This window comes from Pseudescherichia sp., from assembly GCF_031998825.1.
Classification (GTDB): domain Bacteria; phylum Pseudomonadota; class Gammaproteobacteria; order Enterobacterales; family Enterobacteriaceae; genus Pseudescherichia.
Map to the genome: position 1 here is coordinate 1 of NZ_DAMACX010000015.1, position 56,335 is coordinate 56,335.

Consider the following 56,335-nt stretch of genomic DNA (forward strand, 5'->3'; position numbering starts at 1 on the left):
GGCGGCCGAGGATGGTGATTTGCGGCGTGCCAGCCCGTTGTGGCTGCTGGAAGACGAATGTGAAATGATTGGGAGTTAACAAGCGTAACTCCCTGGGAAATGCGAGCTTAACCACTCAGGGTTAGCTTTATTACTTGGAAACGGTCAGACGAGCGCGGCCTTTAGCACGACGACGTGCCAGAACCTGACGACCATTTTTAGTAGCCATACGAGCACGGAAGCCGTGAGAACGGTTGCGCTTCAGTACAGACGGTTGAAAAGTGCGTTTCATGGCGATTTCTACCTAAACTTGAATGAATTCACTGAATTTCGCGTCGGTCCGCTGGGCAGTGCCAACGTCTTACGCCTCAGTGTTGATGATTAAAGAGGCCGGATTGTAATAATTGTACACTCCGGAGTCAATTCTCTTTCCTTATATACCGCCTAAATTCCACCGTTTTCGCATGAAAAGTAGACGATAGTCGACGCAAGAAATCGAGCAGCGCGCGCCGGGTGGAGGATTATACGGGCTGAGGGCCAAAGCGCAAGGATCCTCCAGGATCTACATCAGATCCTTTACGTAAATTTTTATCGATCCTCATTAATTTTTCCAATATGCGGCCTAAATCGTGCCGCACCGGCGCCAGGATCGTTTACACTTAGCCGATTCGGATCGTCCTGTGGATAAATCGTGAAGAATCTGTGAGAAACAGAAGATCTCTTCGGCGGTTTACGTTATGATCCGCGGTCCCGATCCTTTGTACCTGGATCCGGATCGGGGCAAAAAACCGCAAATAGCGGTTCGCACGTCACCCTTCAGGGGTCTTTTCGACGTGTGTCTACAATCATTAATTTCAGCTTTCGTCTTTTATTATCGACTTTTGTTCGAGTGGAGTCCGCCGTGTCACTTTCGCTTTGGCAGCAGTGTCTTGCCCGACTGCAGGATGAGTTACCAGCCACAGAATTCAGTATGTGGATCCGCCCGTTGCAGGCGGAACTGAGTGACAACACGCTGGCTTTGTATGCGCCAAACCGTTTTGTACTCGATTGGGTCAGGGACAAGTACCTCAATAATATCAACGGACTGCTGAATGAGTTCTGTGGCTCGGATACGCCACAGCTGCGCTTTGAAGTGGGTACCCGGCCGGTCGCCCATACCCTAAAGGAGCCGGCAAGCGTTGCTGCGCCTGCCCAGGTGGCGGCGGTGCAGATGCCTCGCGTCGCCCCTGCGTCGCGCTCAAGCTGGGACAACGTTCCCGCCCCGGCTGAGCCTACCTACCGCTCTAACGTTAACGTTAAACACACGTTTGATAACTTCGTCGAAGGTAAATCGAACCAGCTGGCCCGCGCGGCGGCTCGCCAGGTGGCCGATAACCCAGGCGGAGCGTATAACCCGCTGTTTCTCTACGGTGGCACGGGCCTCGGTAAGACGCACCTGCTGCACGCGGTAGGTAACGGCATCGTGGCGCGCAAGCCCAATGCTAAAGTGGTCTATATGCACTCCGAGCGTTTTGTCCAGGACATGGTAAAAGCCCTGCAGAACAACGCCATCGAGGAGTTCAAACGCTACTACCGCTCCGTAGACGCCCTGCTGATCGATGACATCCAGTTCTTTGCCAATAAAGAGCGCTCCCAGGAGGAGTTTTTCCACACCTTCAACGCCCTGCTGGAAGGCAACCAACAGATCATCCTCACCTCGGATCGTTATCCAAAAGAGATCAACGGCGTTGAGGATCGTCTGAAGTCGCGCTTTGGCTGGGGACTGACCGTGGCGATCGAGCCGCCAGAGCTGGAAACTCGCGTAGCGATCCTGATGAAAAAGGCTGACGAGAACGACATTCGTCTGCCGGGCGAGGTGGCGTTCTTTATTGCCAAGCGTCTGCGCTCCAACGTGCGTGAGCTGGAAGGGGCGCTGAATCGCGTGATCGCCAACGCCAACTTCACCGGCCGCGCCATCACCATCGATTTCGTTCGTGAAGCGCTGCGCGATCTGCTGGCGCTCCAGGAAAAGCTGGTCACCATCGACAATATTCAAAAGACGGTGGCGGAGTACTACAAAATTAAAGTGGCGGATCTGCTCTCCAAGCGCCGATCCCGCTCGGTAGCGCGTCCGCGCCAGATGGCGATGGCGCTGGCCAAAGAGCTGACCAACCACAGCCTGCCGGAGATCGGCGATGCGTTTGGCGGCCGCGACCATACGACCGTGCTCCACGCCTGCCGTAAGATCGAGCAGCTGCGTGAAGAGAGCCATGATATCAAAGAAGATTTCTCCAATTTAATCCGAACTCTATCGTCGTGATGCTATGAAATTTACCGTTGAACGTGAACACCTATTAAAACCGCTTCAGCAGGTCAGTGGCCCGCTGGGTGGCCGTCCTACGCTGCCGATCCTGGGCAACCTGCTTCTGCAGGTGGCTGATGGCACGCTGTCCCTCACCGGTACCGATCTGGAGATGGAGATGGTTGCCCGCGTCGTGCTGGCCCAGCCGCATGAGCCAGGCGCAACTACCGTCCCGGCGCGCAAATTCTTTGATATTTGCCGCGGTCTGCCGGAAGGCGCAGAGATCGCCGTGCAGCTGGAGGGTGACCGGATGCTGGTGCGCTCCGGGCGCAGCCGCTTCTCGCTGTCTACCTTGCCAGCAGCGGACTTCCCGAACCTCGACGACTGGCAGAGTGAAGTAGAGTTCACCCTGCCGCAGGCGACCATGAAGCGCCTGATCGAGGCGACCCAGTTCTCGATGGCCCATCAGGACGTGCGTTACTACCTGAACGGTATGCTGTTTGAGACCGAAGGCGAAGAGCTGCGCACCGTGGCGACCGATGGCCACCGTCTGGCCGTGTGCTCAATGCCTATTGGCGTGACGCTGCCAAACCATTCGGTGATCGTGCCGCGTAAAGGCGTGATTGAGCTGATGCGTATGCTCGACGGCGGTGAGACGCCGCTGCGCGTGCAGATCGGCAGCAATAACATCCGTGCGCACGTGGGCGACTTTATCTTCACCTCCAAGCTGGTAGATGGTCGCTTCCCGGACTACCGCCGCGTGCTGCCGAAGAACCCGGATAAGCATCTCGACGCTGGCTGCGATATCCTCAAGCAGGCCTTTGCCCGCGCCGCTATCCTCTCTAACGAGAAGTTCCGTGGCGTGCGTCTCTATGTTAGCGAAAACCAGCTCAAGATCACCGCGAACAACCCGGAGCAGGAAGAGGCCGAAGAGATCCTCGACGTCACCTATGCCGGGACGGAGATGGAGATCGGCTTTAACGTCAGCTACGTGCTGGACGTGCTGAACGCGCTGAAGTGCGAAAACGTGCGTATTCTGCTGACTGATTCGGTTTCGAGCGTGCAGATTGAAGATGCCGCATCACAGTCGGCAGCCTACGTTGTCATGCCAATGAGACTGTAATGTCGCTCACCCGCCTGTTGATCCGCGACTTTCGCAATATCGAAAGCGCGGATCTTGCTCTCTCCCCCGGCTTTAACTTCCTGGTTGGCGCTAACGGCAGCGGCAAGACCAGCGTGCTGGAGGCGATCTATACGCTCGGCCACGGCCGGGCGTTTCGCAGCTTGCAGATTGGTCGCGTCATTCGCCACGAGCAGGAGTCGTTTATCCTGCACGGTCGTTTACAGGGCGAAGAGCGTGAAACCTCCATCGGCCTGACCAAAGATAAGCACGGGGACAGCACCGTCCGCATTGACGGCACCGACGGCCACAAGGTGGCTGAGCTGGCGCTGCTGATGCCGATGCAGCTGATTACGCCGGAGGGGTTTACTTTACTCAACGGCGGCCCCAAATACAGAAGAGCCTTCCTCGACTGGGGATGCTTTCATAACGAAGCCGGGTTCTTCACCGCCTGGAGCAACCTCAAGCGGCTCCTGAAGCAGCGCAATGCCGCCCTGCGCCAGGTGACGCAATATTCCCAGCTCCGTCCATGGGACAAAGAGCTGATCCCGCTGGCGGAGCAGATCAGCCGCTGGCGGGCCGACTACAGCACCGCCATCGCCCAGGACATGGCGGACACCTGTAAGCAGTTCCTGCCGGAGTTCTCTCTAAGCTTCTCTTTCCAGCGCGGCTGGGAGAAAGAGGCCGACTACGGCGAGGTGCTGGCGCGTAGCTTTGAGCGTGACAGGGCGTTGACCTACACCGCCCACGGCCCGCACAAGGCGGATTTCCGCATTCGTGCCGACGGCGCACCGGTAGAGGATACCCTCTCCCGCGGGCAGCTAAAGCTGCTAATGTGCGCCCTGCGCCTGGCGCAGGGGGAGTTCCTGACCCGCGAGAGCGGGCGGCGCTGTTTATACCTGATAGATGATTTTGCCTCAGAGCTTGATGACAGGCGGCGCGCGCTGCTGGCCAGCCGCTTAAAAGCTACCCAGTCACAGGTCTTTGTCAGCGCAATTAGCGCTGAACACGTAATGGACATGTCGGACAAAAATTCGAAGATGTTCACCGTGGAAAAGGGTAAAATAGCAGACTAATCCAAGACAAATTGAGCGAGAAACGTTGATGTCGAATTCTTATGACTCCTCCAGTATCAAAGTCCTGAAAGGGCTGGATGCGGTGCGTAAGCGCCCGGGTATGTATATCGGCGACACGGATGACGGTACCGGCCTGCACCATATGGTATTTGAGGTGGTAGATAACGCTATCGACGAGGCGCTCGCGGGTCACTGTAAAGATATCGTCGTGACGATCCACGCCGATAACTCCGTGTCGGTCTCGGATGATGGCCGTGGGATCCCCACCGGTATTCACCCGGAAGAGGGTGTCTCTGCTGCCGAAGTTATCATGACCGTGCTGCACGCAGGCGGTAAATTTGATGATAACTCCTATAAAGTGTCCGGCGGCCTGCACGGCGTGGGCGTTTCTGTGGTTAACGCCCTGTCGCAGAAGCTCGAGCTGCTGATCCGCCGCGAAGGCAAAGTGCACCAGCAGACCTACGTGCACGGCGTGCCGCAGGCGCCGCTGGCGATCACCGGCGATACTGACGTCACCGGTACCGTGGTGCGTTTCTGGCCTAGCCTTGAGACCTTCACCAACGTCACCGAATTTGAGTATGAGATCCTGGCCAAGCGCCTGCGCGAGTTGTCGTTCCTGAACTCCGGCGTCTCTATTCGTCTGGTGGATAAGCGCGATGGCAAAGAGGATCACTTCCACTACGAGGGCGGCATCAAGGCGTTTGTTGAGTACCTCAACAAAAACAAAACGCCGATCCACCCGAGCATCTTCTACTTCTCTACCGAAAAAGATGGGATTGGCGTGGAAGTGGCCCTGCAGTGGAACGACGGCTTCCAGGAAAACATCTACTGCTTTACCAACAACATTCCGCAGCGCGACGGCGGTACCCACCTTGCGGGCTTCCGTGCGGCGATGACCCGTACCCTGAACGCCTACATGGACAAAGAGGGCTACAGCAAGAAAGCCAAGGTTAGCGCCACCGGTGATGACGCCCGTGAAGGCCTGATCGCCGTGGTCTCGGTGAAGGTGCCGGATCCGAAGTTCTCCTCCCAGACCAAAGATAAACTGGTCTCCTCTGAGGTGAAATCGGCGGTTGAACAGCAGATGAACGAGCTGCTCTCCGAATACCTGCTGGAGAATCCTTCCGATGCCAAAATCGTGGTCGGTAAAATTATTGACGCGGCCCGCGCCCGTGAAGCGGCACGTCGTGCCCGTGAGATGACCCGCCGCAAAGGCGCGCTGGATCTCGCTGGCCTGCCGGGCAAGCTGGCGGACTGTCAGGAGCGCGACCCGGCCCACTCTGAACTCTACCTGGTGGAAGGGGACTCGGCGGGCGGCTCGGCGAAGCAGGGCCGTAACCGTAAGAACCAGGCTATCCTGCCGCTGAAGGGTAAAATCCTTAACGTTGAGAAAGCCCGTTTCGACAAGATGCTGGCCTCTCAGGAAGTGGCGACGCTGATCACCGCCCTGGGCTGCGGCATTGGCCGTGACGAGTACAACCCGGACAAGCTGCGCTACCACAGCATCATCATCATGACCGATGCGGACGTTGATGGCTCGCACATCCGTACGCTGCTGCTGACCTTCTTCTACCGCCAGATGCCGGAGATCATTGAGCGTGGTCACGTGTACATTGCTCAGCCGCCGCTCTACAAGGTGAAAAAGGGCAAGCAGGAGCAGTACATCAAAGATGACGACGCGATGGATCAGTATCAGATCTCCATCGCGCTGGATGGCGCTACCCTGCACACCACCGAAGGCGCACCTGCGCTGGCCGGTGAGGCGCTGGAGAAGATGGTCTCCGAGTACAACGCCACGCAGAAAATGATTAACCGCATGGAGCGTCGTTTCCCGCGCGCGCTGCTGAAAGAGCTTGTCTACCAGCCGACGCTGGAAGAGGCCGATCTCACAGACGAAGCAAAAGTGACCCGTTGGGTCTCTGCGCTGATTACCACGCTGAACGAAAACGACGTGCACGGCAGCACCTGGAAGTACGACATCCGTGAAGACGCTGAGCTGAAACAGTTCGAGCCAGTTATTCGCGTGCGTACTCACGGTGTGGATACCGACTATCCGCTGGATCATGAGTTCATCATCGGTGGCGAATATCGTCGTCTGTGCACGCTGGGTGAGAAGCTGCGCGGCCTGATCGAAGAGGATGCCTTTATCGAACGTGGCGAACGCCGTCAGCCGATTGCCAGCTTCGAGCAGGCGCTGGAGTGGCTGGTGAAAGAGTCCCGTCGGGGCCTTGCTATTCAGCGCTATAAAGGGCTGGGCGAGATGAACCCGGAGCAGCTGTGGGAAACCACCATGGATCCGGAGAGCCGCCGCATGCTGCGCGTGACCGTGAAGGATGCGATTGCCGCCGATCAGCTCTTTACCACCCTGATGGGCGACGCCGTTGAACCGCGTCGTGCGTTTATCGAAGAGAACGCCCTGAAAGCGGCAAATATCGATATCTAATCGGTTTGTTCCCCGGCGGCACACTGCTGCCGGGGCGACAAAATCTGCAAATGGGGAATATATCGCCCCGCTCCTGTCCCCCTTTTCCCCCGACGCGCTTACTGTCTTTTGAGCAGAATCACGCTAGCATAAGAGTTAACTCTTTTACGCTGGGGAACCCATGGCTATCAAACTCATTGCAATCGACATGGACGGCACCTTGCTGCTGCCGGACCATACCATTTCACCTGCCGTTAAAAATGCGCGCGAGCGTGGGGTCAACGTGGTGCTGACGACCGGGCGTCCCTACGCTGGCGTGCACACCTACCTGAAAGAGCTGCATATGGACAGGCCGGGTGACTACTGCATCACCTATAACGGCGCGCTGGTGCAGAAAGCCAGCGACGGCAGCACCGTGGCGCAAACCACGCTCAGCTATGACGACTACCGCTACCTCGAGCAGCTCTCCCGCGAGGTTGGCTCGCACTTCCACGCTCTCGATCGCAACACGCTCTATACCGCCAACCGTGACATCAGCTACTACACGGTGCACGAGTCCTACGTTGCCACTATTCCGCTGGTGTTCTGCGAGGCCGAGAAGATGGATCCGGCCATCAAGCTGCTGAAGGTGATGATGATTGACGAGCCGGCGATCCTCGACCAGGCAATATCCCGCATTCCGGCCGAGGTAAAAGAGAAGTACACCGTGCTGAAAAGCGCGCCTTACTTCCTGGAGATCCTTAATAAAAGCGTCACCAAAGGCACCGGCGTGAAATCTCTGGCCGATGCGCTGAACATCAAGCCGGAAGAGATCATGGCGATTGGCGATCAGGAGAACGACATCGCCATGCTGGAGTATGCCGGTATGGGCGTTGCCATGGACAATGCCATCCCGTCGGTGAAAGAGGTCGCCAACTTCGTGACCAAAACCAACATTGAAGACGGCGTGGCTTACGCTATCGAGAAGTTTGTCCTGAACTAAATTTAGCTTTTCCCGCCTGTCACAAGCCCGCACCTCGCTGCGGGTTTTTTTATTGTCACCCGCTTTTCACATTTTATTCACCACTTGTCGTTTTTGTGATCTGGATTGTAGTACAACCTAAAGTGATTGTACTACTATCGGCTCAAGGTATGACGAATGGCTCGCATATTTGTACTTCAATAGTGCGGATTTTTACGCCAACGGGGATAAAGTAGTGGTAAAGCAACTCCTTAAAGGATCTGAGATGACCATTACCAAAACGGACCGCATCATCGCCACCCTCGGGCGGCAGATTGTCAGCGGTAAATATGTCCCTGGCGCAGGGCTGCCTTCCGAGACTGACCTGTGCGAAGAGTTTGAGACCTCGCGCAACATTATCCGGGAGGTCTTTCGCTCCCTAATGGCGAAGCGGCTCATTGAGATGAAGCGCTATCGCGGGGCGTTTGTGGCGGCACGCAACCAGTGGAACTACCTCGATACCGAGGTGCTGCAGTGGGTGCTGGAGAACGACTACGACCCACGGCTGATTAGCGCGATGAGCGAGGTACGTAACCTGGTGGAACCGGCCATTGCCCGCTGGGCGGCCGAGCGAGCTACCTCCAGCGACCTGGCACAGATTGAGGCGGCGCTCAACGACATGATCGCCAATAACCAGAACCGGGAGGCGTTCAACGAAGCGGATATCCGCTATCACGACGCCGTGCTGCAGTCGGTGCACAACCCGGTCCTCCAGCAGCTGACGGTGGCGATTGGCTCCCTGCAGCGGGCGGTATTTGAACAGACCTGGCGCGGTGATGAGGCCAACATGCCGAAGACGCTTCAGGAACATAAGGCGCTGTTTGATGCGATCCGGCATCAGGACGGCGATGCAGCAGAGCAGGCGGCACTCACCATGATCGCCAGCTCAACCCAAAGGCTCAAGGAAATAACATGACATCACGCTATATCGCCATCGACTGGGGCTCCACCAATCTTCGCGCCTGGCTCTATCAGGGCGATGAGTGCCTGGAGAGCAGGCAGTCCGAAGCGGGCGTAACCCGCCTGAACGGGCGGACATTCGAGGCGGTATTAGCGGAGATCACCGAGGGCTGGGATCGGGAAAACATCCCGGTGGTGATGGCAGGCATGGTCGGCAGCAATGCCGGCTGGGTTAACGTCCCCTATCTGCCTTGCCCGGCCCGCTTTGACGATATTGGCCAGCAGCTCACCGCCGTTGCCGACAACATCTGGATCGTTCCCGGCCTCTGCGTCAACCGGGACGATAACCACAATGTGATGCGCGGCGAAGAGACCCAGCTGCTCGGCGCGCGCGATCTTCAGCCTGCCCAGGTTTACGTCATGCCCGGTACCCACTGCAAATGGGTGCTGGCAGATAGCGAGCAGGTAAGTGATTTCCGTACCGTGATGACCGGCGAGCTGCACCATGTGCTGCTCAACCATACGCTGGTGGGTGCGGGCCTGCCTGAGCAGATTGCCTCTCCGGACGCCTTTACCGCTGGTTTAACCCGCGGTCTTGATGCCCCCGATCTGCTGCCTCGCCTGTTTGAAGTCCGCGCTTCCCACGTGCTCGGCACGCTTGCGCGAGAACAGGTGAGCGAATTTCTTTCCGGCCTGCTGATTGGCAGCGAAGTGGCGAGTATGAAAGCCTGGATCGCGCCGCAGCAGACCATCACTCTCGTCGCCAACCCGTCGCTGACCGCGCGCTATCAGCAGGCGTTTGCCCTGCTGGGCCACGATACGCAGGCGCTACGCGGCGACGACGCATTTCAGGCAGGTATAAGGAGCATCGCTCATGCAGTGGCAAAATAAACTCCCGCTGATCGCAATTCTGCGCGGCATCACGCCGGAAGAGGCGCACGCCCACGTGGCGGCGGTAATTGACGCCGGGTTTGAAGCGGTCGAAATTCCGCTCAACTCCCCGCGCTGGGAAGAGAGCATTCCGGCGATGGTGAAAGCCTTTAGCGACAAAGCGTTAATTGGCGCGGGCACGGTATTAAAGCCCGAGCAGGTCGATACGCTCGCCGAAATGGGCTGCACTCTGCTGGTGACCCCCAACATTAATCCGGAAATTATCCGCCGGGCGGTGGCGTACGGCATGGCGGTCAGCCCTGGCTGTGCGACGGCGACCGAAGCCTTTACGGCGATTGAGGCCGGTGCTCAGTCGCTGAAGATATTCCCGTCTTCTGCGTTTGGTCCGGACTACATCAAAGCGCTGAAGGCCGTGCTTCCACCGGAGATCCCGGTCTTCGCCGTCGGTGGCGTCACGCCGGATAACCTGGCCCAGTGGATCAAGGCAGGCTGTGCCGGTGCCGGACTGGGCAGCGATCTCTACCGTGCCGGGCAATCCGTGGAGCGCACCGCGCAGCAGGCAGCCGCATTTGTAAAAGCGTATCGAGAGGCAGTGCAATGAAAATTACTAAATTAACCACCTACCGTTTACCTCCGCGTTGGATGTTCCTGAAAATCGAAACCGACGAAGGCGTAGTGGGCTGGGGTGAACCGGTGATCGAAGGCCGGGCGCGTACCGTTGAAGCGGCCGTTCACGAGCTGGGCGAATACCTGATTGGCCAGGACCCTTCCCGTATCAACGACCTGTGGCAGGTGATGTACCGCGCGGGCTTCTACCGTGGCGGCCCGATCCTGATGAGCGCCATTGCCGGTATTGACCAGGCGCTTTGGGATATCAAGGGTAAAGTACTGAATGCACCGGTCTGGCAGCTGATGGGTGGCCTGGTGCGCGATAAAATTAAGGCTTACAGCTGGGTGGGCGGCGATCGCCCGGCGGACGCGATCAACGGAATTAGTAAGCTGCGCGAAATTGGCTTCGATACCTTTAAATTAAACGGCTGCGAAGAGCTGGCAATTATCGACGACTTCCGTAAAGTCGAAGCCGCGGTAAATACCGCCGCGCAGATCCGTGAAGCCTTTGGCAATAAGATTGAATTTGGCCTCGATTTCCACGGCCGCGTCAGCGCGCCGATGGCGAAAATTTTAATTAAAGAGCTGGAGCCGTACCGTCCGCTGTTTATTGAAGAGCCGGTGCTGGCCGAGCAGGCGGAATACTATCCGAAGCTGGCCGCGCAGACCCATATTCCGATTGCCGCCGGGGAGCGTATGTTCTCACGCTTCGAGTTCAAGCGCGTGCTGGAAGCGGGCGGCCTGGCCATTCTCCAGCCCGATCTCTCCCACGCCGGGGGCATCACCGAGTGCTACAAAATCGCTGGCATGGCGGAAGCGTACGACGTGGCGCTGGCTCCGCACTGCCCGCTTGGCCCGATTGCGCTGGCAGCCTGCCTGCACGTGGACTTTGTCTCCCACAACGCGGTGTTCCAGGAGCAGAGCATGGGCATTCACTACAACCAGGGTGCGGAGCTGCTCGACTTTGTGAAAAACAAAGAGGACTTCAACATGGAAGGCGGCTTCTTCAAACCGCTGATGAAGCCAGGCCTGGGCGTAGAGATTGACGAAGAGCAGGTTATTGCCCGCAGTAAAGACGTGACCGACTGGCGTAATCCGCTGTGGCGCCATGAAGACGGCTCTGTAGCGGAGTGGTAATCACCACTCCGTAGGCCCGGTAAGCGCAGCGCCACCGGGCAAATATTTAAATATAACAAACACACCCTCTGTAATTTACAGGGCATGGTGAGCGGCCTCGCTATGCCCAAAATCTGGAGACAGATTACGATGGATATTTCAGTTACTGCTGCAAAACCCGGACGTCGTCGTTATCTGACGCTGTTCATGATCTTTGTTACCGTAGTGATTTGCTACGTTGACCGCGCCAACCTTGCGGTGGCGTCAGCCCATATTCAGGAGGAGTTTGGCATCACCAAAGCGGAGATGGGCTACGTCTTCTCTGCCTTTGCGTGGCTCTATACCCTGTGTCAGATCCCTGGCGGCTGGTTCCTTGATCGCGTTGGTTCGCGCCTGACCTACTTTATCGCCATCATGGGCTGGTCGGTTGCGACCCTGTTCCAGGGCTTTGCTACCGGCTTGATGTCGCTGATTGGCCTGCGTGCGATAACCGGCGTGTTTGAGGCCCCGGCCTTCCCAACCAACAACCGGATGGTGACCAGCTGGTTCCCGGAGCATGAGCGCGCTTCGGCGGTGGGCTTTTACACCTCCGGACAGTTTGTGGGCCTGGCGTTCCTGACGCCGATGCTGATCTGGATCCAGGAGATGCTGAGCTGGCACTGGGTGTTTATCATCACCGGCGGCATAGGCATTATCTGGTCACTGATCTGGCTGAAAGTCTATCAGCCGCCGCGCCTGACCAAAGGTATCAGCACTGCGGAGCTGGACTACATTCGTGATGGCGGTGGTCTGGTGGATGGCGATGCCCCGGTTAAAAAAGAGGCGCGTCAGCCTCTGACTAAGGCGGACTGGAAGCTGGTATTCAACCGCAAACTGGTGGGTGTCTATCTCGGTCAGTTCGCTGTAACTTCCACGCTGTGGTTCTTCCTCACCTGGTTCCCGAACTATCTGACCCAGGAGAAGGGCATCACCGCGCTGAAGGCGGGCTTTATGACCACCGTGCCGTTCCTCGCCGCTTTCGTTGGCGTGCTGCTCTCCGGCTGGCTGGCCGATAAGCTGGTGAAAAAAGGCTTCTCCCTCGGCGCAGCGCGTAAAACGCCGATTATCTGCGGGCTGCTGATCTCCACCTGCATTATGGGAGCCAACTACACCAACGATCCGGTGTGGATTATGACCCTGATGGCGATTGCGTTCTTCGGCAATGGTTTTGCGTCCATTACCTGGTCGCTGGTCTCCTCCCTTGCGCCGATGCGTCTGATTGGCCTTACCGGCGGCATGTTTAACTTTGTCGGTGGCCTCGGCGGCATCACCGTGCCGCTGGTGGTGGGTTATCTGGCGCAGGATTATGGTTTTGCTCCGGCGCTGGTCTATATCTCTGCCGTGGCGCTGCTCGGCGCGCTCTCCTATATCCTGCTGGTGGGCGAGGTGAAACGCGTAGGCTAAACCCCTGCAATGCTATACCCTGATGCGACATCTGCGCATCAGGGTATCCTCATGAAACAAATCACCTTCGCTCCCCGCCATCATCAGCTTACCAATATCAATACCTGGACCCCCGACAGCCAGTGGCTGGTGTTTGACGTGCGTCCCTCAGGCGCCTCCTTTACCGGGGCGACCATCGAGCGCGTCAACGTGGAGACCGGTGAGGTAGAGACCATCTACACCGCGACCCAGGGTGCGCACGTTGGCGTGGTGACCGTTCATCCGACTGAAGAGAAATATGTCTTTATCCACGGGCCGCAAAATCCGGATGAGCGCTGGCAGTACGATTTTCACCATCGCCAGGGCGTGATTGTGCAAAACGCCAGGGCGAGCAACCTTGATGCGTTGGATATCACCGAACCCTATACGCCTGGCGCGCTACGCGGCGGCAGCCATGTGCATGTCTTCAGTCCGGACGGCGACAAGGTCAGCTTTACCTATAACGATCATGTGCTGCACGAGCGCGACCCAGGGCTGGATCTACGCAACGTTGGCGTTGCCGTGCCCTTTGGCCCGGTCACGCCTGCGGGCAACCATCCGCGTGAGTACGCCGGCAGCCACTGGTGCGTGCTGGTCAGCCGCACGACGCCAGCGCCTGCGCCCGGCAGCGATGAGATCAACCGCGCCTATGAAGAGGGCTGGGTAGGTAATGGCAGGCTGGCTTTTATTGGCGATACGCTGGCGTTAAGCGGAGAAAAGGTGCCTGAACTGTTTATCGTCGATCTACCCACTGACGAGCAGGGCTGGAAGCAGGCGGGAGAGGCCCCGCTGGCCGGAACGCCAGACATGATGCCGTCGCCACCTGCGGGCGTGCAGCAGCGACGTCTCACCTTTACCCACTCGCGTCGTTATCCTGGGCTGGTCAGCGTGCCGCGCCACTGGGTGCGCAGCAACCCGCAGGGCACCGAGATTGCCTTTTTAATGCGTGACGATGCAGGGGTAGTGCAGCTCTGGCTGATTGCCGCAGAGGGTGGCGAGCCGCGTCAGCTAACCCATAATGCAACGGACATCCAGTCGGCGTTTAACTGGCACCCTTCCGGTGCAGCGCTTGGCTTTGTGCTGGAGAATCGGCTGGCGCTTTGCGATAGCGCGACTGGAGCAATCGTGTTTTTAACCGATGATAACCCCACGCATCAGCCCTCGGCCGATGCGGTGGTTTTCTCACCAGACGGTAAGAAGATTGCGTGGATGGCGCCCGCCGCAGGCTTCCGCCAGCTGTGGCTGGCCAATACTGGCCGCTAACTAGTCAGAGCGAACTTAAGGTGCGGGCATGGCCGCAGGGGGAATAACGGAGTTGGTCGCCAGATTGGCCTCCTCCGCCTTCTCGACGCGAGATTTTACCGAGCTGTCTTTGCGGAACATATCCCAGGGCAGCAACAGCGTATCGGCCACGGCGGTAAATGGCATATCCAGCACCACGAACGATTTTACCGCCAGGTTCGCGTCGTCATCCATCAGCATTTTTGAGCTGGCGCGCGTGCCGGGGTAGAGTCCCTCTTTGCCGCCGGTATGTGACATCACGCTGGAGCAGCCACCCAGCGTCACCATTCCGCTGACAATCGCCACTTTTAACAGAATATTTTTCATGATGGTTTTTTTCTTATCATCGTGCACTCCTTGCTTATAGCGACCCTTAAGGGAAATGAATAGCTTTCGTGTGCCGCTCTGTGGCGGCAATCGCAATTTAACGTTAAGTGTCGTAATCCAGTCTAAGCACTGAGTGAGAAAGTGCAAAAAAAAGTCAGACTTTCGCCCTTGAAAAACCGAACGCTGCACCCATTTTTACAACGTAGCCGGAAGAACATGCCTGCGGGGTGTTCTGGTTCTAAGAGCCTGTCCATGGTGGAAGGTTCAAAAATTTCTCGCTGATTTCAGGAGCTTATTATATGCGTAACTTCGATCTCTCTCCGCTTTATCGTTCTGCCATTGGTTTTGACCGCCTGTTTAACCTGTTAGAAAACAATCAGAGCCAGAGTAACGGCGGCTATCCTCCGTACAACGTTGAACTCGTTGACGAAAACCACTATCGCATCGCGATTGCCGTGGCCGGCTTTGCCGAAAGCGAACTGGAGATCACCGCTCAGGACAACCTGCTGGTGGTGAAAGGCGCTCGCGCAACCGAGCAGAAAGAGCGTAGCTATCTCTATCAGGGTATCGCCGAACGTAACTTCGAACGTAAATTCCAGATCGCTGAGAACATTCACGTTCGTGGCGCGAATCTGGTCAACGGCCTGCTGTTTATCGAACTGGAACGCGTGATCCCAGAAGAGAAAAAACCGCGCCGTATCGAAATTAACTAATTCCCCGGGTCGCCACGGCGGCCCAGATTACACCTTGCTCGCCGTCAGGGAGCAGATGCGCGTCACACGATGCGTAGAACATTTCTTGCTTCAAAGAAGGAGAAACACCATGCGTAACTACGATTTATCCCCGCTGCTGCGTCAATGGATCGGTTTTGACAAACTGGCCAACGCCCTGCAAAACGCCAGCGAAGGCCAGACCTTCCCGCCCTATAACATCGAGAAGAGCGACGATAACCACTATCGCATTACCCTTGCGCTGGCCGGTTTCCGTCAGGACGATCTGGAGATCCAGCTGGAGGGCACGCGCCTCAGCGTTAAAGGCACGCCGGAAAAACCGGCCAACGAGCCGAAGTGGCTGCATCAGGGGCTGGTGATCCAGCCGTTCAGCCTGAGCTTTACCCTGGCCGACCATATGGAGGTCTCCGGAGCCACCTTTAATAACGGGCTGCTGCATATCGACATCAGCCGCAACGTGCCGGAAGCTATCGCTCCCCAGCGCATCGCCATCAGCGAGCGCCCGGCGCTGAATAGCTAAATCTGCACGATGTAAAAAGGCCCCGCTTGGGGCCTTTTTTGTTTTTTGCCAGGTCACAGGGGAAGGGATACACTGACCTCAGACAAGCATTCTGGAGGCTGACATGTTAGGCGAAAAACTGGAATTTGCAGGGCTTACCGGCGTTGGCCGTGTTCAGCTGGATCTTGAGCCAGATCAGCACATTTATACTTTCATAGGCGAAAACGGTGTCGGTAAGACCAAGACGCTTGAGGCGCTATTTCAGGTCGCTTTTTTTAGTCATCAAGCAGTAGCAGAAATCTCTACGCCATTTACAGGACGTGATTTTAATTTTCATGATTTTCTAAGAAAAAGCGCTCCCTATCTTTCTATAAATTTAAAGACAGAAGCTGATCTTTTTCTCCCAAACTGGCATAAGAAATTTTTTGCCGAGATGGCACATAATCTGCCCGTTGTTTATTTAGGAGCCCAGGCCAGGGGTGTCATAAAGAATAATGGCGTACTACGTAATTTACACCTCGGGACTCTAAAGCAGCGCAGAGAGCATTATCTATCCGATATAACCCAAAAGATGAAAACCGACTTTAGCTCTCTCAATATGGGTAGCAGCATTGAAGAGTGGTTTATTACCTTAGCCCGATCGTCCAATCCCTATCAGAAAAAAGAGGATAACCGGGACGTCGAGATCAAAACGGTCATTCGTCTGCTCTCTGAGATCGATAACCGTATCGATCCCGAATTCATGGAGATCGGCGGGGACGATCGCGTCAGCCTGAAAATTGAAAACCAAAAGCGTGAACTGAGCCAGCTCAGCTCGGGCTTCGCCTCTATTCTCAAGCTCATCCAGGCCATTATCTCCGGCTACGGCTACTTCACCAATGAAACTAACTTGCAGAATGTTAAAGGAATCGTGTTTATTGATGAGATTGAGAGCCACCTGCATCTGACGTGGCAGGCGAATATCATCCCGCTGCTGAAGACGCTTTTCCCTAACACCACGTTCTATATCACCACCCATTCGTCAATTGTCCTGTCGCAGCTTAAAGAGGGCGAGGCCTATAAGCTTTACAGAGACGAGTCGGGCATCGTGAAAAGCAGGAAGATTGAAGCACCGAACAAGGCGGCCTTGGTTGATATCATGAAGGACGTGTTTAAAGTCGATCTTAATCAGATGAAGCTTGAAAACAGCAATGCTGATGAGCAGCAGGAGGCGAAAAGTACTCTTCTACAGTTGCTCAAACAGCAGGAGAAAAAATGATGACAAGGAACGTTTTGCTGGACACTAATTTAATTATCGCAGCTTTTGATCCCCACGGTACAACCTCGTCAGAGATAAAAAACCTGGCAATTAGACAACTTTCAGCGCTTTTAGAAGATCCTGAAGCTGTGCTTTTTATCACGCCGTTAGTACGTTATGAGGTATTACGCGGGATTACATGGCAGAGTGAAGAGCAGTTTCTCGCCATGAAAAACGTATTAAAAGTTTTTACCGAGCTGGATGTCACTCGCGATATCTCTGAGCTGTCGGCCAATCTGTTTCGTTTTGATACCTGGCTAGCCCGGCAGGCAAATGACAGAAACAGGAATGTCGATAAGCGCAAATTCGATGTGTTTCACTACTGTAGTGCCCACTGTAATAGCCTGGAGTTTTGTTCAAACGACACCGATATCGGCAGGATCAGAACATTACATACCGCTTATGAAGAGGCACTAGCCTCCTGAAACAGTCGTTGCCGAGTTAAAGTCAGGCCACCCACAAGGACACCGCATGAAAATTTCTCGCCTCGGTGAAGCGCCGGACTACCGCTTCTCGCTGGCAAACGAGCGCACCTTCCTCGCCTGGATCCGCACCGCGCTGGGCTTTCTGGCGGCGGGGGTGGGCCTCGACCAGCTCGCCCCGGACTTCGCCACGCCGCTTATTCGCGAGCTGCTGGCATTGCTGCTCTGCCTCACCTCCGGCGGGCTGGCGATTTTTGGCTACCTGCGCTGGCTGCGCAATGAGAAGGCGATGCGTCTGAAGCAGGATCTCCCCTATACCTACAGCCTGCTGGTTATCAGTATCATGCTGCTCGTCGTTGCAGCGGTGGTGATGGCGCTGGTACTCTATGCCGGATAGCCGCAAAGCCCGCCGCGAGCGGGATCCCGGCCTGCAGCCCGAGCGCACATCGCTTGCCTGGCTGCGCACCCTGCTGGGCTACGGCGCGCTGCTGGTGCTGGCGGTAAAGCACAACGGGCAGCAGGCTGGCGCGGCCTTCTGGGTCGCCATTGCCCTGCTGGCGGCGGTGGCGCTGATCCTCTGGCGCTACACGCTGAAGCGCAACCTGATGGACGTGGGCCGCAGCGACTTTTTGCGTCCGTCAGCGGTACGGGACAAGCTTCTGGTTGCTTTGGCGGTGCTCTCGCTGGCACTGCTGTTTGCCGCTACTCATCTCCAGCAGATCGCGCTATTTCTTCTTGCGGCGCTACACGCCGGTTAAAAAAGCATGCTAAAAAATAGCGGTGCGTTAACTCATCTTCTCAGGCTAACCGTGTATACGTTTTCGATCGCTGCTGCGTTATTGCTTGTTACCTCTGCCGTTTATGCTGAACCGCCGCTGACGGCCGCACGTTATGCGGCGCAGCTTGGCGTAGGCATGGACGTTGACTGGGCGCGCACCGAGCGCGGCATCCGCGAGTTCGATCCGTTAGTAGTGCGGGATTTTGCCGCGCAGGGGATAGCGCATGTGCGTATTCGCGTCGCAGGCGAGCCGACGGAGGCGCGGCTCATTCACCTGCGTAAGCTGGTGCAAGCGTGCGAGCACTACGGGGTGATCCCGATTATCGCCTATCAAGCCGATGAGTATAAAAACGATCCAAAACCCGATAATGAAAGAGAGGTCGTAAACTGGTGGAGCGCCGTTGCGCACTACTTCGGCAACAGTTCGCCACAGCTAGGCTTCGATCTCATTTATGAACCCGCAGACAAGCTGAACCATAATCTCGTGTCGCTCAACCGCGTCTACGAAAAAACCATTAAAGCCATTCATGATATTAACGCCCAGCGCATGATATTTATCGCGCCGCGCCTGCGGGCCGAACCGGAAGATCTCTCCAGTCTGAAGCTGCCAGCACACAGCCAAAATTACCTGCTGGCGGAGTGGCATATCTTCCCGTGGGGGCCGCTCAAGAGTAACGGCAGGTATCCGTGGACATCGGGGACGGCGGCGGAGAAGGCAGCAATTCGAAATCGCATTAATGTCGCGCTGCGCTGGCAGCAAAAAACCGGTCACGTCAGCTGGATAGGTGGCTGGGGCGTCGGTGAATCCAGCCATTTTACCCCTACCGCGTCGCAAATGGCTTTTGCCACCTTTATGGCCTGCGAGCTACAGCAGGCAAAAATTCCTTACGCCATTAATGCCGATGCGCAGTTTTACGATGGTGAAGAGGGGGCGTGGCGTCCCATAGCCGAACCGCTGCTGAAGACAATGATCGCCCCGACATGTGAAAAGCCCGGCGAGAAGCCGGGCCATCACAATGTTAAACAGGCTGCTCGTGATGCGGGGCACGCGACGCCAGCGGCAGCCAGCACAGTAAAATCAGTAGTCCCATCAGGGTCATCAATAAACCGAGGCTAGCCTGGCCGGTTTGCGGCATCATGGCCGAGAGCCATGCCAGCGCGCCGGAGCCGATATTCTGTAGACCACCCACCAGCGCGCCCGCCGTTCCGGCGAGGAACGGAAACGGCTCCATTGCGCCACTGGTGGCGAGCGGGAAGAGCATCCCCGCGCCGAAGAAGAACAGCGCCGCCGGGATCAGCAGCGTCCAGACGCTCATCACGCCAAACAGGCCCGGGATCCACATCATCACGCCTGCCAGCAAACAGCTCATCACCGACTGCCACATCAGGGTGGAGAAACGCTTATTCTGGCGTCCGGCAAACCATGCGCCGAAGAAGGCCGCCGGGATGGGTAGAATAAACAGAATGCTTACCACCATGCTGCTTAACCCAAGCCCCGCCCCTAACAGCACGCCGGAGCAGGCTTCGAACACGGCGATACCCGCCAGGCCACCGATCAGCATCAGCAGATAGCAGTTGAATGACCCGCTGCCGAAAAGCACTTTGTAGCTGGTGAGCAGTTTTGTGCGCGGTGCGCCTGCGGGGCGAGTCTCAGGCATCCAGCGCGCCATGCTGAAGGCCACTATTACACACAGCACCAGAAGGAAGGCGAAGCAGGCGCGCCATGACCAGAGGGTGTTTAGCAGGCCACCAATCAGCGGGGCCAGCAGTGGACTGACCAGAATGCCCATGTTTAACAGGCTGTTGGCATGACGAAGCTGGGTTCCTTCATACATGTCGCGCGGTAAGGTTCGCGCCATCACGCCGCCGACGCCGGTCCCAACGCCCTGCATCGCGCTGGCCGCAATTAATATGGTCAGACTATGGGTGGTCAGGGCAATCAGCGTCGCCACCATGAAAATGCTCATGCCCACTAAAATAACCGGGCGACGCCCTACGCGATCGGATAAGGGGCCATAGACGAGCTGGGAGAGGCCATAGGTCAGCAGATAGGCGGCCATTACGCTCTGCACTGCGCCCTCGCGAACGTGAAGCTCCTTTGCCATGTCGGCAATGGCCGGAATGTAGATGGTTTGCGCCATCTGACCGACCGCCACCAGTAACACCAGCATCAACAATAAGTTAACGTTCCTTTGTCTTTTCATGTCGCTGAATAGTTTTGTTAAATGAGAGAAATAAAGAATAAGTGACTACGCACGCCCATAAATGCGCGAGAAATCTACCACAGTGGGAGGATAAGTTAAGTATCAGGGTGATGAATGAGCAAAAGCGAAAAGGCAGGATTTATGAACAACGTTGGCAACTAATATTGCCTGGGTGTTTATGCCAGGCGTAATAGAATAGCTCCGCCGGCAATGCCCAGTGCAGCAGCGATGCGCACCCTGGCAATCCGCTCTTTTAAGAGTAGAAAAGCGAGAAGCGCGCCAAAGAGTATCGAGGTTTCACGCAGGGCCGCGACCACGGCCAGCGGAGCCTGAGTCATTGCCCACAGTGCCAGGCCGTACGATCCCATGGTTCCCGCCCCGCCAAATAGCCCTTTCTTCCAGTGCAGACGCAGGTAGCTGGACGCTTCGCGACGGCGTGCCACCATCGCCCAGCAGAGCAGACAAAAACCGTTCATAAAGAAGGTCCACAGCGTATAGCCCAGCGCGGTGTCTGACAGACGCACGCCGGTACCGTCTACCAGCGTATAGCCAGCGATAAAGCAGGCGTTCAGCAGCGCCAGCCAGACCCCTTTGCGTGACTGCATCCGACCATTCAGCGCCATGGCAAGTATCGACAGGCAGATAACGCCGATCCCAGTCCAGGCGAGCCACGAAAGCGTATCCCCCAATGCCAGGACGCTAATCAGCGCGACCAGCAGCGGGGCCGTGCCGCGCATCAGGGGATAGGTCTGGCTCATATCCGAGACGTGGTAAGTTTTTGCCACCAGCACCGTATACACCACCTGTAACGCACAGGAGATCGCTAAAAAAGGCCAGCTGGCGGCAGAGGGCTGAGGCGAGAAGGGCAACAGGATCAGGGCGATAAGCGTGGCGGAGCCGCTAACGCTAATTGCAGCGTAGAGCTTATCCGTTCCAGCTTTTACGATGGCGTTCCAGCTGGCATGCAGCAAGGCGGCGAACAAGAGAATGCAGAAAACAGAGAGCGTCATAGCGAACCGGGTGGTGAATTGTCATACAACAGTAACACTTAACCCTGCTCCGGCAGCATTTTTGTTTGGCGTTGAAACGTGATCGGTCACGCATTTTTACCGCCGCTGCGATAAAACGATTGTCATGCTGCACCAGCTGTGTTTGTATAAATTCAGCGAATAAATACACAACACAACATACATAACAGGCCCCTAATGAACCCAGCCATGCTGACATCGACTCTACTACGCACCGCGCCATCTGCCGCGGTCGTCGTCGTGCGTGTGGTGGTGGTCGTCGGCATAGCGCCGTAGGGTCCGGAACACACGATTCCAAAACCCCGCCGGCGCAAACCGGGCGGGGTTTTTCGTTTAGACCGCCCGGAAAGTCGGCCCAGAATTAAAGGACTGGAGCATGGCAAGTTTGGGCACAACCTCGCAGGCAAGGCGCTTTACCGGCGCGCAGTTAATCGTTCATTTACTGGAGCGTCAGGATATCTCCATCGTCACCGGCATCCCGGGCGGCACGGTGCTGCCGCTGTACGACGCCCTGAGTCAAAGCACGCAGATCCGTCACGTCCTGGCCCGGCACGAGCAGGGTGCAGGCTTTATCGCGCAAGGCATGGCGCGCACCCAGGGGAAACCCGCCGTCTGTATGGCCTGTAGCGGGCCGGGGGCTACCAACCTGGTGACCGCCATCGCCGACGCGCGCCTCGACTCCATTCCGCTGGTCTGCATTACGGGCCAGGTCCCCTCGTCGATGATCGGTACCGACGCGTTTCAGGAGGTGGACACCTACGGCATCTCTATCCCCATCACTAAACACAACTATCTGGTGCGCGACATCCGCGAGCTGCCGCAGGTCATTAGCGACGCGTTCCGTATTGCCCAGTCAGGCCGTCCCGGCCCGGTGTGGATAGATATTCCTAAGGATATTCAGACTGCTGAGATCGAATTAGACATTCTGCCGGAGCCGGGTGATGCCGCACCCGCCCCGGCGTTCAGCATCGAGAGCGTGCGCGAGGCTGCAACGATGATTAACCAGGCCCAGCGCCCGGTACTCTACCTGGGCGGCGGGGTGATCAACGCGCCGGAGCAGGTGCGGACTCTGGCGGAAAAGGCCAGCCTGCCGACCACCATGACGCTGATGGCGCTCGGCATGCTGCCGAAACAGCATCCGCTGTCGCTGGGCATGCTGGGGATGCATGGCGCGCGCAGCACCAACTTTATCCTGCACGAAGCCGATCTGCTGGTGGTGCTGGGAGCACGTTTTGATGACCGGGCGATTGGCAAGACCGAAACTTTCTGCCCGAACGCCAAAATTATCCATGTGGATATCGATCGCGCCGAGCTGGGTAAAATCAAACAGCCGCACTGCGCTATTCAGGGTGACGTCGGTGAGGTGCTGGACCAGCTGATCCCGCTGATTGCAGAGGATACGCGTGACGCCTGGCGCGATACCGTGGCGCAGCTGCAGCAGGAGTTTCCGGCTAACATGCCGGGCGCGGACGATCCGCTGAGCCACTACGGTTTAATTAACGCCGTCGCGGCCTGCGTTGATGACAGCGCGATTATCACCACCGACGTCGGGCAGCACCAGATGTGGACCGCTCAGGCCTATCCGCTCAATCGCCCGCGCCAGTGGCTCACCTCCGGCGGTTTAGGCACCATGGGCTTTGGCCTGCCGGCGGCTATTGGCGCAGCGCTGGCCAATCCCGATCGCAAGGTGCTGTGCTTCTCCGGCGACGGCAGCCTGATGATGAACATTCAGGAGATGGCCACCGCTGCTGAAAACCAGCTCGATATCAAAATCATCCTGATGAATAACGAGGCGCTGGGGCTGGTGCATCAGCAGCAGAGCCTGTTCTACAAGCAGGGCGTATTTGCGGCGACCTATCCGGGGACGATCAACTTTATGCAGATCGCCGCCGGGTTTGGCCTGCACACCTGCGATTTAAACGCTGCGGCCGATCCGCACGCGGCTCTGCAGGAGATCATCTCCCGTCCGGGTCCGGCGCTGATCCACGTTCGTACCGACGCTGAGCAAAAAGTCTATCCAATGGTTCCGCCGGGCGCGGCCAATACTGAAATGGTGGGAGAATAAGCCATGCCACAATCAACACATGACAACGTTATTCTGGAACTCACCGTCCGCAACCACCCTGGGGTAATGACCCACGTCTGCGGTCTCTTTGCCCGACGCGCCTTTAACGTCGAGGGCATTCTCTGCCTGCCGCTACCGGGCGGGGAGCAGAGCCGCATTTGGCTGCTGGTGGCGGACGATCAGCGACTAGAGCAGATGATGAGCCAAATTGACAAGCTGGAAGATGTGGTAAAAGTGGTGCGGAACCAGTCCGATCCCACCATGTTTAACAAAATTGCCGTCTTTTTCGAGTAGATTACTCGCTGTCTGAATCAGGGGTGATCGCCTTGACCGAGCCGTTCCGGCAGTGGAGAGCATACTCTGCCGATAGCGGGCGATCGCTGATCAGCACGTCAAACTGCGCGAGCGGGGCGATGCTGGCCGGGGCCACCTCATCAAAGAGGGCGGAGCGCGCCAGCAAGATCTTACGGATGCCGTGCTCCATCGCTTTGCGCTTCACCGGCAGATCGTCGAGGTTGAACCAGGTCACGCCATAGTGCTCATGCACGCCGCTGGCAGAGATGAATACCTTGCGCGGGTTGAGCGAATCCAGAATCGACGGGTTGTTAGGATCGTAAAAGGCGTCGCTCTTAGCGCGGTAGGTGCCGCCGCAGAGCATGGCGGTGGCGTTGGGTTTGGCGTTCAGCGCCATAAATACCTGATGCGAGTAGCAAATACCGGTGAAGGTAATCTCGTCGGGGATCATATCGATCACCAGCGGCATCTCCGGACCGTTGTCGAAAAACACCAGATCGTTCTCACTCACCAGGCCTGCGGCGAGGATCGCAATCGGCATATCATCCCGGTGATGACCGCGCATGGCAACGGCGGCAGGCTGGCTGGCGGTTGAGGCAGCAGGCTTGTTAACCATCACGATATAGCCCCCGAGCAGCGCCAGCGGCAGCGGCTCATCCTCCTGGCTAAAATCGCGACGAATGGTCATCACGGAAACCTCCAGCATCCGCGCCGCATCTTTCAGGTGGATGCGGTCGGTCTTTTTGAGCAGCTCCGTCAGGCGACGAATACGCTCTTTCTGCTTGGTTTCCATTCTCTCTCTCCGCTTTACCAGCCTAATCATCTTCTTATGTTTCTAAAGTAACATTTTCCTTCCAGGGCGGGAACGCTGCGGCATCAAATGTTGCTGTAATCGCGAGCGGAGTCACAAATGATACTAAAATAACATGATAATGTTACGATAATATCATTGTTAAGCGTTTGTTTCTGAGAGGTAGGAAAATGGATATCGCAGTCATCGGCTCCAACATGGTGGATTTAATCACCTACACCCACCAGATGCCGAAAGAGGGTGAAACCCTTGAAGCACCAGCATTCAAGATTGGCTGCGGCGGTAAAGGTGCCAACCAGGCCGTTGCCGCAGCGAAGCTCAACTCCAAAGTATTGATGCTGACCAAAGTGGGCGATGATATCTTTGCCGACAACACCATCCGTAATCTCGAGTCGTGGGGCATCAATACCACCTACGTAGAGAAAGTGCCATGCACCAGCAGCGGCGTCGCGCCTATTTTCGTTAACCCCAACTCCAGCAACAGCATCCTGATTATTAAAGGGGCGAACAAATTCCTCTCGCCGGAGGATATCGATCGCGCCGCGGAAGATCTGAAGAAATGTAAGCTCATTGTTTTACAGCTCGAAGTGCAGCTGGAGACGGTCTATCACGCCATTGAGTTTGGTAGAAAGCATGGCATTGAGGTGCTGTTAAATCCGGCCCCGGCGCTGCGCGAGCTGGATATGTCCTACGCCTGCAAATGTGATTTCTTTGTGCCGAATGAGACCGAACTGGAAATTCTCACCGGTATGCCGGTCGACAGCTACGACAATATTCGTCGTGCCGCCCGCAGCCTGACCGATAAAGGGCTGAACAATATTATCGTCACCATGGGCGAGAAGGGCGCACTGTGGATGACCCGTGATACGGAAGTGCATGTCCCGGCGATCAAAGTGAATGCCGTCGACACCAGCGGCGCGGGCGATGCCTTTATTGGCTGCTTTGCGCACTACTACGTCCAGAGCGGTGATGTAGAAACCGCCATGAAAAAAGCCTCGCGTTTCGCGGCCTTCAGCGTAACGGGCAAAGGCACCCAATCGTCCTATCCCAGTATTGAGCAGTTCAATGAATTTCTGGCGATAAACGAATAATAAAAACCCCTGCACTGTAAAAGGTAGCACTATGAACGATAAAAACATCGTTCAGATGCCCGATGGGTATCTGAATAAGACCCCTCTGTTCCAGTTTATTTTGTTATCGTGCCTGTTCCCATTATGGGGCTGCGCCGCAGCGTTAAATGATATTTTAATTACGCAGTTTAAAAGCGTATTTTCCCTCAGTAACTTCGCCTCTGCCTTAGTGCAGAGTGCGTTTTACGGTGGCTATTTCTTAATTGCTATTCCGGCATCGTTAGTCATTAAAAAAAGCAGCTATAAGATTGCGATTTTAATTGGCCTGACGCTCTATATTGTCGGCTGTACGCTCTTTTTCCCGGCATCGCACATGGCAACCTACACCATGTTCCTCGCCGCGATTTTTGCAATAGCCATCGGCTTAAGCTTCCTTGAGACCGCCGCCAACACCTACAGCTCAATGCTGGGGCCGAAATCCCATGCTACGCTGCGCCTCAACATCAGCCAGACCTTCTACCCGATCGGGGCAGCGGCGGGTATTCTGCTCGGCAAGTACCTGGTCTTCTCCGAAGGCGACAGCCTGGAGAAGCAGATGGCGGGCATGACGCCAGAGCAGATCCACAACTTCAAGGTGCTGATGCTGGAGAACACATTAGAGCCGTATAAGTACATGATCATGGTGCTGGTCGTGGTGATGGTGCTGTTTATGTTGACTCGCTTCCCGACCTGTAAAGTGGCGCAAACGGCGAACCGTAAGCGCCCGTCGGCGATGGACACCCTGCGCTATCTGGCAAGCAACGCCCGCTTCCGCCGCGGCATTCTGGCCCAGTTCCTCTATGTTGGTATGCAGGTTGCGGTCTGGTCGTTCACCATCCGCCTGGCGCTGGAGCTGGGGGATATCAACGAGCGGGATGCCTCCAACTTTATGGTCTATAGCTTTGCCTGCTTCTTTATCGGCAAGTTCGTGGCCAACATTTTGATGACGCGCTTCAACCCGGAGAAGGTGCTGATCCTCTACTCTGTTATCGGCGCGCTGTTCCTGGCCTACGTGGCGCTGGCCCCGAGCTTTAGCGCGGTCTATGTGGCGGTGCTGGTCAGCATCCTGTTTGGACCATGCTGGGCCACCATCTACGCCGGTACGCTGGATACGGTGGACAACGAGCATACCGAGATGGCGGGGGCGGTGATCGTGATGGCGATTGTCGGCGCGGCGGTGGTGCCGGCGGTGCAGGGCTACGTAGCGGACATGTTCCACTCGTTACAGCTCTCATTCCTGGTCTCTATGCTCTGCTTTATTTACGTCGGCATCTACTTCTGGCGTGAAAGTAAAGTGCGTCGCGAACTTACCCCAGCAACCGCTTCCTGAGGAGAACTGCTATGAAAACCTGTTTGCCACTGTGGCGTGAGCTTTTTACCGCGCAGCCGCGAACGCTGCTGGAGAACGCCGATTTTACGGTCAGCGCCTTCCGCTATCCGAGCGGTGTTGAGGGCCTGAGGGTGGCAAACGCCCGCGGACATCTGGTGATCTTACCCTGGCTGGGGCAGATGATCTGGGACGCGGAGTTTGATGGCCACGAGCTGACCATGCGCAACATGTTCAGCCAGCCGAAGCCAGCGAAGGAAATTGTCGAAACCTACGGCTGCTTTGCCTTCCACTCGGGTCTACTGGCCAACGGCTGCCCCTCCCCGGAGGACACCCATGCGCTGCACGGGGAGATGGCCTGCGCGGCGATGGACGAGGCCTGGCTGGAGATCGACGGTGACACGCTGCGCGTCGGGGGCCGCTACGAGTATGTGATGGGCTTCGGCCATCACTACCTGGCGCAGCCCGCGGTCACGCTGCGTAGGGCCAGCGCGCTATTTGATATCGATATGACGGTGACTAACCTGGCCTCGGTGGCGATGCCGCTCCAGTATATGTGTCATATGAACTATGCCTATGTTCCCGAGGCGACCTTCAGCCAGAACCTGCCGGACGAGGCGCTGGCGCTGCGGGAGTCCATTCCGGCCCATGTTAAACCCACCGAGCAGTGGCTGGCGTTCAACCAGCGCATCCAGCAGGGTGAAACCACGCTGAAGACGCTGAGCGAGCCGGCGTATTACGATCCGGAGATTGTCTTCTTTGCCGACAGGCTGGATCGCTACACCGCGACGCCGGAGTTTCAGATGACCGCCCCGGACGGCACGACCTTCGTGACCCGTTTCTCCAGCGCGGAGTTCAACTATGCGACGCGCTGGATTTTATACAACGGCGATCAGCAGGTGGCGGCGTTCGCGCTGCCGGCTACCTGCCGTCCGGAAGGGTTCCTGGCGGCACAGGCCAACGGCAGCCTGCTGACGCTGGCCCCGCAGGAGAGCCGCAGCTTCAAAGTAACTACCGGGATAGCGCACTAAAGAGACTGTATGCGTCGCCGCGTTTACCTTTATGATAAGCATTCCGGTACAGGGCAGGAGCTTTCATGATTTGGTTAACGCTGGCGACGCTGGTTATTGTTTTTGTAGTAGGTTTTCGCGTTTTGACCTCAGACTCCCGGCGGGCGGTGCGTCGTTTGAGCGAGCGGCTGGGTACCACACCGATGCCGGTTGAATCGATGATCGATCAGCTGGGTAAAGCGGCGGGCGCGGAGTACATTCAGTACCTCTCCCGCCCGGACGAGGCGCATCTGCAAAATGCCGCCCAGACGCTGCTGATCTGGCAGGCGTGCATTGTCGATAGCAGCGAGCAAAATCTCCACTACTGGCACCGCACGCTGCAAAAAGCGCGTCTGGCTGCGCCGCTGACCGATGCCCAGGTACGTCTGGCGCTGGGTTTCCTGCGCGAGCTGGAGCCGGATATGGCAGAGATCAACAACTTCCAGATGCGCTACAACGCCTTTTTTATGCCTGAAGAGGGTGTTCACTGGCTGCATTAAGCAGCGTAACGCCGGATGGCGCTACGCTTATCCGGCCTACACATCATGCTCGATCCTGTAGGCCTGGCAAGCGCAGCGCCGCCGGGCGCAATCAATTGTACATTTCACTGTATAAGTTGCTAAAACGTTAAATGCGTCACACTCAGAATGTTACACTGCGCGACTTTACCGCAATGTGACGTTGCCTGGAGGCAAAATGAGTGAGCATTTACAGGGAAAACCCCACCCGGAACTGGCCCGTCCCAACTGGTCAGCCGTCTTCGCCGTCGCCTTTTGCGTGGCCTGCCTCATCACCGTAGAGTTTCTGCCGGTCAGCCTGCTGACGCCGATGGCGCAGGACTTAGGTATCTCTGAGGGCACCGCCGGGCAGTCGGTCACTATGACCGCCTTTGTCGCCATGTTCGCCAGCCTGTTTATCACCCAGACGATTCGCACCACCGATCGCCGCTACGTGGTGCTGATCTTCTCGGTGCTGTTAACCCTCTCCTGCCTGCTGGTGTCGTTTGCCAACAGCTTCACCCTGCTGCTCATCGGGCGCGCCTGCTTAGGGCTTGCTCTCGGCGGCTTCTGGGCGATGTCCGCCTCGCTCACCATGCGCCTGGTCCCGATGCGTGTGGTACCTAAAGCGTTGTCGGTAATTTTTGGCGCGGTGTCGATTGCGCTGGTGATCGCCGCTCCGCTGGGCAGTTTCCTCGGCGGTATTATCGGCTGGCGAAACGTCTTTAACGCGGCGGCGGTGATGGGGATCGTCTGTACGCTGTGGGTCTGGAAAGCGCTGCCCTCCCTGCCGGGCGAGCCGATGCAGCACAAGGAACATATGTTTGGCATCCTCAAGCGGCCTGGCGTGCTGGCGGGAATGATCGCCATCTTTATGGCCTTTGCCGGCCAGTTTGCTTTCTTTACCTATATTCGCCCTATTTATATGAGCATGGCAGGCTTTGACGTTGATGGCCTGACGCTGGTGCTGCTCAGCTTCGGTATCGCCAGCTTTATCGGCACCTCGATGTCGTCCGCGTTCCTGAAAAAATCGCTGAAAACGGCGCTGACCGCCGCGCCGCTGGTGCTGGCCCTTAGCGCCCTGACGCTGATCCTCTGGGGCAGCGATAAAACCGTCGCCTCTGCAGTTACGGTGGTGTGGGGATTAGCCTTTGCGCTGGTGCCGGTGGGCTGGTCGACGTGGATCACCCGCTCGCTGGCGGATCAGGCGGAAAAGGCTGGATCGATCCAGGTTGCGGTGATCCAGCTTGCCAATACCTGCGGTGCGGCGGTCGGTGGCTACGCACTCGATAACCTCGGCCTGCTCTCGCCGCTGGTGCTCTCCGGCAGCCTGATGCTGCTGACGGCGCTGCTGGTGGCTGCGAAAGTACGCGTAAAAGGGTAATTGCTCTCTGCCCGGCAGGCGCTGCGCCGCCGGGCATTTCGCTCGAACTACATCAGAACCACGCTTCCCACATTGCGCCGACGTTGAACGAATCCAGATTGCTCTCTTCCGTGCCGTTAACCCGTGCGGTACGGTCGTTATCTACCTGGCCACCGGTGACGTAGAAGCGCAGCATCGGACGGAACTCCGGCCCCATCGCAATTGAGATGTTCTGCGACAGCGTCAGCTTCCAACCGTGGTTATCTCCGCCCTGGTCGAAATCAACCCGCTGATAGCCCGCTTCCAGCCAGGTCGAGTGCACCTCGTTCCACCAGTACATCGGACGCACGATCGCGCCGTAGTTGCGTCGGTTATCCACGCTATTGGCATCGTTATCGTAGTCGTGGAAGGCGAGCAGGTACTCAATCTGTGCCTGCTGGGTAAACTTATAGTTACCTTCGAAGCTGGCATAGATCGCCGTCAGGTCGTCGGTTTTGTTATAGACGCTGTTGTCTGAGTTGTCCGAGTAGCGGGCAATCACCTTGTTCACGCCTTTCTCACCGGTGTGGCTCAGCACCACGCCACCCTGCCAGGCATTTTTACGCTCGTCGGTGTCTACCGCCTTCGAGTCAAAGCCGTAGTTGGCGTACAGCTCCAGATCCAGCGGGCCGACCTTCATGCCGTGCACTTTGGAGGTAATGGCGTAGTTGCCTTTATCACCGGTGCCGGAGCCGCCGGTACAGGTGATACGCGACGGGTTGCCCTCATCGTTCATCACTTCCGGACTACAGGACTCCACCGCCGCCACTGCCGCGACGTCAAACTGCACGCCGCCGATGTCGAAGTTTTTCACCCCTGCGCCCTGGCCGTCGTGGTTCATCCAGAAGTAGTCGTTGATCCCCTGCTGCGGACGCTGGTGGAAATCACGGCCAGCCCACAGGTAGGCGTTGGGGTTGGACTCCAGAATGTTAGTCACTCCGGCGTAGGCTTTTTTCAGGTTCACCTCGTCGCCCCAGTGGTCAAACATCACGTTGATGTCCCAGATTGCCCCGTTGTTGCCTTTGAACGCTTTCGAGAGCTGGAACTCACCGCCGTTGCCTTCGTTGCCCAGACGACCGATGGCGGAGGAGCCGTTATAGGAGCCATCAACGCCAACAAATTTCTGATCGCCGCCCTGGAACTGCGCCCCGTAGCGGGCATAGCCGCTAAACTTCACGCCAAAAGGAATGGCCATATCCGGCGACTGGGCCGCAGACTCCGGCTCGGTGATCACGTCGGCTTTTTTATCTACCGCCACATCGATTTTCTTTTGCCGCTCCGCGAGGGCTTTATCCACCGCTTTTGCCACAATCGCGTCGATCTGTTCCTGAGTAAACTCCTGGGCGCTGACTGAACCAGAGCAAAGGGCAGCCATAACCGCCAGCGCGACTGGAAGTTTTTTATTGATATTCATTTTTTGTCTCGATCTAATATATTATTTTTAGACAATAACTATCCCGCCGCTTGATGCGGAATAGTTGCGCTATCACCATTAATTGTGAGGTACAGATTACTTAAAAACTGACTGACTATTTCTCCATAATTAATTAACGTTGATAAAGACGAATAATCTCTTCCGACAGTTCACGCGCCAGCAGCGACGTCATTAAATGATCCTGGGCGTGAACCATAATTAAGGTCATCGGCTGGCGGGCCTCCCCGGCATCCTGCTCGATCAGTTTGGTCTGCATATGGTGCGCCTGGCGAGCGTAGCCGTCCGCCTCGCGCAGCAGGCTGTTCGCCTCGTCAAAGTTGCCTTCGCGCGCGGCGTGCAACGCCTCGAAGCAAAGGCTGCGTGACTGTCCGGCGTTGACGATAATCTCCATGACGGCCTCTTCCAGTTCAATCATCTTATTGCTCCTCATTGAATCCGTTATTGGCGGCGGTGGCAGCAAACCACTCTCCGCTGCGTTTAATCGTCCGCGTCTGGCTGGCTAAATCGAGCTGCACAAAGCCATAGCGGTTTTTATAGCCGTTGCACCATGACCAGTTATCAATAAACGTCCACATATGGTAACCGAGGCAGTGACAGCCCTCCTGAATACCCTTATGCAGCCACTTCAAATGGCCGGAAACAAACTCAATCCGGTATTGATCGTTAATTTGACCATTCTCAATAAAACGCTGCTCATTCTCGACGCCCATGCCGTTCTCTGAAATAAAACAGCGTGGGTTGCCGTAATTAACGCGTAAATTAGTGAGGATGTCGTAAATACCCGGCTCGTATATTTCCCAGCCGCGGTAGGGGTTCATTTTCCGGCCCGGCATCTCGTAATAATCAAACAGCCACTCCGGCATAAACGGCGAGGCCGGGTTAACCGCGCTGTCGCGGCATTTCACGCGTCGCGGCTGGTAGTAGTTGATCCCCAGCAGGTCGATTTTGCCGTTGGCAATCAGGGCGCTGTCCTCCGGCCGGCAGGCCGGCAGCTGATCGTACTCTTTCAGCAGTGCCACCAGATCCGCCGGATATTCGCCAACCAGCACCGGGTCGAGGAAGCTGCGGTTAAACAGCAGGTCGGCATGGTGCGCGGCAGTGAGATCCGCCGGATTGTTTGAGCGCGGATAGGACGGCGTCAGGTTGAGGACAATGCCGATCTCTCCAGGATAATGCCCGGCGCGGTAGGCGCGAACCGCCGAGGCGTGCGCCAGCACCGTATGGTAGGCCACCGTTGCCGCCCGCTTGAAATCCACTACGTTGGGGTAGTGGAAGTCATACAGGTAACCGCCTTCCACCGGTACAATCGGCTCGTTGAAGGTAAACCAGTGCAGCACCCGGTCGCCAAACAGCTCGAAACAGATCCGCGCGTAGCGGCTAAACGCCTCCACCACCTCGCGGTTCTCCCAGCCCCCTCTCTCCTGCATCGCCATCGGCATATCAAAGTGGAACAGGGTGATAAATGGGGCGATCCCCTGGGCCAGCAGCTCATCAATAACGTTGTTATAGAACGCCACCGCCTCAGGATTAACCTCGCCCACGCCGTCCGGGATCAGCCGCGACCAGCTCAGCGAGGTACGGAAGCTGTTGTGGTTGAGCTGCTTGAGTAGGGCGATATCCTGCCGCCAGTTCTGATAGAAGGTCGACGTGTCCTGCGGGCCGACCTGCTGGTGAAAGCGCCACGGCTGGCTGGCATACCAGTGGTCCCACGTGGTCGCGCTTTTGCCGCCCTGCTGGCTCTGCCCTTCGGTTTGCAGCGCGGAGCTGGCGCTGCCCCACCAGAAATGCTCTGGGAATGCGTATTTCATCTCTTTTCTCTCCCGTGAATTACTGGCGAACGGTTCCGGCCAGCGGAGTAACGTCCTGTGCTTTCTGCTCTTCGGTTTTCATTAGTGAACGCTCATAGGCCCGCAGGAACGGCAGGTACATCAGGGCGGACATCACCATGCAGATCCCGCACATGATGACCGGACTCAGTGCCCAGTTAGCGGCCCAGGATGCGCCAATAGGTGCCGGTGTTGTCCATGGCGTTAGCGAGACTACCTGCGCCAGCCAGCCCAGTTTTGTCGCGCCATAGGCGAGGCAGGCGTTAACCATCGGCACGAAGACGAAGGGGATAAACAGCATCGGGTTCATGATGATCGGTGCGCCAAAAAGAATCGGCTCGTTGATATTAAAGAAGCTCGGCACGATGCCCATTTTACCGATGGTCCGCAGGTGGGTCGCGCGGCTACGCAGCAACAGGATGGCCAGCGGCAGGGTCGAGCCAACGCCGCCAATCAGCAGATAGTGATCCCAGAAGCCCTGCAGATAGATATGCGGCAGCGCTGTGCCCGCCGCCAGCGCGGCCTGGTTGGCAGAGAGGTTCGCCATCCAGAAGGGGTTCATAATGCCGGTCACGATCAGGGCACCATGAATACCGGCAAACCAGAAGATCTGGCACAGCAACACGGAGAGCAGGATGGCAGGCAGTGAATCCGACGCTGAGACCAGCGGCTCAAGCAGGTGCATAATCGCCTGGGGCAGGATCATGCCGGTTTGCGCCTCGATGAACAGGTTCAGCGGGTGCAGCGTGGCAATAATGACGACTACCGGAATAAGGATCTCAAAGGAGCGCGCCACGCCGGTGGGGACCTCTTTTGGCAGGCGGATAGTAATGTTGTTCTGCTTCAGCCACGCATAGACGCGGGTCGAGTAGATAGAGGTAATCAACGCGGTAAAGATCCCCTGACCCGACAGGTACTGGGTAGAGATTTTACCGTCGGCATAGGGTGCGGCCACCAGCAGGAAGGCCATAAACGCCAGCAGCCCGGACATCACCGGATCGAGATTAAACTGCCGCCCGAGGCTGGCACCGATCCCGACCGAGATAAAGAAGGTCATCACGCCCATGCTCAGGTTAAACGGCAGCATCAGCTGTTCGCGGTAGGTCAGGGAGAAATCGAGCCAGCCCCGCGCGAAACTATTGGTGGTGTCGGCAGAGAAGGGCGGGAAGATAAACACCAGCATAAAGGAGCCGATGATCATAAACGGCAGCGCGGCGGTAAAGCCGTCGCGAATGGCGATAACGTACTTCTGTTGCCCCAGACGCCCCGCCAGCGGCGTGATGGACTGCTCGATAACGGCAACCATGGATTGATATAACGAACTCATAGGAACACCCTTTTAGTGTGCCGCTTCGATGAGCGACAGAGCAAAGTCCAGCACCTTGTCGCCGCGCTGCATACCGTAGTCCATTGGGTTAATGGGCTGAACGGGAATGCCTTGGGCGGCAGCCTTTTCTGACAGCGTGTTGAGCATGTATTTCACCTGCGGCCCCAGCAGCACCACCTGGTAACGCGGGAACTGAGTGTCAAACTCCGCTACGCCGTAAGCATCGATCTCTACCGGTAAACCTCTTTCATCTGCCGCTTCGACCATTTTCCTGACCAACAGGCTAGTGGACATCCCCGCGGAGCAGCACAGCATGATCTTGATCATCATCCCCATCCTCTAAATGTTAAAAGTTATTACAATGATGATTGGATAACAGATGGAAACCGGTTTCCATCTGTTAGGCCTCGAAGTGTGATACCCATCAAAATCCATAAGCCATATGATAATTTTCCTGGATTTACATCACATGTTTTTATGGCTTACTACCATCAGTAAGGGTTAAACGGAAAATCGGTTTCCATGGGAAATAGAATCCAGCTATACTGCTGCTGGCGATATTATGCACCATGTTTTGGTTGGTTTTTGGGCTGCGCATGCGGCCTGACAGGGGATAAAGATGTCTACAATCAACGATGTATCACGTCTGGCGGGGGTGTCTAAAGCAACCGTCTCACGGGTGTTGAGCGGGTCACGCGGGGTCAAAGAGGCCAGCCGGCTGGCGGTGCTGAAAGCCGTCGAGGAGCTAAACTACCGGCCTAACGTCATCGCCCAGTCTCTTCTCAGCCAGACTACCGGCTGCATTGGCGTCATCTGCGCTCAGGACAATATCAACCAGACCACCGGCTACCTTTACGCGCTGGAGAAGCACCTTAGCCAGCATCAGAAGCACCTGCTTTTGCGCTTTGCCAACAGTCGCTCGGAGGTGATTAGCGCCCTCGATGAGCTGACCTGCGGCCTGTGCGATGACGTCCTGATCATCGGGGCGCGCTTCCCGCTGAGTAACCTTGGCTATGACGATGTGATTCTGGTGGACTGCGCAGAGGCCGACACGCCGAACAGCATCCAGTTCGATCATGCCTTCGCGGCGGAAACGGCCTGTAACTATTTAATTAGCCAGGGGCGGCGGCAGATAGCGCTCATCCACCCGGACGCCAGCGGCTCTGCCGATCGGGTTCTGCTGGGCTACAAGCACGCGCTGGAGAATAACTTCCTGCCCTTTAACCGTAACCTGGTGTTTATGGACGCCACCTCGGCCTCGGTTGCGCTCCAGGTGCTGCTCAACAACGCGACCACGCTGAACTTTAATGCTCTGCTGGTCGCCGACGAGCAGGAGGCGCAGCGGGTGATTACCCAGCTGCAGGCGTTTAATAAATCGGTGCCGGGGGACATCATGGTCTTCAGCCTTGCTGGCTCCGTGCACCTGCCGGGGATCCCAACCATCCCGGCTATCGAATACTCGATGGACGCGATGGCAGCCCGCATCGTCAGCTGGCTGAGTGAAAAGACCCAGGACGTGCTGGGCTCATGCGTGCTGCGCGGGGATCTCATCATTCCGGATATACGCCAGCGCTGACAGAGCAGGCCCGGCAGCAACGCACCGCCGGGCTGCTCGCTTAGTTCACCTTCGGGAAATCCACGACGGTGTCGTTGACCCGGTTAATCATATTGGTGAACAGAATGGCGCTGACCGCGCTGATGGTCTCTACCACCTGCCGATCGCTAAAGCCCGCGTCGCGGAAGCGGCTAACGGTCTCCTCCGGCAGCGTACCGCGCGTCGTAACCAGCGCTTTCACAAATTTCACCAGGCCATCAATGTGCGCATCTTCCGGATAGTCGGCGCGACGCAGTTGCTCGGTCTGCTCAACGCTGTAGCCCGCCATCTTGCCGGTCAGGGTATGGGCTGCCAGGCAGTAGTCACAGCCAGAGGCTTCGCTGACGGCAAGGTTAATTGCCTCCAGCTCGCGTTTGCTCAGGCTGCTTTTCGCCAGCGCGGCGTTGTGCTGCAACGCCTGGGCGAGCATATCCGGCGCGTTGCCAATGGTCTGGTAGGCGTTGGGCACTTTACCCATCGCACGTTTAATAGCGCTAAATAGTTCAGTAGTCTGGCCAGTGGCGTTATCGGGCTGGATGGTAGTTAAACGGCTCATGATCTTCTCCTGTCAGTTTATGGTTTCCGCCGTATCGGCGATGGACTCATAATAGGGAGCCTGCGGCAGGGCCGTTGCCGCTCATCGTCTCGATTTTTTGTCCTGTCGTCTCAGGAGAAGTTATGGATAGCCTTAGCCAACTGCTTGCTATGCTGGCCCCGGCGTGCGCCGTTAATCTGCACTGCCGCTTTGCCGGACGCTGGGAGGCCGACCATCCCCAGCTTGCCGCTGGCACCGTGCCCTGGCATGTTATTCTGCGCGGCGAAGCCCGGCTGGTGATGGCGGGCAGAATGCTTGACGTGCGCGCTGGGGATATCCTGCTGCTGCCTCACGGCTCGCCGCATCTGCTTCAGGGGCTGGTGGAGTGGGGACAGGTCGCACCCGTGGCAAAACGTCATAACGGGACGCTAATTGAAGTAGAGACCAGCGGGCCGGGTCCTGCGGTAGAGGTGCTGTGCGGCGAATTCCATTTCGGGCCGGGCTACAGCTGGCTCTTCGCCGACAACGCGGCGCTGATCCATCTGCAAACCCACGACCGGGAAGATTGTCCGGAGCTGGAGCTTCTGCTGACGATGCTGGTACGGGAGAGCCTGACGCCACAGCCGGGCGGGGCAACGATTGTCAAAAGCCTGGCCGCGACGCTGCTGGCCTTGCTGATGCGGATTTTGCTCTCACTGCATGAACCTCCTGCCGGGCTGCTGCGCCTGATGAGCGATAAACGGCTGGCCCCTGCGCTACTGGCGGTATTGGCCGATCCGGCCCATCCGTGGACGATGGAGATCATGGCCGAGCGCTGCTTCTTATCCCGCGCCACCTTTGCCCGCCACTTTGCCCGCAGCTATCACCAGACGCCCCAGGCCTGGCTCTCCCAGCTGCGCCTGACCCTCGCCTCGCGCATGCTAATGGAGGAGACGCAGGCAACCGTGGATGCGGTCGCCGGACGCTGCGGTTTTCTCTCCCTGGCCTCGTTTACACAGGCCTTTAAGCGCCTGTATGGTATGACTCCGGGCCAGTATCGAAAGAGACCACGAGCATGATTCGCCTTGAAGATGTGACGCTGTTTGTGCGCGCCGCGGCGCTGGGAAGCTTCTCTAACGCCGCACGGGAGGCCGATCTGCTCCCAGGTCAGGTCAGCGCTGCCGTTCACCGGCTGGAGCGCGATCTCGATAAGCGCCTCTTTGCGCGCTCTACTCGCAGCCTGCGGCTGACGGCGGAGGGGGAGAAGTATCTGCCGTTTGCTCAGGAGCTGCTGGCCGTAGTGCAGGCCGGCGAGGAGAGCCTGCACAGCGATAACGAGTTACAGGGCGAGCTGAAGGTGGCGATGCCGTCGGATATCGGGCGCAACGTCCTGCTGCCGCTGATTACCCGCTTCTGCGAACAGCACCCGAAAATCACGCTGCGGCTCTCCCTCTCGGATCAGGTCAGCGATGTCTTTCGCGATCCGGTGGACGTCGCCATTCGCTACGGCGTGCTGGATAACAGCAGCTACGTGGCGCTGCCGCTGGCAGAGAATAACCGCCGCGTGCTGGCCGCTTCTCCGGCCTACCTTGAAAAGCATGGACGGCCTGCCAGCCTTGACGAGGTGACGCACCATCACTGTCTGCTGTTTACCATGAACAGCCACGTCTATGACAAGTGGAGCTTCCCTGAGAACGGTACCCGCCGCCAGCTGACGGTCAAGAGCCGCCTGCTCTGTGATGACGCCGACGTGGCGCGGCGCTGGGCCGTAGAGGGCATGGGTATCGTCTATAAGTCGTGGATCGACATCAGTGCCGATGTACAGGCCGGACGGCTGGAGATGTTGCTGCCCGCACATCCAGGGGAAGCCGCACCGCTCAACCTCATCTGCCCGCACCGCAAGCAGTTTTCTCCGGCTATTCGCCAGCTGCACAGCACTCTGCGGGAACACTTAACGGCAATTACCGACCTACTGCTGGACGTCGCGTATTAATTATAATGTCCTGAATCACTACCCTCTGCGTCATTTAAGACATCACGAAAGCGCATAAGATGAGTTCACCAACCCGATAACACAACACAAGGTGAACATCATGAATACAGCATTTCGTGCGGACAGAGGCACGGCAGTGATTACTGGCGCCTCTACCGGTATCGGCGCTATCTATGCCAGTCGCCTGGCAAGAATGGGTTATGACCTGATAATCGTTGCCCGCAACCACAACCGCCTGAACCAGATGGCGAGCCACATTACCGCCGATACCTCCCGTAACGTAGAAGCGATCTCCGCCGACCTGAATCAGCCTGAATCACTGCGGGCGCTGGAAGAGAAGCTTCGCCAGGACGCCAGCATCACGCTGCTGGTCAATAACGCAGGCGTCGGCACCCATACCTCCCTGCTCGACAGCGACATTGACCGCATGGAGTCGATGATCGATCTCAACGTGACCGCGCTGACCCGTCTGACCTACGCCGTTGTCCCGGGCATGGTAGCTCGCGGGCAGGGGGCAATTATCAATATCGCTTCTATTGTCAGCATCGCCCCGGAGTTGCTTAACGGTGTTTACGGCGCGACAAAAGCTTACGTGTTGGCCTTCAGCCAGTCGCTGCATCATGAGCTGGCGGAAAAGGGTATTCAGGTACAGGCCGTCCTGCCCGGCGCAACCGCCACGCCGTTCTGGGACAACGGTGGATTGCCGCTCGACCAGCTTGATAAATCCATTGTGATGAGTCCGCAGGACATGGTGGATGCCGCACTGGTCGGCTTCAGCCAGGGCGAGCTGATTACTATTCCTTCACTGCATGCGCAGGAGGAGTGGCAGACGTGGGAAGCCGCCCGTCAGGCCATGATGAAACACCTTTCATCCAGCGTACCGGCCGATCGCTACCGCACCAGCACAACCCATTAATCACCTGCATATAACAACGTTAAGAAACTGACTGGAGAGAGATTATGAAACTGACCGACAACACAATTTTCATTACCGGCGGCACCTCTGGCATTGGCCGGGCGATGGCTGAGCAGTTCCACAAGCTGGGCAATCAGGTGATCATTTCCGGCCGCCGCAAAACGCTGCTGGATAGCGTCACCGCCGCCAATCCGGGAATGGACTCGGTAGTGCTTGACGTCACCGATGCGGCAAGCGTCCAGGCGGCGGCAGAGAGCGTACTGTCACGCTACCCGGCGCTGAACGTGGTCATCAACAACGCTGGCATCATGCCCTTTGATAACGCTGCGGGCGTGCAGGATGACACGATGGCCGTCTCGCTGCTCAATACCAACCTGCTGGGACCGGTACGCGTCACCTCGGCGTTTATCGAGCATCTGAAAAAACAGCCGGATGCGGTGCTGATCAACAACAGCTCGATCCTGGCCTTTATCCCGCTGGCGAGTAACGCGCTCTACTCCGCCACCAAGGCGGCGATCCACTCCTACACGCTCTCGCAGCGCTTTCTGCTGCGTGACACCAGCGTGAAGGTGATTGAGATCTCCCCTCCATGGGTCGATACCGATCTGGTTTACCGCAGCGGTGACGAGCGGGCCATGCCGCTGGACGCCTTTATCAGCGAGACCTTTGAGAAACTAGGTAGCGATAATATCGAAGCTATCGTTGACCGCGTGCTGCCTGCCCGCGCCAATCCGGGCGCGGATGAGCATGCCGTCGTGAATCAGTTCAACCAGGCAATGGTTGAGAACCCTATTCCCGTAGCGTAACCGCTGGCCGGAGCGGATAAGCCGCCCCGGCTTTAAGAGATCGTGGCGATGAAAAATGAGATTACCGCTCCCCAGCGCCGGGCGCTGTGGGCCTTAAGCCTGGCCTATTTTGTACAGGCCACCGGGGCGCTCTCCGTCGCGGGAAGCCTGGAGCCAATTTCCCACGCCTGGGGGCTGACCGACGCCCAGAGTGCCCGCCTGCTAGCCGTTTTTGGTCTCACCTTTGCCGTAGGTGCTCCGCTGGCGCAGGTCTTTTTTGGTCACATCAGACGACGCCAGCAGGTGGTTGCCGGAATGAGCGTCTTTGGGCTGGGGGCGTTTCTGTTTGCCCTGGCACCAGACTACAGCGTGCTGGTGCTCGCACGGATCGTGATGGGGCTTGGGGCATCGCTGATCGGGCCGGTGCTGGTGGCGCTGGGATCGGAGCTGGTGAAACAAAAGGAGCGCGGCAGCGCCATCGCCATGATCCTGCTGGGCGTGTCGATGGCCAGCATGGTCGGCATTCCGCTGGCGGCCTGGGTCGCAAATCTATTAGGGGCGCGAATGCTGTTTACCCTCGTTGGGGCAATGAGCGTGCTGTCGGTCATCAATATTATGCTGAGCGTACCAAACAGCGTCGCCGGGGCAGATATTCGCCTGCGTCAGGTTGGGCAGGTACTGACGGAGCGGACATCGCTGACGGCGTTTCTGGTCGTGTTCTTTATCACTTCCGGCGTCTATGACATGTACGCTTTCATCTCGCCGATTGTGCGTGATACCTGGCATGGCGACAGCGGCAGCGTGTCGGTTGCGCTGGCGGTGATTGGCGTGGCCGGTATTGTCGGCAACCTGTTTGTCGCGCGGGCCGCCAGGGTCTACAGCGCCGAGCGCCTGCTGACCGCAGGGATAGCGCTGTTGGTAGTGGATATGGTGGTCATCACCCTGCTGCCGGGCAAGCTCGCGCTGCTCTATATTGCGCTGGTGTTCTGGGCGTTTGCCACCGATCTGTTGTGGCCTTCGCAGCAGCGCAGGATCGTGGAAATGGCCGATCCGCAGACGCGGGGCATCTCTCTGGCGCTGACCAGCGCCTTTATGTTTTGCGGAATTGGCTTTGGCTCCGCCGTCGCCTCATGGATCTATCCGCTTTATGGCTTTTATGGCGTAATGTTCAGTGCGGTACTCTTTCTGCTGCTGGCGCTGGTAAGCCTCTGGCTCTCAGAGCATTTTCGCACGCAGCCCCGCCAGGCGGTGAACGTCTGACTTCCCATTTTTGGTAAGGTGATCTGATGCACAGGATTGGTTTAATTATTTCCGATAATTTTCAGATGCTGGCCCTCTCAACGCTGACCGTTTTTGAGTTTGCCAATATTGTAGCGGGCGAGAATTTCTACCAGACGGTGGTCTATTCAGAGCACGGCGGAGCGGTGCGCTCATCGTCGGGGATTGGTATCGATAGTGTGCCATTATCTGCCGATCTACAGATGGATACCTGGCTGCTGGCGGGCGTGTTGATGCCCACCGAGCAGCCCGCCACGCCGGGAATTATTGCCTTTCTACAAACGTCGGCCCGACAGGCAAGGCGGGTGGCAGGGATCTGTACCGGTGCGTTTGTGCTGGCCCAGGCGGGGCTGCTGGAGAACCGACGCGCCACTACTCATTGGGCGCACGCTCCCAGCATGAAACGCCTGCATCCGACCATTCAGCTTGAGGATGACCGCATCTTTATTATTGATGAGGCGATCTGGACCTCGGCGGGACTCACTGCCGGGCTGGATATGGCCCTGGGGATGGTAGAGAAAGATTTGGGGGCAGATGTGGCTCGCAGCGTGGCGCACCGGCTGGTAATGAACCAGCGCCGCTCCGGCGGCCAGACCCAGCACTCGGAGATGCTGGCCCTGGCACCCCGCTCCGACAGGCTACAAAGTGCGCTGGAGTACGCACGTAAAAACCTGCGCAAGCCGCTGACGGTAGATGACCTGGCGGACGCCGTGCACCTCAGCACCCGTCAGCTTACACGCCTGTTTCGTGCCGAGACCGGCAAGTCCCCGGCTAAGGCCATTGAGGGACTGCGCCTTGAGGCGGCCCGGCTGATGATCGAGCAGAGCCGTTTAACCCTCGACGCCATCGCTCGTGAGTCTGGCTTTCGCGACCGCCGCCATATGCGCGAAGTGTTCGTCCGTGGCTATGGCGTGCCGCCCCAGGCGCTGCGTCAGGGACGATCCGCATCCCGTGCGGCGTGAATTTTGCCGCGGAAGATCCAGAAGCCCCAGCTGTTGTAGAGAAGCGTAATCGGCACAAATGCGCCGAAGGCGATAAGCATCAGCTTTTGCGTAGCGGGCGGGGCGGCGGCCTGGGTCAGCAGCAGGCCGGGCGGCAGAATGAACGGAAACACCGCCAGCAGCATAGCGCCAAACGCAGCGCAAAAGAGCGTAAGCGCCATGGCCAGCGGCAAAAATTCGCGTTTGCGGCGCAGCGCAGCGAGAAGCCCCGCCAGCGTCAGCAGCGCGATGAGCGCCAGCGGCCCGCTGTAGCGCCAGGCCTGCAAATGCAGGCGATAACTCTCCTGCAGCTGCATCGTCCAGATAACCAGCCCCGCCAACAGCGCGGCGGTAAGCAGCGCAAGCCGTATCGCCTGATGTCTGCCCCAGGCGGCCAGCTCCCCTTCGCAGCGCCACACCAGCCAGCAGGCACCGAGCAGCGCATATCCCACGGTGAGCGAAACGGCACAATAGAGCGAAAACGGTGAAAGCCACGCCAGTGGGCCGCCGGTGAAGTGCTCGCCGTTATGCGCTATTCCCTCAATCCATGCGCCCATCGTTGCGCCCTGGCTTAGCGACGCAACCCAGGAGCCACCGATAAACAGCGTGTCGAACAGCGCTGGGTACTGATGGCGAAACTCTATCGCCATGCCGCGCACGATCAGCGCCAGCAGCATGATATAGACCGGCAGATAGAGCGCGCTGTAAAGGATGCTGAAGGCGAGCGGAAAAAGCGCCAGCATCGCCCCTGCGGTCAGCACCAGCCAGGTTTCGTTCCCATCCCATACCGGTAGAAGAGAGATGTTCATCTGCTGGCGCGCCTGTGGCGGCTGAAACGGTGCGAGCAGGCCGACGCCGAGATCGGTGCCGTCCAGCACCACGTAGATCAGCACGCCGAAGGCCAGCGCCATAGCGCTCAGCAGCGTTAACGGTGGCATAGAAAGGATAGCCTCAAGCATCGTAGCGCCCCCGTATGCTCTGCGACGTTATGCCACGCCCGGTCTGCTCCGCCACTTCCGCATTTGGCTCTCTTTCATCATGGGATGGCGGCCTGCCAAGCAGGCGCAGCAAAAACCACAGCCCGATGGCGAAGATAAGCAAATACACCACCAGGATGGCAAAAAAGGAGGTCAGCACCAGCGCGGGGGCGATGGGGGAAGCGCTGTGCGCGGTGCGCAGCACGCCGTAAACCGTCCAGGGCTGGCGTCCGGTCTCGGTCACAAACCACCCGGCGAGCATGGCGAAAAAGCCCGCTGGTGCCATCCATACCATGCCGCGTTGCAGCCAGCGCGAGGTCCATAGCCTGCCGCGCAGGCGTGTGGCCAGCCCGGCTGCGCCGAAAAAGAGCATCAGCAGCCCAAGCCCTACCATTGCGCGAAACGCGAAAAACACCCCAGGCACCCAAGGAAGATCCTCGCGCGGATACTGGTTCAGGCTATGAATAGTGCCGGTAAGGTTGTGGCGCAGGTAGAGCGAGCCGATATTGGGAATGGCCAGTTCAAAGTGATTGCGCTGCGCCTGCATATCCGGAATGGCGAAAAGCCGCAGCGGCTCGCCCTCGCCGGGCGGCGGCGGATCCCAACTGCCTTCCATCGCCGCCAGCTTCACCGGCTGGTGATCGCGTGTGTTTTCACCATGCAGGTCGCCTATCACAACCTGAATCGGGGTGACGAACAGCAGCAGCCACAGGCCCCATGAGAACATCAGTCGCGCGCCGCGGTTATCGGGGCGTTTTCGCAGGTGCCACGCTCCTGCGGCGGCGATAAGGCAGGCGGTGGCGAGCATCGCTGCCAGCGTCATGTGAACAAAACGCCAGGGGAAAGAGGGGTTAAAGATCACAGCCCACCAGTCGACGGGCTGAAAACGACCATCTGCCCCAGTGATAAAACCGGCTGGCGTCTGCATCCAGGAGTTAGCGGAGAGGATCCAGAAGGCGCTGAAAATTGACCCGGCGGCCACCACGCAGGTAGCGAAAAAGTGCACCCAGGGGCGCACCTTGCCCATGCCGAAGAGCACCACCCCCATAAACCCGGCCTCAAGGAAAAAGGCGACCAGCACCTCCATGTACATCATCGGCCCCATGACCGCACCGGCGCGGTTAGCGAGCGCACCCCAGTTGGTGCCGAACTGAAACTCCATCAGCACCCCGGTCACCACGCCCACCCCAACGTTCAGCGCGAATACCTTGCTCCAGTATTTGTAGAGATCGAGATAAACGCGCTGTTTACGCCACAGCCACAGCCCCTCCAGCAGCATCAGCCACTGGGCGAGGCCGATGGTGAAGGCCGCCAGTACAATGTGAAAGCCGATGGTAAAAGCGAACTGGCTGCGCGCCAGCCATAAAGCCGTCTCCTGGCTTATCATGCTTCCTCCGTTGAGCCTCAGGCGTCGCTCGGTTTACCGCTGAACGACGAAATCGGTTTATCCACCTCTTCCTCCATGCGGCGGGAGAAAGCCTTGAGGCCGTTTAGCAGCGGCGAGAGAGAGTGCCATAGCTCGTCGTCATGCAGCATTTTCCAGGCACCGCGTGCCCCCGGTGCGCTGCCGTTTGCGCTTTGCGGCTGCTCTTCTTCGCGGCTCAGTTCGGCCATGAAATCACGCAGGCCGAAGGCGAGCTTGTAGGTCTGCTCTGGCGGGATGGTGGAGAGCGCCATCAGCAGCACGGAGATATTCTGAATGACGTTTAGCGAGCCTTTGCGGCTCAGGCCGTCAACAATCACCTTGAGCCAGTCGTTGTTGCTGGCCACCAGATCGTTGGCGAGGCGCAGTACGCCATGCTCATGCAGCGTCTGCAACAGACGCTGAAGTTCTTCCTCGGCGGTGGGGCCGATTTTCGGCGGCTCCACCTGATAATCAATCGCTTTAGCCATTAAAATTTCTCCGGATTCGGGGCCTGTTCGGGCGGGAGGCGATAGTCATCGCGCTGCCATTTCTCCTCAACCTGCACGTGCGGGATCGGCGTGCGGTTGCCGTAGCGGAAGTTGTGCCGCGGCAGAGGAGAGGGGTGCGGCTCGCGTGAAAGCTTATCCAGCCGGATAGCGATCTCTTTGTAGGCCGGCGTGTTGACATCCGGGTCGTGATGTTCGCCGGTCAGCAGATTAATGCCCGGCTTGCCCTGATGAATAGAGATAAACAGCGTGCCGCCTGCTACGCGGTCGGTGACAACCACAGGTACCTCCAGCGAGCCGCGCCGTGAAGTGAGCTTCACCCAGTCGCCCTCTGCGATGCCGCGCTCGGCGGCAAGCGTCGGGCTAATTTCCACAAACCAGTCCGGCGACAGCGACATCGTGCGCCCACCGCGTCCGCTCTGGTTGGTTGCCTGGAAATGCTCCAGCATGCGGCCGTTGTTGAGCGTCAGGTCGTACTGTTCATCAGGCTCCTCCTGCGGCCGCTGCCACTCAAGCGGGTAGAGGATGGCGCGTCCGTCGGGCGTTTTAAATTTATCGGTGTAGAGCAGCGGCGTGCTTTTGCCCTCCGCCGTGACGGGCCAGACCTGGGAGCTGAAGCCTTCGAGCCGCTCGTAGCTAACGCCCGCGAACAGGGGCGCGATGCGTGCCGCTTCGGCCATAATCTGCGACGGGTGCGTATAGCCCCAGTCGTGCCCCATGCGGGCGGCAAGCTCGGTAAGAATGCGCCAGTCCGGTCGGCTATCGCCAAGGGGTGACAGCGCCTCGTAAAAGCGCTGAATGCGCCGCTCGGTGTTGACGTAGGTGCCCTCTTTTTCCACGCTTGGGCAGCCCGGCAGCACCACGTCGGCGAACTGCGCCGTGCGGCTGAAGAAGAGATCCTGCACCACCAGAAAATCGAGGTTGGTAAAGCCCTCGTGAACGTTAGTGGTGTCGGCGTCGGCAAAAGCGGTCTCTTCGCCAATCACATACATGGCGCGAATTTGTTTTGTACGCGCGTGCTCAACCATCTCGAAGTTATCCGAGCCCGCCTCCAGCGACAGCCGCTCCGGCTCGACGCCCCAGGCGCGCGCCCACTTTTCACGTACGCTTTCATCGGTTACCGACTCGTAGCCGGGGTAGTAATCTTTCAGGCAGCCGAAGTCGCTCGCTCCCTGCACGTTGTTGTGGCCGCGCATCGGGTAGCCGCCGGTGCCGGGACGGCCATAGTTGCCGGTTACCAGCAGCAGGTTAGAGAGCGCGGTGCTGGCGTCGGCGCCGTGGCTGTGCTGAGTGATACCCATCGCCCAGACGATGCAAACCGCGCTTGCCTTGCCGATAAGCTCGGCGGCGGCGGTGAGTTCCTCAACGGAAAGCCCCGTAGTTTCTGCCGCGAACGTCAGCGTGAAGGGTGACAGCGACTGGCGATACTCCTCCACCTGGTTGACCCGCTCGGCCAGAAACGCCTCGTCGGCATAGCCGTTATCGAACATATAGCGGGCCATCGCCGAGGCCCATACCATGTCAGTGCCGGGGCGGGCGCGCAGGTGCAGATCGGCGCGCTCGGCCATCTCATGACGGCGCGGGTCGACGACCAGCAGCTTCTGTCCGTGATGCTTTCTCGCCGCTTTGATCTTTGCGGCAATAACCGGGTGGTTTTCCGCGGTATTGCTGCCGACGATGACAACCAGATCCGCCTTCTGCAGATCCTCTATTGTACCCGCATCGCCGCCATAGCCTACGGTGCGGAATAGCCCTTGGGTAGCAGGGTTCTGGCAGTAGCGGGAGGAGTTGTCCACGCTGTTGGTGCCGATAATCAGACGGGCAATTTTCTGCGTCAGGTAGGCCTCTTCGTTGCTGCCTTTGCTGGAGCCGATAAAGCCGATGCTTTGCGGACCGTGCTGGTTGCGAATTTGCAGCAGGCGGCGCGCCACCAGCTCCAGCGCTTCATCCCAGCTCGCCTTGCGAAAGCGATCGTTTTCACGAATCAGCGGTGTGGTGAGGCGCTCTTTATCGTTAATAAAATCCCAGGCGAATTTGCCCTTCACGCAAGTAGAGATACCGTTGGCGGGCGCGTCGGCCATCGGCTGCACTTTCAGCACGTGGCGGTCGCGCGTCCAGATCTCAAAGCTGCAGCCCACGCCGCAATAGGTGCAGACGGTTTTGGTGCGCTTGATCTCCGGCTGACGCCAGTGCATGTCCATCACTGAAATACCGGTGACGATTTCCGCGCCGGTGGTGTTTTCGACCGCTTTCACCAGATCGATCATGGGTCGCTTAAGCGACTGTTTCATGCTGGTAAACGGTCCGGCGTCCGGCTGCATAGTTTTCTCAAGCAGTGCGTTACAGGGGCAGACGGTGACGCAGTGGCCGCAGCTGACGCAGCTCGATCCAGCGATGGTTTCGCCGCCGTCCCACAGCACGCGCGGATGCTCCATGGTGTAGTCGATGCTTAGCGTTTCATTCACCTCCACGTTCTGGCACGCCTCCACGCAGCGGCCGCAGAGAATGCATTGATCGGGGTCGTAGGTGTAGAACGGGTTGGAGTGGTCTTTGACGTAGGGTTTGCGCTGATACTCATAGCGCTGAATGGGGATATGCATATCCGCCATGGTGTTATGCAGCGTGCAGTCGCCCGTGTTGTGCTCGCAGACGGTGCAGTAAAGCTCATGCTTCGCCAGCAGGCGATCCATCCCCTCATGCTGCGCCGCCTCGGCAAGCGGCGTGCGGCTCGCTATCTCCATGCCTTCCGCGCTCTTAAGCGTGCAGCCGCGCACCAGTTCGCCATTGTATTCCACCCAGCAGACGTCGCAGGTTTGCATCGGTTCAAGCGATGGGTGGTAGCAGACATGGGGCAGCTTCAAGCCGCCCGCGGTCAAAAAGTCGATTAACGGGACGTTCGCCGGGCCAGTAACCGGCCTCCCGTCGTAAAACAGGGTACACAGGGGCTCGCTCATTTTACTTCCTCAACCTTGCCAGTGGCCGCCGGCAAACTGCGCCGCAGCAGAGTGAAGGCGTCTTTTCCCGCAGGAATGCGCCTTCGTTATAGTTGTTTAAAGGTAGCCACGGTTGAGAGAGGGCGCCAGGCAGGGATGTTGCCAGGTATGTACGATGTGGCGAGCGTTAACGGAGCTATATCAGCAGGATCCCCAACGAGGCGGCGACGGGACGCACATCATCGCCGCCGTGCTTCGCCCAGCTATTGATAAAGCTGACAAAATTTTTATCGGTGGTGGCATCCCACTCATTAAAATGCAGCACCGAGCGCCAGTAGCGGCTATCGACATAAAACAGTTGCTCGCATAAATAGCAGGAAATCGCGCGCAATTTAATGTGGCTATCGCGGTCCCAGATTTTAGTGATGCTCTTTATTTCAAATACCGGCAGGTTGACGTTAATAAATTCCAGAATATCGCCGGTGGTAATACCCTGTGGTACGTCCTCCAGCAGTTTTTCAAGGCAGTTGCGTATCTCCTGACGAAACGTCTCCAGCGCCGGGTGCCTTGCAAAGGGGAGGTCGTGCCAAATCTGATAAATATTATTTAAATTGCTGAAGGCACCGGCTTCACAAATAGCCTCTTCAAACCATTTGTGTTTGGTGGCCTTCGCTTTATAAAAATTACAGTAGGCGTGGCAGATCTCATGGGAAAGCTGATAAACAATCTCTCCCCAGTCGCGCGTATCTTCGACCTTCAGGGTAATACAGTAACGCTCCTGCTCTTCCCGCGTATTCAGCGGAAAGAAAATCATTGGCGTCGTACTGTTTAAATCGTTCGTAACAACAATATCTTTATCAAGTTCATAACCCATCATGTCTACAAATGAGCGATAGGTCCCTTCCAGTATGATATGCAAAACATCTGCATCGATACCCTGCCACTGTTTCGCATCAGCAATAGCAACGTCCACTCGGGCCATCTTGTCATCCTTTGTCGATGTAATAACGAACAACGATACTTATAGCAACGAATGGGAATGTACACTAATTAAATGGTTTTTGAGACGCACCACCTGCGGTTGCCGGTGGCGCATTTTTAGTCAGAACGTTTCTTGCGTAATCAGGGTCTCAACCGGGGTTTTAAGCAGCATCCACAGCAGAATGGCGCCGACCACGTCGAAGCCGGAGAGCACGGCGAACAGCGGGCTAAAACCGACGGTATCGGCCAACGCGCCCACCACCAGCGCAAACAGGGTGCTTGCCGTCCACGCCGCCATGCCGGTAAAGCCGTTGGCGGTTGCTACCTCACCGGAGTCAAACATATCGGAGGAGAGGGTGATTAGTGCCCCGGAGAGGGACTGGTGGGCAAACCCGCCGACGCACAGCAGGCCAATCGCCACCATCGGGCTGCCGAACAGCCCCACCATGCCGGGCAGGATCATCAGCGCTGCTCCCATAGTCACCACCAGCTTGCGGGAAACGATGATGTTAACGCCGAACAGTTTCTGGAATATTCCCGGCAGGTAGCCGCCCACAATGCAGCCCACGTCGGCAAACAGCATCGGGATCCAGGCAAACATGGCGATATCTTTCAGGCTAAAGCCGTAGGTATGCACCATAAACAGCGGGATCCAGGCGTTGAAGGTGCCCCATGCCGGTTCGGCCAGAAAGCGTGGAAGCGCGATGCCCCAGAACTTACGCTGCTTTAGCAGGCGACCAATCCGCACTTTCTCTACATGCTCCTTCTCCGGCTGCCCGCCGGTGATGTAGAGATACTCCTCTTTGGAGAGGGACTTGGCCTTTGCCGGGCGGTTATAGGTGAAGTACCAGCCCGCTGCCCACAGCACGCTGGAGACGCCGACGATGATAAAGGCCAGCCGCCAGTCGCGCATAAAGATCGCCCAGGCCACTAACGGGGGCGCAATTACCGCACCGATAGAGGAGCCGACGTTGAAATATCCCACTGCCACGGAGCGCTCCCGATCCGGGAACCACTCGGTCACCGCCTTCAGCCCGGCGGGGATCATTGCGCTTTCGGCAAAGCCGCCGAGCCCGCGGAAAAACGCCAGGCCTGTCCAGCTGGTAGAGAACGACGCGCCAATGCAGAACACGCCCCACAGCAGGCCGAAGATGGTATAGCCCATTTTGGTCCCGAGCGAATCGAGGATATAGCCCGCTATCGGCTGAGCGATGGTGTAGCAGGCGGAGAAGGTAGCAATAATCCAGGAGTACTGCTGCGTGGTGATGTGCAGATCGGTTTGCAGCGTTGGTGCCGCCGCCGAGATGGTGTTTCTGGTTAGATAGCAAAGAATGGTACCGAGCGTCACCAGCGAAACCATAAACCAGCGCATATGACCTGTTTTGCGCATACATACCCCTTTTTTAATGCAATAGACTGGCCGACCGCTGCAAGGCAGCAGGTAAAGAATCGAATAGAGATAGAGAGGAAAGCGGCGCTACGCAGAACGTCGGAAACGGTTATTGCCCGGTTTTGGGCTGTTATGTGTTATCTGGCTCACATTTTTAAATAATGATGAACTGCTGTTTCACTATTTTTCGTGATCTAACTCAATTTAGGTGGCAAGTTGTGCCGAAGGTGTTTTGGTATGTGATCGTGGTCACACTTTGTAGGTAGATCATAAGAACATCCTGAGTAACTCATGAACGTTATTCATAAGGTCATGCTTCTTTGCGCCATTTTCAAACGAGTGGGATCCGCTAACATTTCTGACAGAAATGTCAGGAGGCTGTCAGCCAGCCGTTGGTCGCGCTGACGTAAGATGGCTCATCATGCCGCGCACCGGCAAAACAAAAAAGGGCACTGCGTATGCGACTGCTGCTGGTTGAAGATGAAGAGAAGACATCGACCTACCTCAGCCGCGCGCTGGGAGAGTCGGGCTTTACCGTCGATGTCTCCGCCAACGGTGCCGAGGGCCTGCACTACGCCCTGGAGTATGACTATGACGCCATCATCCTTGACGTCATGCTGCCCGGAATGGATGGCTACCGGGTGCTGGAGGGGCTACGGGCCAGTAAGCAGACGCCGGTGCTGATGCTCTCGGCGCGCGGCTCGGTTGATGAGCGCGTGAAAGGGCTGCGTCTTGGCGCGGATGACTATCTCCCCAAACCTTTTTCATTGATTGAGCTGGTGGCCCGCATTCAGGCGCTGGTGCGCCGCCGTTCAACGGAGGGCGTGGATATTACCCAGATCCACATTCACGACCTGCATCTCGATCTGCTGGCCCGTCGGGTATTTCGCGCCGGGGTCCGGCTGGAGCTTACCGCAAAAGAGTTCTCCCTGCTCAGCCTGCTGGCCCGTCACCAGGGGGAGATCCTGTCAAAAATGATGATTGCCGAACAGGTGTGGGATATGAATTTCGACAGCGACGCTAACGTCGTCGAGGTCGCGATTAAGCGCCTGCGCGCCAAGATCGATATGCCATTTGAGGTCAAGCTGCTGCATACCGTGCGCGGGATGGGCTATGTCCTTGAGATCCGCTCCTGATTTCCTCCTTAAGCGAGGGTAAAAAGTATGTTTAAACGCGCTATCTCCAGCCATCTGGCGCTGATGTTCGCCATGAGTGCCTTACTCATTGTGGCGGTATTTGGCATTGTGCTGAGAAGCTCGCTGCATGAGTCTCTGCAAAAACAGATGCACAACGAGCTGCTTTTTCGTGAATCCCTGATGCGACCCTGGATTGCGTCCCGCACGTCGGCGGAGAGTTGGCCAGTACTGGCGAATAAGTTTACCGATCTGGCCAGCTCGGAGGGTGAGCGAGTCCGCTACTGGATCGTCAGCAACGATACGCGTTTTAGCCTGGGCGGCGCGCCACCGGTAGGCGTGAGCTGGGCCTCGCTGAAGGAAGGCGTTAATCAGGTGCCGGGCGCAACTGGCGACGCCTGCTCGCTGTTCGTGCTGGTGAAAACTATTCCCGCCAGAGGCGAGCGTCCCGATCTGCGCTATGTGGTAGCCATCGACTCGACTCCCTACATGGGCACGCTGGAGGCGTTCACCCGCACGCTGATTATCATCATCGTTCTGGGGGTACCGATTGTGGCGCTGCTGGGCTTCGCTGTGGCAAGGGTGGGTTTGCGTCCGGTGGGCGCGCTCAGCGATCAGGCTCAGCACCTGGCACCGGGCGATCACGGCCAGCGGCTGGATGCAGAGGCGCTGCCGGAGGAGCTGCGGCAGCTGGCGTCATCCTTCAATGGGGTACTGGAGCGTCAGGAAGTGGCCTGGCGACAGCTTGAGAGCTTTAACGCCGACGTAGCCCATGAGCTGCGCACGCCGCTTACCAATCTGATCGGCCAGACCCAACTTGGGCTATCCCGTAGACGTTCGCTGGAGGAGCTTGAGGAGCTGCTCGGCTCTAATCTTGAGGAGCTGGAGCGGATGACCTCTATCGTGAATGACATGCTGTTCCTCTCCCACGCTCACGCGGGCGAGCACGCTTCTCAGCTGACCCAGGTTTCCCTGCGCGAGGAGACGCTAAAAACAGCCGAGTACGTTGAGCCCTCCTTCGCTGAAAAGCAGCTCTCACTGCACGTTGACGGTGATGTCATCGCCCACATTGATCGGCGGCTGTTCCATCGCTCGCTGGCAAATCTTCTGGAGAACGGCGCAAGACACTCTCCGCTCCAGAGCACGGTGATCGTCAGGTTAAGCGAAAGCGAAAAGCAGGCCTGCGTCGCCGTCTCTAACCCCGGCGATCCTATCGCGCCGGAGCATTTAGAGCGTCTGTTCGAACGCTTCTACCGGGTGGACTCTTCTCGTGCCAAAAGCGATACCCACCACGGCCTGGGCCTGGCGATTGTCCGCGCGGTGGCCATCATGCATCGGGGGGAAGCCTTCGCCTGTAGTGAAGGCGGAGTAAACACCTTCGGCCTGACGTTTGCAGTCGCTACCGATGATCCTTACCAGGAAAAGGCCCCGTCCACAGAGGCCACGCCGGAGAGGGCGCTGGAGGCATTAACTGACAAGATTGTCAGGCGCTCGTCAGCCTGACGACATTGTCCCTTTGCCAGAATCACAGTGACTTTTCACCCAAAAGGATGCACTGCATGATGAAAAAACTCAGCTGTCTCGGACTGTTACTGCCTCTTGTCGCCTTCTCGTCTACTGCCCAGCAGCAGAATGCTCTGGTTCATATCGCACCCGCTGGCAGCCAGAAAGCGGTTCCCGGCCCGGCGGAGAATTTCACCGGTCAGGTCCGCGTCGAACCGCTGTTTGCAGCGGATAGGGACATCGGCGTATCGGGCGCATATGTCACCTTTGAACCCGGCGCGCGCTCGGCCTGGCATACCCATCCGGCAGGGCAGCGGCTGGTTGTCACCTCCGGTACGGGGCTGACGCAGCAGGAGGGGCAGCCGGTGCGGGTGATAAAAACCGGTGATGTCGTGCTGTGTCCGCCGGGGGTTAAACACTGGCACGGTGCTGCGCCGGATAGCGCTATGACGCATCTCGCGTTAACCGGGATGGTAGAGGGTAAAGCGGCTGACTGGATGGAGAAGGTGACGGATGAACAATACCACGCACGTTAAAACCCTTGCGGCAGCGGCCTTGCTGATGTTCAGCGCGAATCAGGCTTCGGCTGCCGCCCCCGTAACTTCAGGAGCATCAGAAATGCAGGAACAACACACCACCGCCGATACGCTCACTGCCCGCCAGCAGGCCATTCCTCTGATTGCGGCGTCTATGGCAGTCGGCAATATGGGGAAACTCAACGCCGCCCTTAACCAGGGGCTGGATGCTGGCCTGACGGTAAACGAGAGCAAAGAGATCCTTGTTCAGCTCTATGCCTACACTGGCTTTCCCCGCAGCCTCAACGCGCTGGGGGAGCTAATGAAGGTGGTCGAGGCACGTAAAGCACGCGGCATCAACGACGCGCAGGGGAAAGAGCCTGCCGCGGCCGTACCCGTTGGCGACGAGCTTCGACGCGTAGGCACGGCCAACCAAACCACTATATCCGGCGCGCCGGTGCAGGGCCCGCTGTTTGATTTTGCCCCGGTCATCAACCAGTTCCTGCAAACCCACCTCTTCGGCGATATCTTTGCCCGCGACAACCTGGACTGGCAGAGCCGCGAGCTGGCGACCGTCGGCGCGTTAGCCGCTATGCCGGGCGTGGAGTCTCAGCTACTGGCCCACGTCAAAGCCAGCCAGCGGGTAGGCCTGAGCAGCGGACAGCTGCGTCAGCTCGCCCAAGGGCTACGTGACAACGGCGATGCCGATGCTGCCGCGCGCGTTGAAAGAGCGCTGGAGCAGCATTAATGAGCCAGACTAATTAGCTCAAGCAGATCTCGGCTCTAATCAGATAAATCCCTCTGCGTTATGCTTTTGGCACATCAGCAGGGGGATAACGTCAAGTAATTCTCTCCTTACGCGATCCCACCAGCAAATGTTTAACGATAAACCGATGAGGTACGACGTAATGCAAAAACGTTATCTTGGACAATCCGGGCTTGAAGTGTCGTCTCTGGGCCTGGGCTGTATGGGTCTAAGCCACGGCTACGGTCCGGCAACCAATACTCGCCAGGCGATAGAGTTAATCCGCTCTGCCGTTGAGCGTGGCGTAACCTTTTTCGATACCGCTGAAGTCTACGGTCCTTATCTGAACGAAGAGGTAGTCGGGGAGGCTTTAAAGCCGTTTCGCGATCGGGTTGTTATCGCCACCAAGTTTGGCTTTACCTTTGGCGATGACAATAAGCAGCAGATTTTAAACAGCCGTCCAGAGCATATCCGTGAAGCGGTAGAGGGTTCGCTGCGCAGGTTGAAAACTGACATTATCGATCTGCTCTATCAGCACCGTGTCGATCCTGAAGTGCCTATCGAAGACGTTGCCGGAACGGTAAAGGATCTGATTGCCGAGGGCAAGGTTAAGCACTTTGGCCTGTCCGAAGCGGGCGCGCAGACGATTCGCCGTGCCCATGCGGTGCAGCCGGTGACCGCGCTGCAAAGTGAATATTCCTTGTGGTGGCGCGAGCCAGAGCAGGAGATTTTGCCGCTGTTGGAAGAACTAGGCATTGGCTTTGTGCCGTTCAGCCCGCTGGGCAAAGGCTTCTTAACGGGCGCGATTAAGGCGAATACAACCTTTGGCGAGGATGACTTCCGCCGCAGCGTGCCACGTTTTGCTGCTGAGGCGCTGGCGGCCAATGGAAAGCTGGTCGATCTGCTGACCGCGCTGGCTACGGAGAAGGGCGTAACCCCTGCGCAGATCGCCCTGGCATGGCTGCTGGCACAAAAGCCGTGGATTGCACCGATTCCCGGCACCACCAAGCTGCACCGTCTGGAGGAGAACCTGGGCGCAGCAGAGATTATTCTTTCGCAAAACGATTTGCAGAAAATTAATCAGGTGCTTGAGACGGTTAAAATAGTCGGCGAGCGCTACTCTGCTGCGCATCAGGCCCGCGTAGGCCGCTGATAGTTAATAGAGCTTTCGATAATTATTTCTGTCAAATTATCATAGTTAAATAAAGTTAAGTAAAGCCTCGCTATTCTGACAGGGATGTCAGATAACCGTCAGTTTTCCGACAGGCGCACCGCCTATATTCATACCTGAGGGCAGTATCTCATTATCGATGAACATTTATTTTTAACGAGGCTATCGCTATGAAAAAATTAATGCTCGCAGCATTGCTGATGGGGTTTGGTTCATATAACGCAGCCATTGCCGCTGAACCGGTTGTAGATTCAACGGGTAAAGAGAAAATAGGCGTTGTCTCCGCCAGCAATGCCTACTCTCTGGACGATCTGTCTGAGGCATTATCTCATGAGGCCAGTGAGAAAGGCGCGACCTCCTATAAAATTATCTCGACCTCCGGTGACAACCGGATGCATGGCGTTGCGGAAATATACCGCTGAGCCATGCGCACAATTAATACCCTTATCCGC

Annotated in this window: 56 protein-coding genes, 1 pseudogene and 1 other annotated feature; of the genes and pseudogenes, 39 read left to right on the forward strand and 18 right to left on the reverse strand. The window is 57.5% G+C overall.

Features of this window, described 5'->3' with window-relative positions; translation table 11 throughout:
• Positions 1–115: pseudogene (gene rnpA / locus RTP97_RS09120) on the reverse strand (ribonuclease P protein component); the annotation flags it as partial.
• 15 nt (positions 116–130) lie between these two features.
• Entirely contained in the window at positions 131–271 is a 141-nt protein-coding gene (gene rpmH, locus RTP97_RS09125; RefSeq protein ID WP_000831330.1) for a 50S ribosomal protein L34, read from the reverse strand.
• Between the two features lie 609 nt (positions 272–880).
• On the opposite strand from rpmH, the gene dnaA reads away from it, so the two are divergent.
• The 11 genes from dnaA (at position 881) to RTP97_RS09180 (ending at position 14,118) form a co-directional block, all read left to right on the forward strand.
• A complete protein-coding gene (dnaA, locus tag RTP97_RS09130; RefSeq protein WP_042393469.1) occupies positions 881–2,278 on the forward strand; it encodes a chromosomal replication initiator protein DnaA in 1,398 nt (465 codons plus the stop codon).
• A 4-nt stretch (positions 2,279–2,282) separates the two neighbouring features.
• Positions 2,283–3,383 (forward strand): DNA polymerase III subunit beta, encoded by a 1,101-nt coding sequence (gene dnaN, locus RTP97_RS09135; protein WP_312412845.1) that lies wholly within the window; start codon positions 2,283–2,285, stop codon positions 3,381–3,383.
• Complete coding sequence (gene recF, locus RTP97_RS09140) at positions 3,383–4,456, forward strand: DNA replication/repair protein RecF (protein ID WP_312211647.1); 1,074 nt, start codon at positions 3,383–3,385, stop codon at positions 4,454–4,456. The genes dnaN and recF overlap by 1 nt, the downstream gene beginning before the upstream one ends.
• A 28-nt stretch (positions 4,457–4,484) precedes the next feature.
• Complete coding sequence (gene gyrB, locus RTP97_RS09145) at positions 4,485–6,899, forward strand: DNA topoisomerase (ATP-hydrolyzing) subunit B (RefSeq protein ID WP_312412847.1); 2,415 nt, start codon at positions 4,485–4,487, stop codon at positions 6,897–6,899.
• A 160-nt stretch (positions 6,900–7,059) separates the two neighbouring features.
• Positions 7,060–7,860 carry a sugar-phosphatase gene (gene yidA / locus RTP97_RS09150; RefSeq protein ID WP_312412849.1) on the forward strand — a complete coding sequence of 267 codons (801 nt, stop codon included), beginning with the start codon at positions 7,060–7,062 and terminating at the stop codon, positions 7,858–7,860.
• Positions 7,861–8,104: 244 nt separating this feature from the next.
• Entirely contained in the window at positions 8,105–8,794 is a 690-nt protein-coding gene (gene dgoR / locus RTP97_RS09155; protein WP_103820568.1) for a D-galactonate utilization transcriptional regulator DgoR, read from the forward strand.
• A complete protein-coding gene (locus RTP97_RS09160) occupies positions 8,791–9,669 on the forward strand; it encodes a 2-dehydro-3-deoxygalactonokinase (RefSeq protein ID WP_312412851.1) in 879 nt (292 codons plus the stop codon). Before dgoR ends, RTP97_RS09160 begins: the two co-directional genes overlap by 4 nt.
• Positions 9,653–10,270, forward strand: coding sequence for a 2-dehydro-3-deoxy-6-phosphogalactonate aldolase (locus RTP97_RS09165; protein ID WP_312412853.1), 618 nt, complete (start codon positions 9,653–9,655; stop codon positions 10,268–10,270). Before RTP97_RS09160 ends, RTP97_RS09165 begins: the two co-directional genes overlap by 17 nt.
• Complete coding sequence (gene dgoD / locus RTP97_RS09170; protein WP_312412856.1) at positions 10,267–11,415, forward strand: galactonate dehydratase; 1,149 nt, start codon at positions 10,267–10,269, stop codon at positions 11,413–11,415. Before RTP97_RS09165 ends, dgoD begins: the two co-directional genes overlap by 4 nt.
• A gap of 84 nt (positions 11,416–11,499) precedes the next feature.
• A complete protein-coding gene (locus RTP97_RS09175) occupies positions 11,500–12,837 on the forward strand; it encodes an MFS transporter (RefSeq protein ID WP_312412858.1) in 1,338 nt (445 codons plus the stop codon).
• Between the two features lie 51 nt (positions 12,838–12,888).
• Positions 12,889–14,118 carry a DUF3748 domain-containing protein gene (locus tag RTP97_RS09180; protein WP_312412859.1) on the forward strand — a complete coding sequence of 410 codons (1,230 nt, stop codon included), beginning with the start codon at positions 12,889–12,891 and terminating at the stop codon, positions 14,116–14,118.
• 15 nt (positions 14,119–14,133) lie between these two features.
• On the opposite strand, the gene RTP97_RS09185 is transcribed toward RTP97_RS09180, so the two are convergent.
• The gene (locus RTP97_RS09185; protein ID WP_312211656.1) at positions 14,134–14,463 is read right to left on the reverse strand and encodes a YceK/YidQ family lipoprotein; all 330 of its coding nucleotides are present in this window, start codon (positions 14,461–14,463) and stop codon (positions 14,134–14,136) included.
• A 231-nt stretch (positions 14,464–14,694) separates the two neighbouring features.
• Positions 14,695–14,769, forward strand: a sequence feature (ROSE (Repression Of Heat Shock gene Expression) occurs in the 5'-region of heat shock genes and acts as an RNA thermometer to modulate expression.).
• Here RTP97_RS09185 and ibpA point away from each other — a divergent pair.
• From ibpA to RTP97_RS09220, 7 genes are all read left to right on the forward strand, one after another.
• Positions 14,763–15,176 (forward strand): small heat shock chaperone IbpA, encoded by a 414-nt coding sequence (gene ibpA, locus RTP97_RS09190; RefSeq protein WP_042393452.1) that lies wholly within the window; start codon positions 14,763–14,765, stop codon positions 15,174–15,176. Its footprint overlaps the feature before it by 7 nt.
• Positions 15,177–15,285: 109 nt before the next feature.
• Complete coding sequence (gene ibpB / locus RTP97_RS09195) at positions 15,286–15,714, forward strand: small heat shock chaperone IbpB (protein ID WP_103820562.1); 429 nt, start codon at positions 15,286–15,288, stop codon at positions 15,712–15,714.
• A 103-nt stretch (positions 15,715–15,817) separates the two neighbouring features.
• Complete coding sequence (locus tag RTP97_RS09200) at positions 15,818–16,951, forward strand: AAA family ATPase (protein WP_312412863.1); 1,134 nt, start codon at positions 15,818–15,820, stop codon at positions 16,949–16,951.
• A complete protein-coding gene (locus RTP97_RS09205) occupies positions 16,948–17,415 on the forward strand; it encodes a PIN domain-containing protein (protein ID WP_312412865.1) in 468 nt (155 codons plus the stop codon). The genes RTP97_RS09200 and RTP97_RS09205 overlap by 4 nt, the downstream gene beginning before the upstream one ends.
• A gap of 46 nt (positions 17,416–17,461) precedes the next feature.
• A complete protein-coding gene (locus RTP97_RS09210; RefSeq protein WP_312412866.1) occupies positions 17,462–17,809 on the forward strand; it encodes a DUF202 domain-containing protein in 348 nt (115 codons plus the stop codon).
• Entirely contained in the window at positions 17,799–18,170 is a 372-nt protein-coding gene (locus tag RTP97_RS09215) for a DUF202 domain-containing protein (RefSeq protein ID WP_312412867.1), read from the forward strand. Before RTP97_RS09210 ends, RTP97_RS09215 begins: the two co-directional genes overlap by 11 nt.
• A gap of 6 nt (positions 18,171–18,176) precedes the next feature.
• Positions 18,177–19,307, forward strand: a complete 1,131-nt coding sequence (locus RTP97_RS09220) for a cellulase family glycosylhydrolase (protein WP_409455931.1) — start codon at positions 18,177–18,179, stop codon at positions 19,305–19,307.
• Here RTP97_RS09220 and emrD read toward each other — a convergent pair.
• A complete protein-coding gene (emrD, locus tag RTP97_RS09225) occupies positions 19,210–20,394 on the reverse strand; it encodes a multidrug efflux MFS transporter EmrD (RefSeq protein ID WP_312412869.1) in 1,185 nt (394 codons plus the stop codon). The two genes, RTP97_RS09220 and emrD, sit on opposite strands and share 98 nt — an antisense overlap.
• Positions 20,395–20,570: 176 nt before the next feature.
• Positions 20,571–21,404 carry an EamA family transporter gene (locus RTP97_RS09230; RefSeq protein ID WP_312412871.1) on the reverse strand — a complete coding sequence of 278 codons (834 nt, stop codon included), beginning with the start codon at positions 21,402–21,404 and terminating at the stop codon, positions 20,571–20,573.
• A gap of 195 nt (positions 21,405–21,599) precedes the next feature.
• Here RTP97_RS09230 and ivbL point away from each other — a divergent pair, with 195 nt between their 5' ends.
• From ivbL to ilvN, 3 genes are all read left to right on the forward strand, one after another.
• Positions 21,600–21,698, forward strand: a complete 99-nt coding sequence (gene ivbL, locus RTP97_RS09235) for an ilvB operon leader peptide IvbL (RefSeq protein WP_144818304.1) — start codon at positions 21,600–21,602, stop codon at positions 21,696–21,698.
• 100 nt (positions 21,699–21,798) lie between these two features.
• A complete protein-coding gene (gene ilvB / locus RTP97_RS09240; protein ID WP_312412872.1) occupies positions 21,799–23,487 on the forward strand; it encodes an acetolactate synthase large subunit in 1,689 nt (562 codons plus the stop codon).
• A gap of 3 nt (positions 23,488–23,490) precedes the next feature.
• The gene (ilvN, locus tag RTP97_RS09245; protein WP_042393444.1) at positions 23,491–23,781 is read left to right on the forward strand and encodes an acetolactate synthase small subunit; all 291 of its coding nucleotides are present in this window, start codon (positions 23,491–23,493) and stop codon (positions 23,779–23,781) included.
• Position 23,782: 1 nt separating this feature from the next.
• On the opposite strand, the gene RTP97_RS09250 is transcribed toward ilvN, so the two are convergent.
• On the reverse strand, positions 23,783–24,574 hold the full coding sequence (locus RTP97_RS09250) for a DeoR family transcriptional regulator (protein WP_312412873.1): 792 nt from the start codon (positions 24,572–24,574) through the stop codon (positions 23,783–23,785).
• A gap of 188 nt (positions 24,575–24,762) precedes the next feature.
• Here RTP97_RS09250 and rbsK point away from each other — a divergent pair, with 188 nt between their 5' ends.
• From rbsK to nepI, 5 genes are all read left to right on the forward strand, one after another.
• Positions 24,763–25,683: a ribokinase gene (rbsK, locus tag RTP97_RS09255; RefSeq protein ID WP_268106257.1), complete on the forward strand. Its 921-nt coding sequence runs from the start codon at positions 24,763–24,765 to the stop codon at positions 25,681–25,683.
• 31 nt (positions 25,684–25,714) lie between these two features.
• On the forward strand, positions 25,715–27,031 hold the full coding sequence (gene fucP, locus RTP97_RS09260) for an L-fucose:H+ symporter permease (protein WP_312412875.1): 1,317 nt from the start codon (positions 25,715–25,717) through the stop codon (positions 27,029–27,031).
• 11 nt (positions 27,032–27,042) lie between these two features.
• Positions 27,043–28,059: an aldose 1-epimerase family protein gene (locus RTP97_RS09265; protein ID WP_312412877.1), complete on the forward strand. Its 1,017-nt coding sequence runs from the start codon at positions 27,043–27,045 to the stop codon at positions 28,057–28,059.
• Between the two features lie 65 nt (positions 28,060–28,124).
• Positions 28,125–28,577 (forward strand): DUF1198 domain-containing protein, encoded by a 453-nt coding sequence (locus tag RTP97_RS09270; protein ID WP_103820547.1) that lies wholly within the window; start codon positions 28,125–28,127, stop codon positions 28,575–28,577.
• A 196-nt stretch (positions 28,578–28,773) separates the two neighbouring features.
• Positions 28,774–29,958: a purine ribonucleoside efflux pump NepI gene (gene nepI / locus RTP97_RS09275; protein ID WP_312412878.1), complete on the forward strand. Its 1,185-nt coding sequence runs from the start codon at positions 28,774–28,776 to the stop codon at positions 29,956–29,958.
• 52 nt (positions 29,959–30,010) lie between these two features.
• Here the strand turns inward: nepI and RTP97_RS09280 are convergent, their stop codons facing one another.
• From RTP97_RS09280 to RTP97_RS09300, 5 genes are all read right to left on the reverse strand, one after another.
• Positions 30,011–31,390 (reverse strand): carbohydrate porin, encoded by a 1,380-nt coding sequence (locus RTP97_RS09280; protein ID WP_312412880.1) that lies wholly within the window; start codon positions 31,388–31,390, stop codon positions 30,011–30,013.
• Between the two features lie 133 nt (positions 31,391–31,523).
• On the reverse strand, positions 31,524–31,826 hold the full coding sequence (locus RTP97_RS09285) for a PTS lactose/cellobiose transporter subunit IIA (protein WP_042393431.1): 303 nt from the start codon (positions 31,824–31,826) through the stop codon (positions 31,524–31,526).
• A 1-nt stretch (position 31,827) separates the two neighbouring features.
• Positions 31,828–33,219, reverse strand: a complete 1,392-nt coding sequence (locus RTP97_RS09290; protein WP_312412882.1) for a glycoside hydrolase family 1 protein — start codon at positions 33,217–33,219, stop codon at positions 31,828–31,830.
• Between the two features lie 19 nt (positions 33,220–33,238).
• Positions 33,239–34,564, reverse strand: coding sequence for a PTS sugar transporter subunit IIC (locus RTP97_RS09295; RefSeq protein WP_312412883.1), 1,326 nt, complete (start codon positions 34,562–34,564; stop codon positions 33,239–33,241).
• Between the two features lie 12 nt (positions 34,565–34,576).
• Positions 34,577–34,891, reverse strand: a complete 315-nt coding sequence (locus tag RTP97_RS09300; RefSeq protein ID WP_312211929.1) for a PTS sugar transporter subunit IIB — start codon at positions 34,889–34,891, stop codon at positions 34,577–34,579.
• 292 nt (positions 34,892–35,183) lie between these two features.
• On the opposite strand from RTP97_RS09300, the gene RTP97_RS09305 reads away from it, so the two are divergent.
• Positions 35,184–36,140 (forward strand): LacI family DNA-binding transcriptional regulator, encoded by a 957-nt coding sequence (locus RTP97_RS09305; protein WP_312412886.1) that lies wholly within the window; start codon positions 35,184–35,186, stop codon positions 36,138–36,140.
• A 40-nt stretch (positions 36,141–36,180) separates the two neighbouring features.
• Here RTP97_RS09305 and RTP97_RS09310 read toward each other — a convergent pair whose 3' ends face one another.
• Positions 36,181–36,714, reverse strand: coding sequence for a carboxymuconolactone decarboxylase family protein (locus RTP97_RS09310; protein WP_312412888.1), 534 nt, complete (start codon positions 36,712–36,714; stop codon positions 36,181–36,183).
• Positions 36,715–36,836: 122 nt separating this feature from the next.
• Here RTP97_RS09310 and RTP97_RS09315 point away from each other — a divergent pair, with 122 nt between their 5' ends.
• The 6 genes from RTP97_RS09315 to RTP97_RS09340 all read left to right on the forward strand — a co-directional run bounded on the left by RTP97_RS09315 (position 36,837) and on the right by RTP97_RS09340 (position 42,606).
• Positions 36,837–37,751 carry an AraC family transcriptional regulator gene (locus RTP97_RS09315; protein ID WP_312412889.1) on the forward strand — a complete coding sequence of 305 codons (915 nt, stop codon included), beginning with the start codon at positions 36,837–36,839 and terminating at the stop codon, positions 37,749–37,751.
• Positions 37,748–38,665, forward strand: coding sequence for a LysR family transcriptional regulator (locus RTP97_RS09320; RefSeq protein ID WP_312412891.1), 918 nt, complete (start codon positions 37,748–37,750; stop codon positions 38,663–38,665). Before RTP97_RS09315 ends, RTP97_RS09320 begins: the two co-directional genes overlap by 4 nt.
• 100 nt (positions 38,666–38,765) lie before the next feature.
• Positions 38,766–39,581 (forward strand): SDR family oxidoreductase, encoded by an 816-nt coding sequence (locus RTP97_RS09325; protein WP_312412894.1) that lies wholly within the window; start codon positions 38,766–38,768, stop codon positions 39,579–39,581.
• Between the two features lie 44 nt (positions 39,582–39,625).
• Positions 39,626–40,387: an SDR family NAD(P)-dependent oxidoreductase gene (locus RTP97_RS09330; protein WP_312412896.1), complete on the forward strand. Its 762-nt coding sequence runs from the start codon at positions 39,626–39,628 to the stop codon at positions 40,385–40,387.
• A gap of 48 nt (positions 40,388–40,435) precedes the next feature.
• The gene (locus RTP97_RS09335; protein WP_312412898.1) at positions 40,436–41,626 is read left to right on the forward strand and encodes an MFS transporter; all 1,191 of its coding nucleotides are present in this window, start codon (positions 40,436–40,438) and stop codon (positions 41,624–41,626) included.
• 26 nt (positions 41,627–41,652) lie between these two features.
• The gene (locus tag RTP97_RS09340) at positions 41,653–42,606 is read left to right on the forward strand and encodes a GlxA family transcriptional regulator (RefSeq protein WP_312412900.1); all 954 of its coding nucleotides are present in this window, start codon (positions 41,653–41,655) and stop codon (positions 42,604–42,606) included.
• On the opposite strand, the gene RTP97_RS09345 is transcribed toward RTP97_RS09340, so the two are convergent.
• The 6 genes from RTP97_RS09345 to RTP97_RS09370 all read right to left on the reverse strand — a co-directional run bounded on the left by RTP97_RS09345 (position 42,576) and on the right by RTP97_RS09370 (position 50,816).
• On the reverse strand, positions 42,576–43,583 hold the full coding sequence (locus tag RTP97_RS09345) for a cytochrome d ubiquinol oxidase subunit II (RefSeq protein WP_312412901.1): 1,008 nt from the start codon (positions 43,581–43,583) through the stop codon (positions 42,576–42,578). The two genes, RTP97_RS09340 and RTP97_RS09345, sit on opposite strands and share 31 nt — an antisense overlap.
• Positions 43,576–44,988 carry a cytochrome ubiquinol oxidase subunit I gene (locus tag RTP97_RS09350; protein WP_312412902.1) on the reverse strand — a complete coding sequence of 471 codons (1,413 nt, stop codon included), beginning with the start codon at positions 44,986–44,988 and terminating at the stop codon, positions 43,576–43,578. Before RTP97_RS09350 ends, RTP97_RS09345 begins: the two co-directional genes overlap by 8 nt.
• A gap of 17 nt (positions 44,989–45,005) precedes the next feature.
• Positions 45,006–45,494 (reverse strand): DUF1641 domain-containing protein, encoded by a 489-nt coding sequence (locus tag RTP97_RS09355; RefSeq protein WP_312412905.1) that lies wholly within the window; start codon positions 45,492–45,494, stop codon positions 45,006–45,008.
• Positions 45,494–48,466, reverse strand: coding sequence for a formate dehydrogenase subunit alpha (gene fdhF / locus RTP97_RS09360; RefSeq protein WP_312412907.1), 2,973 nt, complete (start codon positions 48,464–48,466; stop codon positions 45,494–45,496). The genes RTP97_RS09355 and fdhF overlap by 1 nt, the downstream gene beginning before the upstream one ends.
• A 175-nt stretch (positions 48,467–48,641) precedes the next feature.
• The gene (locus RTP97_RS09365; RefSeq protein WP_312412910.1) at positions 48,642–49,427 is read right to left on the reverse strand and encodes a hypothetical protein; all 786 of its coding nucleotides are present in this window, start codon (positions 49,425–49,427) and stop codon (positions 48,642–48,644) included.
• 120 nt (positions 49,428–49,547) lie between these two features.
• The gene (locus tag RTP97_RS09370) at positions 49,548–50,816 is read right to left on the reverse strand and encodes an MFS transporter (protein WP_312412912.1); all 1,269 of its coding nucleotides are present in this window, start codon (positions 50,814–50,816) and stop codon (positions 49,548–49,550) included.
• 458 nt (positions 50,817–51,274) lie between these two features.
• Between RTP97_RS09370 and RTP97_RS09375 the strand changes: the two genes are divergently transcribed.
• The 6 genes from RTP97_RS09375 (at position 51,275) to RTP97_RS09400 (ending at position 56,305) form a co-directional block, all read left to right on the forward strand.
• Entirely contained in the window at positions 51,275–51,952 is a 678-nt protein-coding gene (locus RTP97_RS09375; protein ID WP_312412914.1) for a heavy metal response regulator transcription factor, read from the forward strand.
• A gap of 27 nt (positions 51,953–51,979) precedes the next feature.
• Positions 51,980–53,452, forward strand: coding sequence for a heavy metal sensor histidine kinase (locus RTP97_RS09380; protein ID WP_312412916.1), 1,473 nt, complete (start codon positions 51,980–51,982; stop codon positions 53,450–53,452).
• A gap of 56 nt (positions 53,453–53,508) precedes the next feature.
• Positions 53,509–53,988 carry a cupin domain-containing protein gene (locus RTP97_RS09385; RefSeq protein ID WP_312412917.1) on the forward strand — a complete coding sequence of 160 codons (480 nt, stop codon included), beginning with the start codon at positions 53,509–53,511 and terminating at the stop codon, positions 53,986–53,988.
• On the forward strand, positions 53,966–54,715 hold the full coding sequence (locus tag RTP97_RS09390) for a carboxymuconolactone decarboxylase family protein (RefSeq protein ID WP_312412918.1): 750 nt from the start codon (positions 53,966–53,968) through the stop codon (positions 54,713–54,715). The genes RTP97_RS09385 and RTP97_RS09390 overlap by 23 nt, the downstream gene beginning before the upstream one ends.
• A gap of 160 nt (positions 54,716–54,875) precedes the next feature.
• The gene (locus RTP97_RS09395; protein WP_312412919.1) at positions 54,876–55,865 is read left to right on the forward strand and encodes an aldo/keto reductase; all 990 of its coding nucleotides are present in this window, start codon (positions 54,876–54,878) and stop codon (positions 55,863–55,865) included.
• Between the two features lie 188 nt (positions 55,866–56,053).
• Positions 56,054–56,305, forward strand: coding sequence for a DUF1471 domain-containing protein (locus RTP97_RS09400; protein WP_312211689.1), 252 nt, complete (start codon positions 56,054–56,056; stop codon positions 56,303–56,305).
• Positions 56,306–56,335 lie beyond the last annotated feature (30 nt).

Bases quoted from the DNA above. Each gene is read 5' to 3' on its own strand.
- RTP97_RS09345 (WP_312412901.1), bottom strand. From the start codon at position 43,583: ATGCTTGAGGCTATCCTTTCTATGCCACCGTTAACGCTGCTGAGCGCT.
- RTP97_RS09280 (WP_312412880.1), bottom strand. From the start codon at position 31,390: ATGAATATCAATAAAAAACTTCCAGTCGCGCTGGCGGTTATGGCTGCC.
- RTP97_RS09300 (WP_312211929.1), bottom strand. From the start codon at position 34,891: ATGATCAAGATCATGCTGTGCTGCTCCGCGGGGATGTCCACTAGCCTG.
- RTP97_RS09160 (WP_312412851.1), top strand. From the start codon at position 8,791: ATGACATCACGCTATATCGCCATCGACTGGGGCTCCACCAATCTTCGC.
- fucP (WP_312412875.1), top strand. From the start codon at position 25,715: ATGAACGATAAAAACATCGTTCAGATGCCCGATGGGTATCTGAATAAG.
- dnaN (WP_312412845.1), top strand. From the start codon at position 2,283: ATGAAATTTACCGTTGAACGTGAACACCTATTAAAACCGCTTCAGCAG.
- ilvN (WP_042393444.1), top strand. From the start codon at position 23,491: ATGCCACAATCAACACATGACAACGTTATTCTGGAACTCACCGTCCGC.
- RTP97_RS09310 (WP_312412888.1), bottom strand. From the start codon at position 36,714: ATGAGCCGTTTAACTACCATCCAGCCCGATAACGCCACTGGCCAGACT.
- RTP97_RS09305 (WP_312412886.1), top strand. From the start codon at position 35,184: ATGTCTACAATCAACGATGTATCACGTCTGGCGGGGGTGTCTAAAGCA.
- RTP97_RS09165 (WP_312412853.1), top strand. From the start codon at position 9,653: ATGCAGTGGCAAAATAAACTCCCGCTGATCGCAATTCTGCGCGGCATC.
- RTP97_RS09320 (WP_312412891.1), top strand. From the start codon at position 37,748: ATGATTCGCCTTGAAGATGTGACGCTGTTTGTGCGCGCCGCGGCGCTG.
- gyrB (WP_312412847.1), top strand. From the start codon at position 4,485: ATGTCGAATTCTTATGACTCCTCCAGTATCAAAGTCCTGAAAGGGCTG.
- RTP97_RS09315 (WP_312412889.1), top strand. From the start codon at position 36,837: ATGGATAGCCTTAGCCAACTGCTTGCTATGCTGGCCCCGGCGTGCGCC.
- RTP97_RS09175 (WP_312412858.1), top strand. From the start codon at position 11,500: ATGGTGAGCGGCCTCGCTATGCCCAAAATCTGGAGACAGATTACGATG.
- RTP97_RS09270 (WP_103820547.1), top strand. From the start codon at position 28,125: ATGATTTGGTTAACGCTGGCGACGCTGGTTATTGTTTTTGTAGTAGGT.
- rpmH (WP_000831330.1), bottom strand. From the start codon at position 271: ATGAAACGCACTTTTCAACCGTCTGTACTGAAGCGCAACCGTTCTCAC.
- RTP97_RS09400 (WP_312211689.1), top strand. From the start codon at position 56,054: ATGAAAAAATTAATGCTCGCAGCATTGCTGATGGGGTTTGGTTCATAT.
- RTP97_RS09335 (WP_312412898.1), top strand. From the start codon at position 40,436: ATGAAAAATGAGATTACCGCTCCCCAGCGCCGGGCGCTGTGGGCCTTA.
- rbsK (WP_268106257.1), top strand. From the start codon at position 24,763: ATGGATATCGCAGTCATCGGCTCCAACATGGTGGATTTAATCACCTAC.
- RTP97_RS09355 (WP_312412905.1), bottom strand. From the start codon at position 45,494: ATGGCTAAAGCGATTGATTATCAGGTGGAGCCGCCGAAAATCGGCCCC.
- RTP97_RS09285 (WP_042393431.1), bottom strand. From the start codon at position 31,826: ATGATTGAACTGGAAGAGGCCGTCATGGAGATTATCGTCAACGCCGGA.
- RTP97_RS09330 (WP_312412896.1), top strand. From the start codon at position 39,626: ATGAAACTGACCGACAACACAATTTTCATTACCGGCGGCACCTCTGGC.
- RTP97_RS09325 (WP_312412894.1), top strand. From the start codon at position 38,766: ATGAATACAGCATTTCGTGCGGACAGAGGCACGGCAGTGATTACTGGC.
- RTP97_RS09375 (WP_312412914.1), top strand. From the start codon at position 51,275: ATGCGACTGCTGCTGGTTGAAGATGAAGAGAAGACATCGACCTACCTC.
- ivbL (WP_144818304.1), top strand. From the start codon at position 21,600: ATGAACCCAGCCATGCTGACATCGACTCTACTACGCACCGCGCCATCT.
- RTP97_RS09390 (WP_312412918.1), top strand. From the start codon at position 53,966: ATGAACAATACCACGCACGTTAAAACCCTTGCGGCAGCGGCCTTGCTG.
- RTP97_RS09250 (WP_312412873.1), bottom strand. From the start codon at position 24,574: ATGGAAACCAAGCAGAAAGAGCGTATTCGTCGCCTGACGGAGCTGCTC.
- RTP97_RS09380 (WP_312412916.1), top strand. From the start codon at position 51,980: ATGTTTAAACGCGCTATCTCCAGCCATCTGGCGCTGATGTTCGCCATG.
- RTP97_RS09290 (WP_312412882.1), bottom strand. From the start codon at position 33,219: ATGAAATACGCATTCCCAGAGCATTTCTGGTGGGGCAGCGCCAGCTCC.
- nepI (WP_312412878.1), top strand. From the start codon at position 28,774: ATGAGTGAGCATTTACAGGGAAAACCCCACCCGGAACTGGCCCGTCCC.
- RTP97_RS09185 (WP_312211656.1), bottom strand. From the start codon at position 14,463: ATGAAAAATATTCTGTTAAAAGTGGCGATTGTCAGCGGAATGGTGACG.
- RTP97_RS09365 (WP_312412910.1), bottom strand. From the start codon at position 49,427: ATGGCCCGAGTGGACGTTGCTATTGCTGATGCGAAACAGTGGCAGGGT.
- RTP97_RS09205 (WP_312412865.1), top strand. From the start codon at position 16,948: ATGATGACAAGGAACGTTTTGCTGGACACTAATTTAATTATCGCAGCT.
- yidA (WP_312412849.1), top strand. From the start codon at position 7,060: ATGGCTATCAAACTCATTGCAATCGACATGGACGGCACCTTGCTGCTG.
- RTP97_RS09180 (WP_312412859.1), top strand. From the start codon at position 12,889: ATGAAACAAATCACCTTCGCTCCCCGCCATCATCAGCTTACCAATATC.
- ibpA (WP_042393452.1), top strand. From the start codon at position 14,763: ATGCGTAACTTCGATCTCTCTCCGCTTTATCGTTCTGCCATTGGTTTT.
- emrD (WP_312412869.1), bottom strand. From the start codon at position 20,394: ATGAAAAGACAAAGGAACGTTAACTTATTGTTGATGCTGGTGTTACTG.
- dgoR (WP_103820568.1), top strand. From the start codon at position 8,105: ATGACCATTACCAAAACGGACCGCATCATCGCCACCCTCGGGCGGCAG.
- RTP97_RS09265 (WP_312412877.1), top strand. From the start codon at position 27,043: ATGAAAACCTGTTTGCCACTGTGGCGTGAGCTTTTTACCGCGCAGCCG.
- RTP97_RS09210 (WP_312412866.1), top strand. From the start codon at position 17,462: ATGAAAATTTCTCGCCTCGGTGAAGCGCCGGACTACCGCTTCTCGCTG.
- RTP97_RS09230 (WP_312412871.1), bottom strand. From the start codon at position 21,404: ATGACGCTCTCTGTTTTCTGCATTCTCTTGTTCGCCGCCTTGCTGCAT.
- fdhF (WP_312412907.1), bottom strand. From the start codon at position 48,466: ATGAGCGAGCCCCTGTGTACCCTGTTTTACGACGGGAGGCCGGTTACT.
- dgoD (WP_312412856.1), top strand. From the start codon at position 10,267: ATGAAAATTACTAAATTAACCACCTACCGTTTACCTCCGCGTTGGATG.
- ibpB (WP_103820562.1), top strand. From the start codon at position 15,286: ATGCGTAACTACGATTTATCCCCGCTGCTGCGTCAATGGATCGGTTTT.
- RTP97_RS09395 (WP_312412919.1), top strand. From the start codon at position 54,876: ATGCAAAAACGTTATCTTGGACAATCCGGGCTTGAAGTGTCGTCTCTG.
- RTP97_RS09295 (WP_312412883.1), bottom strand. From the start codon at position 34,564: ATGAGTTCGTTATATCAATCCATGGTTGCCGTTATCGAGCAGTCCATC.
- RTP97_RS09350 (WP_312412902.1), bottom strand. From the start codon at position 44,988: ATGATAAGCCAGGAGACGGCTTTATGGCTGGCGCGCAGCCAGTTCGCT.
- RTP97_RS09340 (WP_312412900.1), top strand. From the start codon at position 41,653: ATGCACAGGATTGGTTTAATTATTTCCGATAATTTTCAGATGCTGGCC.
- ilvB (WP_312412872.1), top strand. From the start codon at position 21,799: ATGGCAAGTTTGGGCACAACCTCGCAGGCAAGGCGCTTTACCGGCGCG.
- RTP97_RS09385 (WP_312412917.1), top strand. From the start codon at position 53,509: ATGATGAAAAAACTCAGCTGTCTCGGACTGTTACTGCCTCTTGTCGCC.
- RTP97_RS09200 (WP_312412863.1), top strand. From the start codon at position 15,818: ATGTTAGGCGAAAAACTGGAATTTGCAGGGCTTACCGGCGTTGGCCGT.
- RTP97_RS09370 (WP_312412912.1), bottom strand. From the start codon at position 50,816: ATGCGCAAAACAGGTCATATGCGCTGGTTTATGGTTTCGCTGGTGACG.
- RTP97_RS09220 (WP_409455931.1), top strand. From the start codon at position 18,177: ATGCTAAAAAATAGCGGTGCGTTAACTCATCTTCTCAGGCTAACCGTG.
- recF (WP_312211647.1), top strand. From the start codon at position 3,383: ATGTCGCTCACCCGCCTGTTGATCCGCGACTTTCGCAATATCGAAAGC.
- RTP97_RS09215 (WP_312412867.1), top strand. From the start codon at position 17,799: ATGCCGGATAGCCGCAAAGCCCGCCGCGAGCGGGATCCCGGCCTGCAG.